Here is a 57,379-nt window from a genome sequence, read left to right as displayed (position 1 = left end):
AGGACACTAACAATGGCTGCAACCCTTGAACTCAGTCAAGAAAATGTCGAAAAAGTCCTTGATGAGCTCCGTCCCTACCTGATGGCCGATGGCGGTAATGTGGAATTGGTGGAAATCGAAGGGCCGGTGGTACGGCTGCGCTTACAGGGTGCCTGTGGTGCTTGTCCTAGTTCGACGATGACGCTACGCATGGGGATTGAGCGCAAGTTGAAGGAAGCCATTCCAGAGATTGCTGAAGTCCAGCAGGTTCCCTAGGTTGCTGGCTGCTAGGGAGAGATAGAGCGTGGCGATCGCGATCCAGTTAACGCCAGATCAAATTGATCGTCTTGATGTATCTCCCCTGCAACAAGTCCTTGCTCCCCTGATTGCAGAGCAGCGACTTTTGGATCATCACCAAGCACTGCGTTTTGTCATTGACTACCCGCGGCCAGCTGATGAGCCTGATCTAGAGCTTTCGGAATTGCCAGCTGTGCGCCTTTGGTTCATTCGTGCTGATGTCTGCTACCCATGGTTGCCCTATTTACTGGATTGGTCAGCGGGTGAACTGGTGCGGTATGGGGCAATGCTGGTGCCCCACGAATTTCATCCGCAGCAGGGTATTATCTTCAACCCCCAAGCCCTTGATATTTTTGTGATGGCCAAGGTCTTTACCCTTTGGCAATGGCTTCAGGGACAGGGCTATCCTGCTGCTGAAAAAATTAAAGGCATGGCAGCGATGTTTGGCTATGAGCTAGATACGGCTCTTTTTGACCTCCTTGAGTTTTGAAGGCTCCCTAGCGCTATGGCGGTCATCGCACTGGGGATTGATTTTGGTACCTCGGGGGCGCGGGCGATCGCCATCGATCCTGAAGGCAAGATTCTCGCCACTGCCCGTCGTCCGTTGCACCAGCCCGATCGCCCCCAAGAATGGGCGGCAACCCTGCGGGCGTTGATTTTAGATATTCCAAGCGCTATCCGTCAGCAAATTCAGCGGATTGCCATTGATGCCACCTCTAGCACCGTTTTCCTCTGTGATGCTCAGGGGCAGCCCTGCTCACCCGTTCTCCTCTACAACGACGATCGCGCCCAGAATCACGTTCAAACCCTGCGGCAGATTTTAACCACGGATCACCTTGTCCTGAGTGCCACCAGTAGTCTCGTTAAGCTGTTGTGGCTCCAGACCCACTACCCCACGGTCAACGCTGTTTTGGTACACCAAGCGGATTGGCTGGCCTTTTTGCTCCATGGTCAACTGGGCATTTCCGACTGGCACAATGCCCTGAAGTTGGGCTATGACCCGGCACAGGAAGCTTACCCCGACTGGTTCAGCCACCCCACGCTTGCGTCCTTGCAGCCCCTGCTCCCTAAGGTCATTCCCCCCGGTACAGTTCTGGGAAAGGTCACAGCCACCGATTTAGGCTTGTCTCCAAAGTGTGAGGTGTGTGCCGGTACCACCGATAGCATTGCCGCCTTCTTGGCTAGTGGTGCCTCGGAGGTGGGTGAAGCGGTAACATCCTTGGGGTCAACTCTTGTACTGAAGCTTTTGAGTACCTCTAGGGTAGAGGATGTGACAGCAGGCATCTATAGTCATCGCTTGGGCGATCGCAGCTCGCGCGCCGTAGGCGATCGCTGGCTGGTGGGGGGTGCCTCCAACTGTGGCGCCGCAATTTTAGCCCAGTTTTTTACCCCAGAGGAACTAGAGCGCCTCAGCGCCCAAATCGATGTCAATCAACCCACGGGGTTGGACTACTATCCTCTGCTCAAGCGGGGTGAGCGCTTTCCCATCAACGATCCGCATCTTGAACCGCGCCTAGAACCCCGACCCGACGACCCTCGCCTCTTTTTGCAGGGACTTCTCGAAAGTCTCAGCCGCATTGAAGCCCAAGGCTATCAACAATTACAACGTCTGGGTGCCTCGCCCTTGAAACGGGTCTGGACGGCGGGGGGCGGTGCCCGTAATCCCGCATGGTTAGCCCTCCGCCAGCAATACCTAGGGGTTCCCGTGACCGTTTCACCTCAAACAGAGGCCGCCTATGGCGCCGCCCGTCTGGCTCAAGCAGGCCTGAATTTTAACTAGGGTAGAGTTGGGCTTGAATTTCTGACTTCAGCCGATTGAGAATATGGCGCTGATCCAGTTGACTGAGGATTTGTTGCACTACGGTTTTCGGCCCAGCAGTTCCCCAGCCTGCGCCGTTGGCAAAGTAGGTTTTGGCTACTTGTCCCATCGTATAGGAGGCAAAGCCAGCAATCCCCGCTTGGGTCATGGCGACTGAGAGGTAAGGGCCAAGGGCAATGCCGCCACTCATGGGCGTAGCTAATCCCAACAGTCCCTTGAGGGAACTGAGTCCCAAATTGACGGCAAATTCCCCTAAGCTAATGCTGCCCATGGCAAGGGCAATGGTTTGCAGCAGTTCCTTGGCGCCTGCTTCTGTGAGTTCAATGCTGTAGAGGCGCGAGAGCAGTTGAATTGTGGTCAAGTCAATGACGGCACTGCTGACCATATCGAGCACGGTGACGGGGTTGAGGGCGATCGCCAGCGCCTTGGCGACAGCTCCTTTCCAAATCAGTTGGTTGGCCTCCTGATCCCGCAGTTCCAGCTTATAGCGGGCTAATTCTTCACTGACTTTATTGGCAAAAAGCATTGAGTTCAGGGCAATCAGGGCCTTCCCTTCGCGATTGAGCACCTCCAAGATCTTTTGCTTCAGGGGTTCCACTTGGGGGGCACCGACGGTCATTTTCACCTGTACTCGGCCTTGGCGATCGCGATTCACTTGGGGGACAAGGGGCGCTGCTGCTACCATGACAATCTCTTCGGGGGAGAGGAGTTCTTTGACGCGCTCATCGCGGATTTTGTTATAGATGGCCTCGCGATCCGCCTCTGGATACTGATCCACTTTGTTAAAGACCAGAATCATTGGCTTGCCCGCCTGCCGCAACTCACTGAGGACTTGGTATTCCAGACGGGTCAAGTCGCCAGCAATGACAAAGAGAATCAAATCCGCTTGAGCCGCTACCTCTCGTGCTAGTTGCTCCCGTGCGGCGCCATTGACTTCGTCTAACCCCGGTGTATCAATGAGGCGGATGGGATTACCCCGCTGGGCTTCCGAAATTTGCCACAGGGCACTGGCTTCTTCTTGAGTGACGCCATGAATCGGCCCAGTCGCAAAGTAGGGTTCCCCTAGCAGCGCATTTAGTAGAGAGGACTTTCCCCGCCCCACCATACCAAAGACGGCAATTTGCACGACACCATAGTGGAGCTTGTCGAGCATTGCTTCGAGGTCAGCGATCGCGCGGGCGAGGGAGGCTTTTTCGCTGCCAGTGGCTTTGCACTCGAACAGTAATTTTTCAAGGGCACTCTTGGCCGCTTCGTAGCTACGGGCGCTTTGGTAGTCCTCAAGGTCATCAATCGTGCCTTGAAGTTCCTTTAGGAGGGAATTCGCTGGCGATCGCTCTATCACAGATGCAACACTGACGTTACAAAGATTTGCTTTTTATTCTAAGGGCAAGAACGGGACTGGTGCGATTTGAACGCACGGCCTAGCGCTTAGGAGGCGCTCGCTCTATCCGACTGAGCTACAGCCCCAAAGAGATACCTTCTATCCTAGCGAGTTTTGATCGCCCCTAAGCTGCTGTTGCCACTGTTGCCCTCAGGGCGTCAATTTCCTGAAACAAGCGCTCTAGGGGAGCATTGGGTTCTAAAAACGAGAAGAGATGCTTGTAGCGCAGCTTGCCTTCCTGATCAATGAGAAACTGCGCCGGTAGCGGTGCCCCCAAGGCTTGACCCGTGCGGTATTTGCGAAAGACTTGGCAACTGGGGTCATAGAGCAGGGGCATCTTTAGAGCCATATCCGCCTTGACCTTTTCACTTTGCTGGGCATCGGTACTAGTGACCACAAGAACGGCCACTCCCTTGCCTTGAAATGCTTCATAGTTTGCATTCAAGGCCTTGAGATAGGGGTAGCACAGCGGACAGTACTGATGCTCCGTAAAGATACGGGTAAACACCAGTAGGAGCGGCTGCTCTTGCCACACCGTTGAAAGGCGTACGGGCGTATTCAACCCTACGCCGGGTAGCTCCCCATCAGGCACTAGTGCACCCCGCTGTAGTTGATTTTGGGGTGGCAGTGGCCACGCATTCTGCCAAAACCGCTCATTAAAGAGGCCACTGAAGTTGGTGGAGGTAAAAAACGGTAATTGAACAGCCATGGCTCCCTCGCTGGTGGCTCAACACTTTCCTAGCGATCGACGGACCCCATAATCACATCGATACTGCCAAGGATAGCAACAATATCCGCCACTTTCATCCCCTTCAGCAACTGGGGCAGCACTTGCAGATTATTGAAATCCGGTGGCCGAATCTTCCAGCGCCAAGGGAAGACATTATCATCCCCAATCAGGTAAATCCCTAGCTCCCCTTTCCCCGATTCAACCCGCACATAGTGTTCGCCTTTGGGAATTTTGAAGGTGGGAGCCAGCTTCTTGCCAATGTACTGATAGTCAAAGCCATTCCATTCCGACTTGGCACCCTCCAACATCCGCTTGGCTTCGAGGTTTTCATAAGGACCACCGGGCAAACCATCCAAGGCTTGGCGAATGATCTTCACCGACTCGCGCATTTCTTGAATACGGACAATGTAGCGGGCAAGGCAATCACCTTCGGTGGCCACGGGTACATCCCAGTCAAAGTCGTCATAGCACTCGTAGTGATCCACCTTGCGCAGATCCCACTTCACCCCAGAGGCACGGAGCATCGGCCCCGATAGCCCCCAGTTGATGGCATCCTCACGGCTAATTTTGCCCACCCCCTGTAAGCGGCGCACAAAGATGGGGTTGTTGGTGATCAGGCGCTCGTACTCATCCACTTTGGGCAGGAAGTAATCGCAAAAGTCGCGGCACTTGGTTACCCAGCCATAGGTGAGGTCGGCGGCCACTCCCCCCATGCGGAAGTAGTTGTTGTTGATGAAGCGCATGCCTGTGGCGGCTTCAAAGAGATCGTAGATGTATTCCCGCTCACGGAAGATGTAGAAAAAGGGCGTCTGGGCACCGACATCCGCCAAGAAGGGGCCTAACCACAGCAGGTGATTGGCAATGCGGTTCAACTCCAACATGATCACGCGGATATAGCTGGCGCGTTTGGGCACAGGAATACCAGCCAACTTTTCGGGAGCGTTGACGGTGACCGCTTCGTTAAACATCCCGGCGGCGTAGTCCCAACGACTCACGTAGGGGATGAACATAATGTTGGTGCGGTTTTCAGCAATTTTCTCCATGCCGCGATGGAGGTAGCCAATCACCGGCTCGCAGTCAATGACATCTTCGCCATCAAGGGTCACCATTAACCGCAAAACCCCGTGCATTGAGGGATGGTGCGGCCCCATGTTGATGACCATGGGTTCTGTGCGAGTCTCTATCGTGGGCATAGATGGCAGTTCCGCTAGAGGGTTGGACGCTTACTGTTGATATGCTACACAGGTTTTCCGCGCTTGCCAATTCAAATTTGCTTATGGCTTAGATAACCATACCATCGGGAATCGCGGCATTTTTGATAATCACCACCACCCCGCTGCGGATATAAAATCCTTGATCCTCACGGTTGGATTCTTCAACATGGTCTTTGTTGATGATTTTGACATCGCGGCCAATGCAGGCATTTTTATCGACAATTGCCCCGCGAATGACACTGTTGGCACCAATGCCGATGGGAATTTTATGTTGCAACAGGAGCTGGCTGCGCTGCGCCGAGTCTTGGTAGTAGTCGGCGCCCATCAGCAGGGAATGATCAATGACACAACCGGATTCTACGCGCGATCGCACCCCCAAGACGGAATGGTGGACTTGACATTCCTTGAGGATACAGCCCTCACTAATAATGGACTCGGTGATGGTGCAACTGAGAATCTTGCTGGGGGGCAAGTAGCGGGGACGGGTGTAGATAGGGGCGTTTTCGTCGTAGAAGCTAAAGGGCGGTTGGGGTTGTTGGGTAAGCGCAAGGTTGGCTTCGTAGAAGGAGCCGATTGTGCCAATATCTTCCCAGTAGCCATTAAAGACGTAGGTTTGGACAAGATGAGAACGGGCCGCGGCGGGAATGATTTCCTTGCCAAAGTCCGTGGCATCGGCCATCTGTTGCAGCAGATCAATCAGCACTTGCCGCTTAAAGACATAAATCCCCATTGAGGCAATGTAGGGTTTGCGATGGGCTTCCTCGGCACTAAGGCCATAGCGGGTTGTGTCCACGCGCATATCCCGTAGGGCATCACCGCTGGGTTTTTCGCGGAATTCAATGACTCGCCCTGTGCCATCTACCTTAATCAAGCCAAAGCCAGAGGCGGCTTTTTCATCGACGGGCAAGACGGAGAGGGTAATATCGGCGCCCGTTTCGCGATGGCGCTGCACAAACAGGCGATAGTCCATGCGGTAGAGGTGATCTCCTGAAAGAATCAGGTATTCATCCACGTCCCAATCGGCCAACAGCCACAGGTATTGACGCACCGCATCAGCAGTGCCTTGAAACCAGTTGGGATTTTCTGGGGTTTGTTGGGCTGCTAGGACTTCGACAAAGCCGCCCGTCAAGCCGGGGAAGGTATAGGTACGAGCAATATGACGGTTGAGGGAGGCCGAGTTGAATTGGGTAAGGACGTAAATGTTATTAATTTCGGAGTTGATGCAATTGCTCACAGGAATATCAATGAGGCGATATTTTCCAGCAAGGGGAACCGCAGGCTTGGCTCGACGCTTGGTCAAGGGATAGAGACGTGTGCCGGCACCGCCCCCAAGGATAATCGCCAAGACTCGTTTCATTGCAAACTCCATCTGAACGGCCACATCAACAGTGTACGCTGTGGCGGCACTTCTCTTTGCGAAGGGGACGCTTTTTGGTAAAGAAGCCGCACAATGGCATGATAATGATACTTGGTCGTTGATCCCAAGCGGAGAGTAGCAGCATGGGATTTGTGGATATGGCGATCGCTGATTTGGCAGCGGACTACGGCGTCTCGGTCGAAACCGTCTGTGGGTTGTGCGATCGCTTGGGTATTCGCTATACCAGTCCGCAAACGCGCCTGCCCCTTGAAGATGCCAAAGCAATCATTTTGGCTTTGACGGACTCTGCTACACCGACCGATCAACGGGACACGTCACCGCACTCGTAAGACCTGCTTATTGGGAGAACTATGTTAAAAAAATGCATTTGGCTTGCGGTCGCCCTTTGCCTCTGCCTCTGGCAACTGACCCTAGGTACAGCACTGGCCGCTGAACTGACCCCTGACGTCCTGACCGTTCCCCTCAACAGTGAAGGAAAAACCATTACCCTGACGGAAAAGCAATACTTTGAGGGTAAGCGTCTCTTCCAGTATGCTTGCGCCTCCTGCCATGTGGGGGGGATCACCAAAACCAACCCCAATTTGGATTTGCGCACTGAAACCCTGGCTTTGGCCACACCGCCACGGGATAACATCGAAGGCTTGGTGGACTATATGAAAAACCCCACCACCTACGATGGCGAGCAGGAAATTGCTGAGGTGCACCCCAGTTTGCGCAGTGCCGACATTTTCCCGAAAATGCGCAATCTGACGGAGAAAGATTTGGTGGCGATTGCCGGTCACATCCTCGTCGAACCCAAGATTCTTGGGGATAAATGGGGAGGCGGTAAAATTTACTACTAGTCACAACTCAAGAAGGATCTTCCCAACTCATGCACCAACCTCACTCTCGGCTTCGGCCTGTTGTCTGGCTCTGCAGTGGCCTACTGTTCTTGCTGCTGGGCTGGGCGATCGCCCCGGCAACGGCGCTGGCGGCCTCTGGGGTCGATAACTATGTGATCCAATACCTGAAGGTCACAGATACGGTGGAACTGCCCCTCAATGACCGCGGTGAGACCAAAACCTTCACAGCAGCGGATCTGACCCGTGGCAAGCGGCTCTTTGAGGAAAACTGCAAAAACTGTCATGTCGGTGGCAGCACGTTACCCAATCCTTTGGTGTCCCTCTCTCTGAAGGATCTCAAGGGGGCAACGCCGCCACGGGATACGATCGCCAGCCTCGTTGCTTTCCAGCGATCGCCGATGTCCTACGATGGCAGCGAAGAGAGTTATTCCTGCCGCCGCGTGAGTGAGGACTGGTTGACCACAGAACAGCTGGAGACCTTAGCTGCCTTTATTTTGCGAGCGGCAGCCGTGGCCCCCGGTTGGGGCGTAGAAAGCTTTCCGGACAGTGCCCCCTAGGTTGGGAACTTTGCTACACTGACCTTTGGTGAATCTTGCACCCCTTGATTTTTGGGGCTTTATCCATACCCTGACGCATTCCATGAAAGGAGAACTCCGTTGAAAAAGCTATTCATTTGTGTTTGCGCGATCGCGATCGCGCTGTTTGTCAACCTCACCCCTGCGGCCTTTGCGGCAGATTTAGCCAATGGTGCCAAAGTCTTTAGCGGCAACTGTGCAGCCTGTCACATGGGGGGTGGCAATGTGGTGATGGCCAACAAAACCCTGAAAAAAGAAGCCCTTGAGCAATTTGGTATGTACTCCGAGGATGCCATTATCTACCAAGTGCAGCACGGCAAAAATGCCATGCCCGCTTTTGCTGGTCGTCTCACCGATGAACAAATTCAGGATGTAGCCGCCTACGTGCTCGATCAAGCTGCCAAGGGTTGGGCAGGCTAAAATTGCCACCGTCTGAAAATAAGGATTGATGAAGGGTGTAGGCGTAGGTGCTACATCCTTTTTTTATTCTGTGACTGCCCTCCAAGTCCTGCAAAGATAGATGTTGTGTTCTGCATCCCCTAGGGAATCCTCTCTAGAACCAGTGCAATTCATATAATGATGAAAGACTTGCTCCTACAAAAAGGCGGTACACTTGGGCTATGCCTGCTGCCCCATTGCCAGCAAATGAACCGGAACGGCAACGTGCCCTTGAGCAGTATCGAGTCTTAGATACGCCTCCGGAACCGATCTTTGATGAAATTACCCACTTAGCGGCGGCAATTTGCGAAGCGCCCATTGCCCTCATTAGTCTTGTTGATCGTCAACGGCAGTGGTTTAAAGCCAAAGTAGGCATTGATGCCTGTGAAACCCCTAGGGATGTTGCCTTTTGTGCTCACGTTATCCTGCAACCAGAACTCGTCATTGTACCGGATGCTCGGCTGGATCCCCGCTTTGCCGATAATCCCGTTGTTACAGGGCCGCCCTATATCCGCTTCTATGCGGGGATGCCCTTGATGACGCCCGATGGCTATGGCATTGGTACCCTCTGTGTGGTGGACTATAAGCCGCGTGAGCTAAACCCCGTTCAACAGCAAACCCTGCGCACCCTTGCTCGCCAAGTCATTAGTGAACTGGAAATCCGCCATCACTTAGAGGTCACCCAGCAACAACTGGCCTACATTCAGCAGATGAGCAGCCTCCAAGAGGCGGTCTTCAATAGTAGTAATCACGCCATCATTGCCACCCGTACCGATGGCATTATCACGCTGCTGAATCGAGCCGCTGAGGAATGGCTAGGATATCCTGCCTCAGAACTGGTGGGTAAAGCGACTCCAGAACGTTTCCTTGATCCTCAAGAGGTGGAGCGCTATGCCCAGATCCTCAGTGCACAATTGGGAGAACCCATTCCTGCGGGGTTTGAGACTCTCGTGGCTCGGGCGCGGCGGGGCTTGGCCGATGAGCAGGAGTGGACATTTGTACGGCGGGATGGCTCTCGCTTTCCTGTGTCCCTGTCAGTCACCCCGATTCATGATAGCCAAGAGCAACTGATTGGCTTTTTGGAGTTAGCCATTGATATTACCGACAAGAAAAAAATTGAGGCGGAGCTGCGACTGCGGGAGCGAGCCATTATTGCTAGCACCAATGGCATTGTGATTACCGACTACCGCCAACCCGATAATCCAATTATCTATGTGAACCCCGCCTTTGAGCGGATGACAGGATACCGAGCAACGGAGGTGATTGGCAAAAATTGCCGCTTTTTGCAGGGGCGCGATCGCCATCAACCGGGGGCTGAAGCCATTCGTAATGCAATTAAAAAAGGCCAATCCTGCCGGGTGGTGCTGCGCAACTACCGCAAAAACGGCCAACCCTTCTGGAATGAACTTGCCATCTCCCCGATTTATAACGAATTTGGTGAAATTACCCACTACATTGGCATTCAAAGTGATGTCACCGAACGGCAGCGGGCACAACTGTTTTTACAGCAGCAGGTGAAGCGCACGCTCCTGCTCAATCGCATTACCGAGGAAATTCGCCAGCAAATTGAACGGGAGCACATTTGTCGCACGGCAGTGCAGCAGGTGGGGACAACCCTCAATGTCAGTCGTTGTCTCTTGTTTGTCTATCAAGAGCATGCGCCGATGGCACTGGTGGCTGAGTACTGTGCACCGGGGGTGTCTTCCGTCAAGGAATGCCCTCTCGATTTGAGCCAGATGCGGGGAGCGTTTTTGGAATCGGTTTTTGCCTCCGATGAGGTGTTTAGCTGCGACGATGTGGCAACAGACAGTCGTCTAACCTCACTTCATGAGTACTGCGAAGTCCTGAATGTGAAATCTGCGGTGATTGTGCGCACGGCCTATCGCAATCAAGCGAATGGTTTGCTCATTTTGCACCAGTGCGATCGCCAGCGGCGGTGGACGGAGGCGATTAAAAGTTTACTCAAGAGTGTGGCGGCGCAAGTGGGAATTGGCCTTGCCCAAGTGCAACTTTTGGAACAGGAAACCCGCCAACGTCAGCAACTGCAACAGCAAATGCAGCGGGCGTTGCTTCTGAATCAAATTACCGAACAGATTCGCCAGAGCCTCGATACGGAAACGGTGTTTGAAACAACCGTCACCCAAATTGGTCAGGCCTTTGGGGTCAGTCGCTGTTTAATTCATCGCTACGAGCCGGGGCCACCGCCGCGTATTCCCGATGTGGCTGAATACCTGCAACCGGGCTACCCCTCAATGCGGGGGGTCAGTGTGCCCGTGGAAAACAACCCCCACGCCTTGGAGGTGCTCAGGAGTGATGCCGCCGTTGTTTCCCACGATGTGACTCAAGAGCCCCTACTTGGCAGTGCCATTGAGCTGTGTCATCAATTTCAAATCCAGTCAATGCTGGCTATTCGCACCTCCTATAAAGGCGTACCCAATGGCATTATTGGCCTGCATCAGTGCGATCGCCAGCGGCAGTGGACTCCCGATGAGATTGAACTTCTGGAAGCAGTGGCCGCTCAAGTGGGGATTGCGATCGCCCAAGCAGAACTGCTGCGCCATGAACAGCAGCAGCGACAGCTGTTAGCTCAGCAAAACCACGAACTGGAACAGGCGCGGCTGCAAGCGGAACTGGCCAACCGGGCCAAGAGTGAGTTTTTGGCCACCATGAGCCATGAGATCCGCACCCCGATGAATGCGGTTTTGGGCTTTACCAATTTGCTGTTGGATACGCCCCTCAATGAGCAGCAGCGGGACTTTTTGCAAACTCTGCACCAGGCCGGCGAGGCACTCCTGACAATTATTAACGATATTCTTGACTTCTCGAAAATTGAATCGGGCAAACTGGTGCTAGAGCAGCAGTTCTTTGATGTGCGCGAGTGTGTGGAGGATGTCCTAAGCCTATTGGCCAGCAAAGCCGAGGAGAAGGAGTTAGAGTTACTTTACACCTGTACCCCCAAAACCCCTGCCCAAGTTAAAGGGGACGTGACCCGGCTACGGCAGATCCTCGTTAACCTAGTGGGCAATGGCATTAAGTTTACCCACGAAGGCCAAGTCGTCGTCCATGTGAGCGCGGTCAAGCACGAGGGCAAGGATTTTCTCCAATTTCAAGTTCAGGATACGGGCATTGGCATTCCCAGCGATCGCTTGGATCGACTCTTCAAGCCCTTCAGTCAAGTGGATGCCTCCACGACGCGCGAGTATGGCGGCACAGGCCTAGGGCTAGTCATTAGCAAACGCCTCTGTGAGCTAATGGGCGGCGATATGTCCGTTGAGAGTACTGAAGGTCAAGGTACAACCTTTACCTTTACGATCCTCGCTGAGGGGCAAAAACCCTATGTACCGCCAACGCTTCATCCGGCTTTGGAGGGCAAGCGTGTCCTCGTTGTTGATGACAATGCCGCTAGCCGTGAGAATCTCTGCACATTACTGCAAAACTGGGGGATGGTGCCTATCGGGTATGGCAATCCCCAACTGGTGCTAGAGGCCGCTCCCCAGTGGGATTTGGCAGTAATTGATTTGAATATGCCCGAGATGACTGGGCTTCAGTTAGCAGAGCGGTTGCAATCAGAGCCCCACTTCAATCAACAGCCGATTATTCTGCTCACACCCCTGAGTTGGCTGGAAACCGCTAGTCGCAAGGAGTTGATCACAGCCCACGTCCCCAAACCCATTCGCCCTCTCACCCTACGGCAAACCCTAATTAAGACCCTTAGCAGTGAATCTACAACTCAGCCTGCCCTGACAAAAACAGGCATTGATCCCAACTTGGGCAGTCGCTTTCCGCTGCGTATCCTCCTTGCTGAGGATAATGCTGTTAATCAGAAGGTGGCACTGCATATTCTCAAGCGGATGGGCTACCGTGCCGATGTGGCGGCCAATGGCCTCGAGGTGCTTGAAGCACTGCAACAGCGCCCCTACGATGTGGTGCTGATGGATGTGCAAATGCCAAAGATGGATGGCCTCGAGACCACCGAACGCATCTGTGCCCAATGGCCCCCCAGCCAGCGTCCTTGGATTATTGCCATGACGGCAAATGCCCTAGCTGGCGATCGCGAACGCTGCTTTGCGGCGGGGATGGATGACTACATCAGTAAACCGATTAAAATTGAAGCCCTTGCCGCCGCCCTCAACCGCTGTCGCTGCCTCAGTCCCAAGACGACCTATCCGCAACTGTGTGAGCAGATCAGTTTTGAGGGTGATCAGAATACAGCAGAGTCTATGACCTAGAGATACTTAGCCAAGAGCAGATGCAGTTTCTCCTTGGTGGCTGCGGGTACCTTGTCAAGGGGAGTGAGAATGGCATTCTTTAAGGCACGGTGGGCTTTAGAGGCTGGTGGATTGGCATGGAGGCGTTTGACGGTTTCACAGATAATCGCTTGGGCATTTTTGACATTGCGCTGCAAGTTGCCAATAATCATCTCCACTGTGACTGAGTCATGCTCGGGGTGCCAGCAGTCGTAATCGGTAACGAGCGCCAGCGTTGCATAGGCAATCTCCGCTTCACGAGCCAGTTTGGCCTCCGGTAGATTCGTCATGCCAATTACGGTGCCGCCCCACGAGCGGTACAGGTTGGACTCTGCCAGCGTTGAGAAAGCAGGGCCTTCCATACACACATAGGTACCTTGGCGGTGGAGGGTGACATCGGGCAGGTTGAGATCAGCGATCGCATCCGCGAGAACACCAGCAAGAGCAGGACACACCGGATCGGCAAAGCCAATGTGCGCCACAATGCCATCCCCAAAGAATGTGGAAATGCGGTTGCGGGTACGGTCAATAAACTGATCGGGCACCACCATATCAAGGGGTTTCACCTGTTCCTGTAGGGAACCCACCGCAGACGCGGAAAGCAGGTACTCGACCCCAAGGGATTTGAAGCCATAGATGTTGGCACGAAAGGGAATCTCCGTCGGCAGTAGATGGTGATCGCGGCCATGGCGTGCCAAAAAGACGACTGGAACCCCAGCAATCTTGCCGCAAATAAAGGCATCGGAAGGATCACCAAAGGGCGTAGTCAGACGTACCTCTTCGACATCGGTGAGAGCCTCCATCTTGTAGAGACCACTACCGCCAATAATGCCAATTTTTGCAGTCATGGAGATTCCTAAAACACCAATCGGCAATAGCTTAGCATTAGTTGACCGGCTTTAGATGCTACCGAGGGGGTTGAACTGGTAGTTGGAGCCTTTAGGGCCATTGGGTCCCGGTGCTGCTTGCACCAGAGGAACTCGATCAAAGGTACCACTGGCGGTTTGCCCCTGAATTTGTACCCCTTGGCGGAGCAGTTGTTGGGTGCTGGCGCGATCGCCCCCTTTGGCCATGGCTTGAGCCAGCGCCTGCGTAGCATCGTAGGCGGTTGTGGTGCGCCAACTAATTTGCCCCCGCCACGCTTGGGCTGCCTGCTGCGCAAAGGGATCACTGGGGTTAGTACTCCAAGGCACTGCTAGAATCATGCCATTGATGGCGCTATCCCCCTTGATCAGTAAATCAGGGCTGTAGAGTTGATCACTACCAAACAACTGCACGGGGATAGTTTGGGTTTGATTGGCAATAGCAAGGGCAACGGCATCATTCACCCGGGCGCGACTCATGGCCAAAATGACCACATTGGCTCCCGCTTGCTGTGCTGTGGTCATTGCTGTATTGGCATTAAAGCCGGAGGCGGCCACATCCATCTGTTGCACCACTTGAGCACCAAACCGAGGCAGAGCAGCGACTAACTTAGTTTTCAGTTCATCACTGTAGGGACTATCGCTGTTGTAGAGAACAGCCACTTTGGCATTAGGGACTTTTTTCGCAGCGGCTTGGGCGAGGGTATTGGCGGCATTGTCAAGGTAGGTATTGAGAAGTTGTTGCCCCTTTTCATTCAGAGATAGCGTCTGTACCTGTACTGTGCCGTTGCCTTGGGGGGTGACATTCGTGGTCAGGGGAGAAAGGGCAGCAATCCCTGCTTGCTCATAAACCTGTAGAGCGGCACGACTATTGGCGTCGGTGCCATGACCCAGTACCCCTTGGATTGAACTGTTGATCAAATCTTCGGCCAAACTGGTCACACCATTGGGGCTGTTTTCATTGACAATGGCGACTTCAAGGGCACGACTGGGGCCACTGGCATTAAAGCGCTCTTGGTACTGAGCGACCCCCCGCAGAATTTCCTTGGCAGTATCGGGGCTAGTACCAATGGGAACAACGGTGGCCATCGTCATCGGGTTGCCGGCTTGGCGAGCACGGGCATTGTTAAGATAAATGCGCGCCTCTGGATCATTGGGATCGAGGGTGACGAGTTCTTGATACTTGGCGATCGCCTGTGCCCAATCTCCCTGATCAAAGGCAAGGGCGGCTTCTTGCTTCAGGGCTGCTCGCTGCGGATTGGGTTCACTGATCAGGATGCGCTCCCCTTGGCTAATATAGGCTGTGTTGCGGGCAGTGGTTTTGCTCACCAAGTGGTTGCCGCTGGTTGTCCCTCCTATCGGCAGTGGCGTAGTGCCGTTGCGGTTAGCAATAAAGATTCGATAGCCAAGGAAACCAATACCACCCGCGAGTAATAGAACCACCCCAAGGGCAGCAGCAACTAGCGGTAGTTTCGATTTTCCCGCCCCGGCACCGCCATTACCACTGGCAGGATTCATGGCCTCACGGGGTAGTCCACAGATGTTACAGTCGGGGCCAAAGTTTTCATAGGGGGGGTGGGGACCACTGGCATTGGGGTAGGATTTACCGTTTTTAGGTACGCCATCGCACTTCCAAGAACCGGGAGATGGTGCCATGATGCCCCCCTTTCAAGTGAATTTGGATCAGTGTACTGTCCTAAGCACGGGCAAGAACAGGATTTTCGTCTTCGGCGTCTTCGGTGTCGGCCTCTTCTTCAAGGACAATCGTCATGAAGCGGAGGATGTTTTCATTGAGGCGCATGGCGCGTTCTAGGGGGGCGATCGCCGTCCCAGCAGCGGTATAGGTCATCAGAATGTAGTAGCCCTCCCGCAGTTTCTTGATCGGGTAGGCAAACCGACGCTTACCGCGATTTTGCACCTTAAGCTTTGTCGCACCCTGTTCTTCTAAAAAAGTGCGAAATTGGCTAATGGTTTGTTCCAGTTGTTCTTCGCCCACATCGGGACGAATAATATAGAGCGTTTCGTAGTTCCGTGTAATCATTGAGGTCAACTCCCTTTGGACAAATGGCCTTTTGACGGATGCAAAAAGCAAGGCTTTATAATTCTAGCACTGCAGTTTGCCATTCTTGGCAAGGAAAAGAGGGGACTAATTCACTATGGTGGAACGGTTTGTGCGGGTACAGACCACGGGGGGACAGATTCATTACGGCACACTGCAACTCAACCGCGAAGTGATGATTTGGGATGCGGCACCGTGGCTCCATGGCCAACCCACGAACCAAGTCCTCAGTCCCGATAGCTATCAACTGCTGGCTCCCTGCTCCCCCTCAAAAATTGTTGCTGTCGGACGCAACTATGTGAAGCACGCTGCCGAAATGGGCGATAGTGTGCCCCCTGAGCCATTGATTTTTCTAAAGCCGCCGACAACGGTTCAAGCCCCCGGCTGTCCCATTTGGTATCCGCCCCAAGTAAAGCGGGTGGACTATGAGGGGGAATTGGCGGTGGTCATTGGTCGTCGTACCCGTGCCTGCCCTGAAAATGAAGCTCTTGAGCATATTTGGGGTTACACGATCGCCAACGATGTCACGGCTCGGGATCTGCAGCAGCGGGAGCAACAATGGACACGGGCTAAGGGGTTTGACACCTTTTGCCCCCTAGGGCCTTGGATTGTGCGAGAGGTTCCTAGCGATGCGCGGTTGCAAACCTTTATTAATGAGGCCGCGCAACCCGTCCAATCAGCAACGATTGATCAAATGGTTTTCTCACCCGCCAAGTTGGTGAGTTTCATTAGCTATGTGATGACACTGCTGCCGGGGGATGTGGTATTGACGGGGACACCCGCAGGAATTGGTGCATTACAGGTGGGCGATCGCGTGCGCGTCGAAATTGAAGGCATTGGCAGCCTCCTGTCGGTAGTCACAACACCGGAGACCCCTTGGACACCCCCCTTAGGTCGCGTCTATTAGGAATATCCCTCTTTAATGACTTTAGGCGGATGAAAAGACACATTGTCGGCTCCATTGATGCACCAGTGGACAGATAAAGGCATTCATCTGACGGCTGAGTTGGGCAAAGCCAAACTGTAACGATGGAACGGGAAAAACCTCTAATCAGGGGAAGGATATTAAGTTTTTCAATGCCTTATTCTTGGTAAATTTGACACAATGCTAGCATTGTAGTAGCGATTTAGAAACCTTTTCAAAGAGATAGAAACTAATTATCAGTAACCAACATTTTAGAAAAGGACTTTAGAAGCAATTATTTTTTGATTTTTTGTAGTTAATTATTATTTCAATTTCAGTCACTTTGGGGCTGTTTTCAATTAGCTATTCACTATTGAGGAATTATTTAGGGAGGCAGGGCAATGTTAAATATCCACTTTAAGTCAGCGCTGACGCTGTTGCTAGGCATGGGTCTTGTTGTTGTTCCCCAAGGACTCGCCAACCCCGTCAATTTTCGCTTAGAGGTTAACTGGCCAGCGATCGCTGGCTGGCAAAACTGTAGTCAGCCCAAGGAAGGATGGTTCAAAGTTCAAGGCCCCGCCTACCTGAAGCAGGTCACCGATAAAACGCCTTACCTTGCCCTCAACTATGTAGTTCGTCACCCAGTGCGCATGGCACGCTATACCGCTACTGGTTAATTGCTGAACCACAGCCCAGATATTAAAACGATCTCTAGTACCGTGTACCAAGGGGGACGAGAAGTGAGGAACTATCAAGAGGGTGTACCAATGCATCGTGTCAATATCTGGCACTTAACCTCAAGGGAAATGTACTATTTCCAAGTTTTGATTGATTCTCCTTGCGTGCGCCAAGCAGGCGGTGGGCAAGCAGCCCAACGGGTCGTTACCTCCTTTACAGTGGAACCTGATTCTACGGTGACTCGGCCACCGGCACCAACCCCCACCTATAGTCACCCACCCCAAATGACACCAAGAATTGTCTTCTCCAACAACAATCCCCATGCCGTTGCCAGCCGTCCTCCTGAAGCACGGATTCTAGTACTCGATCGCCCCTATCACTTTAGTAAAATTACTACCTATCACTGGAACGGTGGTCGGGGTGCCCCTGCTGGACAAGTGATGCTCTGAAATGTGGAAACGCGGCAAGTGGTGGGCACATGGCCTGCACGGCTGGAAGATCGCTACTATTGGGTCGTGCAACCCGAAATTGTGGTAGCGCCGGGGCGGTATGCAGTGTTGACCTCCAGCCCGCAAACGTGGTCTTATAATGCGACTTCCAAAAATGCTGGCATGACTTGGATTGAAGGGTACCCAATGCCTCGCTAGTGTCAAAGTTGGAGAAATTGTTGGCAGGGGGGCGATCGCGAGTCGCAGGGCGGGGCTTTAGACCCAATTCTTTGGTAAGCTAAAGAATGCTTTCTAAAACCGTGCTAACACCTCCTATGTCTGCATCCGTATCCTTTGACCTCGACGCCCTCAACCAACGCTTTGAGGGAGCACATCCCCGCGAAATTCTAGCGTGGGCAGTGGCTGAAATTCCCCAAGGGCTGGTGCAGACCAGTGCCTTTAATGTCGATGACATGATGATTACGGATTTGCTCTACCGTGATCTACGCCCCAATCCGCCGGTGCCTGTTCTCTTTTTGGATACGCTGCATCACTTTCCAGAAACCCTTGAATTTGTGCAGCAGGCCAAGGAAAAATATGGTCTGGATTTGCGCACCTATAAAACCCCCGATGTGGACAGTCGTGAGGCCTTTGCTGCTCGCTATGGCGACAAGCTTTGGGAAACCAATGTTGAGCAGTTTCACCATCTTACTAAAATTGAACCACTGCAACGGGGCTTAGCAGAACTGAATACGGTGGCTTGGATTACGGGACGGCGTCGCGATCAAGCGGTCACCCGTGCCAATATGCCCTACGTGGAACTGGACAAGCAGGGTCGTCTGAAAATTAATCCCCTCGCTGCTTGGACACGCAAACAAACATGGACCTACGTGATGGAGCACGGAGTAATTTACAATCCCCTCCACGATCGCGGCTATGCCAGCATTGGCGATGAACCCCTCACTACCCCTGTAGCTGAAGGGGAAGACGAACGGGCGGGTCGCTGGCGTGGCATGGGCAAAACCGAGTGCGGCATCCACATCTAAGCCCATGTACTTTCAGGACGTTATTGCCACACTGCACCAATTTTGGGCGGCTCAGGGATGCCTGATTGCCCAGCCCTACGATGTGGAAAAGGGCGCCGGTACCAAAAGCCCCCATACCTTTTTGCGTGCCCTCGGCCCTGAGCCTTGGGCAGTGGCCTATGTCGAACCCTGTCGCCGACCGGGGGATGGCCGCTATGGCGAGAATCCTAACCGCTATCAGTACTACTACCAGTACCAAGTGCTGATTAAGCCCTCTCCTGACAATATCCAAGAAATCTATTTGGAGTCGCTGCGTGCCCTTGGCATTCGCCCCCAGGAGCATGACATTCGCTTTGTTGAAGACAACTGGGAGGATGCGGCCGTTGGCGCATGGGGGGTGGGCTGGGAGGTCTGGCTCGATGGCATGGAGGTAACGCAGTTTACCTATTTCCAGCAGTGTGGTGGCTTAGATTGTCGGCCGGTCTCCATTGAAATTACCTATGGTTTGGAACGGTTGACCATGTACCTCCAAGAGGTGGATGCGATCGCCAGCATTCGTTGGAACCCCACGCTCACCTATGGCGATGTCCATCTCCAAGGGGAAATCGAGCAATCCACGTACAACTTTGAAGCCTCTGACCCGGAACGATTGTTCACCCTTTTTAGTCTCTACCAGCAGGAGGCGGAGCAGCTTCTGGAAAAGCAGTTGGTACTACCCAGCTTGGATTATGTGCTCAAGTGTTCCCACACCTTTAACCTGCTGGATGCCCGTGGTGTGATTTCGGTGGCAGAGCGCACGCGCTACATTGGTCGCATTCGGGGACTGGCACGGCGCGTCGCCCAAGCCTATGTCCAACAACGGGAAGCCCTAGGATTTCCACTGCTGAAGGAGCCAACGCCGATCGCCCCCTAAGTCACCATCGCTCAAGGAGTATCCATGGGACGGCAGTGGCACCTGTCGGTGGTCTTGGCCTTGTTTGCAGCATCGGCAACGCTAGCAGCGGATGTGCCACGCTTTCTCAGTCCTAGCAAATTTTGGGGGCAGTTGGTCTATCAAGTCAAACCCTTGAAGCCCGAAAAAGTGGTGGCGCTGACCTTTGATGATGGCCCTTGGGGAACCTCAACCCGCCAAGTGCTGCAAATTCTCAAGGAGGAGGAGGTCAAGGCCACATTTTTTGTTCTTGGCAAGCACGCCCTCATGTACCCCAATATCATTGCTGACATTGTCAAAGCCGGTCATGCCGTTGGCAACCATAGTTGGAGTCATCCCTATCAGCCCGTTGATCCTGAAGTCGCCAAGCAAGAAATTGAAAACACCTCTGCGCTCATTGCCAAGCAAAGCCAAGCGCAAACGCGCCTGTTTCGGCCACCGGGGGGCAATCTGACCACGGGGCTAGTGGATTATGCCAAGTCGAAAAACTACGCCATCATCCTGTGGTCGGTGGATACCCACGACACCCGCCCCAACACCACAGCAGCGGACATTGTTGAGCGCACCCTTAAGGAAGTGAAGCCGGGTAGTATTATTTTGCTCCACGATGGCGGCGGCGATCGCGCCACTACCCGCAAAGCTCTCCCCACGCTGATTCGTCGCCTACGGCAAAAAGGTTATCGCTTTGTCACTGTGCCGGAACTGCTGCAACTGGCAGTTAAAGCCTCCACGCCGAAGCCTCAACCTACAATCACTCCGACACCCACACCAACACCCACCGCGGAACCCAGTCCAACCCCAGTTCCCACTCCAGAAAGCCTGCCCAGTCCTGAGCCGCTACCGATACCCCCCAGTAGCATCCCCGGTGGACCGCAATTGGAGCCACCCCGCATGCCCCCTAACTAAGGCTCTAGGGGAAATTCGCTAATCTGTGGCGTCGAGGTACCATTGAGGGTTTCCCCCAGTTGATGGAGGGGTTCATAGACCGGTTCTAAACTGGCTTGGGTGTGGGCGATCGCCCGCAGGAGTTCAGCCGTGAGATATTCCAAGGGATGGGGAGGGGGCGGTTGGCGGCGCCGATACTTGGGGGTGGGCACAAACTCACTGGCCACGGCCTGAAGCTGGTAGGCCAATGCTTTCACCTTGGCAAGATAGGTCAGGGTTTCCTCAAGGTGCTGGGTAATTTGCTGGTGTTGGGCTTGCAGTTGTTGCCACTGTTCGGGGGCGATCGCACCCGCTGCTGGTTTGAGATCGAGGGGAGTCAAATCTTGAAACAGTGCTTCTAAGTCTGGGGTTTCACTACTCACGAGTCCCTCCAACAAGGCCGCATCAAATAACTCCCCGAGCACTTCGGGAGAGACGGCTGCCCACTCACTGGGGGAAGAAAATGCAGGGTCAGGCGCTGTCATGGGCATTTACCAAGTCGCGTTGGGCGGGATTGCAGTGCATCAAAAGGGGGTGGTTGCCCTAACTTTGTTAACCTTATAACGGTTTTGTTTGGTGATCGCGGTTGTGACCTCCTCTTCTTTGCCAATTGTTTTGGGTGTAACGGGTGCGTCTGGTCTGATTTACGCAGTGCGTGCCATTAAATTTCTATTACGAGCGGACTATCCTATTCAATTAGTGGCATCAAAGGCCGTGCATCAGGTGTGGCAAGCAGAATATGGCCTCACCCTGCCGATTCAGCCCGATAAGCAGGAACTGTTTTGGCGCGAACAGGCGCAAGTCTGGGAAGGTTCCCTCACCTGTCATCGGCCAACGGATGTGGCAGCAGCGATCGCCAGCGGTTCCTTTCGCACCTTGGGCATGGTGATTCTCCCCTGTAGTATGAGTACGGTCGCTAAGTTGGCGGCAGGCCTGAGTTCAGATCTCCTAGAGCGGGTGGCGGATGTCCACCTCAAGGAACACCGTCCATTAGTGCTGGTGCCCCGCGAAACGCCTTTTAGTCTGATTCACCTGCAAAACCTCACCCAATTGGCAATGGCCGGGGCGCGAATTGTACCCGCCATCCCTGCGTGGTATCACCGGCCGCAGACCATTGAGGATCTGGTGGATTTTGTCATCGCCCGTGCCCTTGATCAGTTAGGGTTAGATTGTGTGCCGCTGCAACGTTGGCAAGGACCCCTTTCCTAATGCGCGCTTGGATTTATCTGGGGGCGATCGCCCTGCTCAGTACACTGGTCGTCCAAAATTGGCAACCGCTGGTCTCCCTGCGCTTTTTGGGACAGCAAACTCCGGCGCTCCCCCTTGCTGCTTGGCTTGTGGTGGCAGCCCTCTCAGGAATCGTGGCGGGGCAGTGTTTACTCTGGCTAACCGCAGAAGCGCCAGCGCCAGTAGCACGGCCAACCCCGCGATCGCAACCCCCTGAACCAGAACTGGATGCCTCGATGCGTCCGCCGGAGGATGAACCAGAGATCGATACCAGCGATGTGGAGGATTGGTTTAGCGAGCCTGAGCCAGCACCCCGCGAACCAGAGATTCAAGATCGCCCCCGCACGACCTACTCGTACCAATATCGCCCTTCCCGCAAAGCCACCGCCAAAGCCCCACCGCCCCCCGATCAGGTGGTGGATGCCGAATACCGCATTCTGACGCCGCCACCCCCCAAGGACGCTCCCCCAGAGGATGAAGAAGACTGGGATATTCCCCTATGATCAAAGGCGTTGCCATCGGAGGGACGTGCTGTGAAGGTTGCAGTGGTTGGTGCCACAGGTCGCACAGGTCATCGCATTGTGAATGCCCTACAAGCGTCTGAGCATCAGGCGATCGCGGTTGTGCGCAATCCCGCCAAAGCCCAAGGGCGCTGGCCAACGGTAGAGATTCGCACCGCTGATGTGACCCAACCGCAGACGCTGCCCTCGGCGCTGCAAGAGTGTGATGCGGTGATTTGTGCCACAGGAGCCAGCCCCAGCCTCAACCCCTTGGAACCCCTAAGTGTGGACTATCTTGGCACCAAGAATCTGGTGGATGCCGCCAAAGCTGCCCATGTGCAGCAGTTTATTCTCGTCTCGTCGCTGTGTGTCTCGCAATTTTTCCATCCTCTGAATCTTTTTTGGCTGATTTTGTATTGGAAGCAGCAGGCAGAACGTTATCTCCAAGAAAGCGGTCTAACTTACACGATTGTGCGGCCGGGGGGGCTAAAGGAAACCGATGACGGTGGCTTTCCGACCATTGCCCCAGCAGATACCCTCTTTGAGGGGAGTATCGCGCGATCGCAGGTGGCGGAGATCTGTGTCGCCGCCTTGGGCGAGCCGAGTGCCTACAACAAAATTTTTGAGGTGGTCAGCCGTCCTGATCAAACCCCAGCCGCCTATCCAGAGTTATTCCGCTCAATTGCGGCAGTGTGAGGATCAGTTGGTGCGGTTTTCCCGTTGGTTGCTGGCGATCGCTCTTCTAGTGGGCATGGGCTATTTCTTTTTTGGGTCGCGTTCAAGTGCCCTCTGGTGGTACTGGTACCGCTGGCAGCCGGGTCAAATTGCCCCCTTAGTCATGCAGGGGGGTGATCCCTATGTACGGGCACTGATGCGCACCATTTCTGCCAGTGAGGCCAACGACGCCAATCCCTACACCCTGCTCTATGGTGGCGAGCACATCCAAGACCTCAGCCAGCATCCCGATCGCTGTATTCCCATTCGCCGCGGTCCCAATCAGCACCTATGTACCACCGCCGCAGGCCGCTATCAATTTCTCACCACCACTTGGGCAGAAAAAGCCGCCCGCTATCATCCCCAACCGCCGAGCTGGTTTTGGCAGGGCTATAGCTTTGCCCCAGAGTATCAAGATCAGGTGGTCTATCGCTGGCTGACAGATCCGGCTGCTTGGAATGCCGATATTCCCCAACTGTTGCGGGAGGGGCGTGTACAGGAAGTTTTTGCCCTACTGTCGGATACGTGGACTAGTCTGGGCTACGGCCTTGAAAGCAACCTGATCACACCCCACCTCGAAGAGATTTACCAGCAACTGTTGGCTCAAGAATTAGCCGCCTCCCAGACTGCACACTCTCCGGGGAGGGATGCGTTACGCTAGTCAATTTTCTCTGCCGACGGATCTATTCAAGTGCCCCAATTTCTGATTCTTGCGTAGAATCCCTCGGAGTCGCTCTAGAAGAGGGTTTGAGTATTTTCAGTGGCTTCGTAGAAAATGATTTGACACCCCTCGCAGGGGATCCCTCGGAACAGGGGGTTGCAATCCGCTCAGGGAGAGGCTATATTGAAGATGCTCTTGCTTCCCTTCGGGGAAGTAGATTAAGTGGAAACAACAAGCAATGCGTATTCACGAACATCGCTCAAATAACTTGCTTCCCTTCGGGGAAGTAGATTAAGTGGAAACAGATCATCGGCAGAACCAAGAGAGAAGACGAAAAAACTCATGGCTTGCTTCCCTTCGGGGAAGTAGATTAAGTGGAAACAAGAATTGGGCGGATTAATGCTAGAAGACAATTGTCTTGCTTCCCTTCGGGGAAGTAGATTAAGTGGAAACATGGAAACATGGAAACATGGAACATGAAGAACGGAGAAATACCAATTTCTGTGAGGGGGTGTTTTCTGCATCCCTAATTTTTTTGTCGCAAGAAGTGTCAAGGCCGAGCTGTCAGTTTCATCCGTGAGCAAAGGGCTGTACCGCTCCCGGAGAGATTAAAATCAGAAAAACCCTCTGGTGCAAATCGGCTGGCCTTGGTGGATGTCTATGTCGTTTCTTGAGTATCTCCATGCAGAACCGCGGCGCGTCATTGTCTTTGATGGCGCAATGGGCACGAATCTTCAGGCGCAAAACCTGACGGCAGAGGACTTTGGGGGCAAGGCGTACGAAGGCTGCAATGAATACTTGGTCATCAGCAAGCCAGAGGCGGTGGCCAAGGTGCATCGGGACTTTTTGGCAGCAGGCGCCGATGTCATTGAAACCAATACCTTTGGAGCCTCCTCCGTTGTTCTCAGTGAATACAATTTGGGCGATCGCGCCTACGAAATTAGCAAGAAAGCCGCCGAACTGGCCAAGTCCGTGGCCGCTGAATTTAGCACCCCCGAAAAACCCCGCTTTGTCGCTGGCTCAATGGGGCCTGGTACCAAACTCCCCACCCTTGGCCACATCGACTACGACACCCTCTACACAGCTTTTCGCGAACAAGCGGCGGGCCTCTTTGATGGCGGGGTTGACCTATTTATTATTGAAACCTGCCAAGACGTGCTGCAAATCAAAGCGGCACTCAATGGGGTGATAGCCGTCTTTCGGGAGCGGGGAGAACGCCGACCGCTGATGGTCTCCGTGACGATGGAGCAGCAGGGCACGATGCTGGTTGGCTCGGAAATTGGTGCTGCCCTGACGATTCTGGAACCCTATCCCATTGATATTTTGGGACTCAACTGCGCCACAGGGCCTGACCTGATGACGGAGCATATCCGCTACCTCTCGCAGCACTCCCCCTTTGTGATTTCCTGCATTCCCAACGCCGGCTTGCCTGAGAACATTGGTGGTTGTGCCTACTACAAATTAACGCCGATGGAATTGCGGCTGGCTCTGACCCGCTTTGTCGAGGACTTTGGGGTGCAAGTGATTGGCGGCTGTTGTGGCACGCGACCGGATCACATTGCTGCTCTGGCGGAGATTGCAGCGACCTTGACCCCCAAGGCGCGATCGCCCCAACGGATTCCCGCGGCTGCTTCGATTTACAGCCCGCAGCCCTACGATCAAGAGAATTCCTTCCTGATTATTGGTGAGCGGCTCAATGCCAGTGGCTCGAAAAAATGCCGCGATCTCCTCAATGCCGAAGATTGGAATGGCCTCGTTGCCCTTGCCCGTGCCCAAGTGCGTGAAGGTGCCCACATCCTTGATGTCAACGTGGACTATGTGGGGCGCGATGGCGTGCGGGATATGCACGAGTTGGTGTCGCGGTTGGTTACCAATGTCACCCTGCCCCTGATGCTTGACTCTACGGAGTGGCAAAAGATGGAAGCGGGACTCAAAGTGGCGGGGGGCAAATGCCTGCTCAACTCCACCAACTTCGAGGATGGTGAACCCCGCTTTTACAAAGTTTTGGAACTGGCAAAAACCTACGGCGCTGGCGTTGTGGTCGGCACGATTGATGAAGAGGGGATGGCACGAACGGCTGAGAAAAAGTTTGCCATTGCTGAACGGGCTTATAAAGCCGCCCTTGACTACGGCATTCCCCCCTACGAGATTTTCTTTGACCCTTTGGCACTGCCGATTTCCACAGGGATTGAGGAGGATCGGGTCAACGGTCGGGAAACCATTGCCGCCATTCGCCGTATCCGCGCTGAACTCCCCGGCTGTCATATTTTGCTGGGGGTCTCGAATATCTCCTTTGGGTTAAATCCAGCGGCGCGGCAAGTCCTGAACTCGATGTTTCTCCATGAGGCGATGCAGGCGGGCATGGATGCTGCCATTGTCAGTGCTGCCAAGATTCTGCCCTTGGCCAAAATTGAGCCAGAGCACCAAGAAGTGTGCCGTGATCTGATCTATGATCGGCGGCGCTTTGAGGGGGACGTGTGTGTCTACGACCCCCTTGCGGAGCTGACCCGCCTCTTTGAGGGCAAAACCACCCAACCGGATCGCTCGCAGGTGGAGAACCTGCCCATTGAGGAGCGGCTAAAGCGCCACATTATTGATGGCGATCGCTTGGGGCTGGAGGACACCCTCGCCAAAGCCCTTGAAACCTATACTCCCCTTGAAATTATCAATACCTTCTTGCTCGATGGCATGAAGGTGGTGGGCGAACGCTTTGGCGCTGGGCAGATGCAACTGCCCTTTGTCTTGCAGTCCGCAGAAACGATGAAGGCCGCCGTTGCCTACCTCGAACCCTTTATGGAGAAATCTGCCACGGGGGACACCGCCAAGGGCACGGTTGTGATTGCCACGGTGAAGGGGGATGTCCATGATATTGGCAAAAACTTGGTGGATATTATCCTCACCAACAATGGCTATCGGGTGATTAACTTGGGGATTAAGCAACCCGTTGAAAATATCATCCAAGCCTACAAAGAACATCAGGCAGACTGCATTGCCATGAGCGGCCTTTTAGTGAAATCCACCGCCTTTATGAAGGAGAATCTGGAGGTCTTTAATGAGCGAGGCATTACCGTTCCCGTGATTCTGGGGGGGGCGGCCCTCACACCCAAGTTTGTCTACGAGGATTGCCGCGCCACCTACCACGGTCAAGTGATCTACGGCAAGGATGCCTTTGCCGATTTGCACTTTATGGATCGGCTGATGAGTGCCAAGGCCGCAGGGCAGTGGGACGATCGCCAAGGATTTTTGGATGGCACAACGGTCTCTCCCCCAGAGGCAGAGGCCACACCGGCCCCCCCCTCGGTGACTGAACCCGAAACGCCAGAAGTAGTAGATACACGCCGTTCTGACGCTGTTGCGCTGGAGATTCCCCGCCCCACACCCCCCTTCTGGGGCATTCGTCACCTCAAGGCGGATCAGATTCCCCTTTCTGAGGTCTTTGCCTATCTGGATCTCCAAGCCCTGATTGCGGGTCAGTGGCAGTTTCGCAAACCCAAGGATCAAGACCGTGCCACCTATGATGCCTTCCTTGCCGAGAAGGTCTATCCCATCCTTGAGGAGTGGAAACAGCGCATCCTTGCGGAAAACCTACTCCATCCTGAACTGATTTATGGCTACTTCCCCTGCCAAAGTGAGGGTAACACGGTCTATATCTACGATCTGCAGCGGGTTGGTGACAAAAGTGCCTGCGTCCCTGAGCGGGCGATCGCCCAGTTTACCTTCCCTCGCCAAAAGAGGGGGCGTCGCCTCTGTATTGCCGACTTTTTTGCCCCTGTGGCATCGGGCATCATTGATGTCTTTCCCATGCAGGCGGTAACCGTTGGTGAAATTGCTACCCAAGTGGCGCAGGAGCTATTTGCGGCCAATCAATACAGTGACTACCTCTACTTCCACGGCATGGCGGTGCAAACGGCGGAAGCCCTCGCAGAGTGGTGTCATGCCCGCATTCGCCGTGAATTGGGCTGCACTCCCGATCCAGAGTCGATTCGCGATATTCTTGCCCAGCGCTACCAAGGCTCCCGCTATAGCTTTGGCTATCCTGCCTGCCCGAATATGCAGGATCAATATACGCTGCTGCGACTCCTCCAGAGTGATCGCATGGGGATGTACATGGACGAGAGTGAACAACTCTACCCTGAGCAATCCACCACGGCGATCATCTGCTACCATCCCACCGCCAAGTATTTCAGCGTCTAAGTCTGCGCCCTTTGTACCCAAAACCCGGCTTACTCAGGAGGGCTTTGGCAAGCCAATAGGAGACTGCAATGGTTCTTCCTTCAGGAGAGCGATCGCCCCAATGATAAACTGCAAACGAAAGAGTGTCGGAGATGCCCGCGGTGACGCGCCCAAAAATTATTGTCCTAGATGATGACCCCACCGGTTCGCAAACGGTGCACAGTTGCCTGCTGTTGACCCGCTGGGATGTGGATACCCTCTGTCGTGGCCTCACCGATCCTGTGCCCATTTTCTTTATCCTCACCAATACCCGTGCTTTGCCTCCAGAAATCGCAGCGGAGGTCACGCGCACCGTCTGCTGTCATTTGAAGGCGGCGATCGCCCAAACCGGCACCACCGATTACATGGTTGTCAGCCGTTCCGACTCCACCCTCCGCGGCCACTACCCCCTTGAAACCGACGTGATTGCCGCTGAACTGGGACCCTTTGATGCCCACTTTCTGGTGCCTGCCTTTCTAGAGGGAGGGCGCATTACCCGTGATAGCCAGCACTATCTGCTGGTTGCAGGTCAGCCGGTGCCCGTCCATGAAACGGAGTTTGCCCGCGATTCCGTCTTTGGCTATCACCACAGCTACTTACCCGACTATGTGGCCGAAAAGACCCAAGGGCGCATCCCCGCCGCAGCCGTAGAGCGTTTTGTCCTTGCCGATGTGCGCAATCCAGAGACCCTGCGCAGCCGCTTGACCCAGTTACAAGGCAATGTCTGTGGCGTAGTGGATGCCGAGAGCCAAGAGGATTTAGACCAGTTTGCAGCAGCAGTGCTTGAGCTTGCCAGTCAAGGAAAACGCTTTTTGTTCCGCAGTGCTGCCAGTTTGCTCACGGCCTTAGCGCAGCTGCCGCCCCAGCCCACCCCCCCAGAGGCAATGGCCACCTATTGCCGCCCTGGCCGCTATGGTGCGATTTTGGTGGGTTCCCACGTGCGCAAAACCACTGAACAACTGACCGCTTTGCTGGAGGAACCCGATGTGTTTCCCATTGAAGTGCCTGTGGCTCGATTGCGCGACAGTGGGGCGGCTGAACCTGACATCATCAACGAAGTCTTGGCGGCAGTGGATCAGGCGATCGCCAGTGAGAAAACCCCCGTCATCTTTACCAGTCGTGAGGAACTCACCTTCGCGGATGCAGCGACACGGTTAGCCTTTGGGCAGCGAGTCTCGGAAGTGCTGATGGCAATTGTTCAACAGTTACCCGCCGATTTGCGCTATCTGATCAGCAAGGGGGGCATCACCTCCAACGATGTCCTCAGTAAAGGGTTAAACCTAGCCACAGTTCGCCTCTTGGGGCAAGTGATTCCCGGCTGCTCCGTGGTGCGCACGGGTGCTGATCATCCCCGTTTTCCCGAATTACCAGTGGTGCTGTTCCCCGGCAATGTCGGCGATCGCGCAGCCCTGTGCACGGTCTATCATCGCTTTCAGGGCAATGGCACCGCAGTCTAGGAATTATTACTTAGTGGCTTGAATCTGGCTGAGTGCAGGGTTTAGAATGCAGTTGCAACAATAATAAACAATTTTTAATCTTTCCCGATAAGTGAATGAGTTTAGTCAACACGGTTGGGGTTCGATCAACGGTATGGCGCTGGCTGCTGCCTGTCTTGGTAGTGCTGGTGATGGGCGGCGGTTGGGGGGTTTCTCTGCTGTTGCCCCTGCGGGATCCCTATATTCAATCCGTACGGGCGGCGGTAGGCGATCCCAATCGCGGCGAGCAAATTTTTATTCTCAATTGTGCGGGTTGTCATGGCATTGATGGCAAGGGCGGAGTGGGCCCTAGCCTCGTGCAGATTAGCCACCGCCGATCGCAAACAAAACTCATCCAGCAAATTATCAGTGGCAATACCCCTCCCATGCCCAAGTTTCAAGCCCAACCCCAAGACATGGCCGACCTATTAAGCTACTTGAAGACACTCTAAAACTTTTGACAAAAGCGCTACAGGTCGAGGCGGTATATTAGATTGTGTTATCAGTATTACCAATTTCAAGCATCCTTTGGTGGGAATGGAAGAAGCCTTTGCGGTGGGCGATCGCGTTCGCCTTGTGGAACTGCCCCCCTATGTGAAAACAGCGGAGCCAATGCCAATGTTGCGTCCCGCCAGTATCCTCACCCTCGGTGAAGAAGGGGTGATCCTCGGCCAGCAACCGGGGAACTATTGGGTCGTGCGCCTAGAGCGGGGTGCCTTTTTGCTGGAAGCCAAGTATCTCAAACGGCTGTAGTGCCTTCGCTGCTATGGCTCCCCTGCTGTCTCTGTGCATGATTGTCAAAAACGAAGCCCATCAATTACGGCGCTGCTTGCAGTCGGTGCAGCCTTGGGTGGATGAAATCATTGTTGTGGACACAGGTTCCACCGATGAGACGATCGCCATTGCCCGCGAATTTACTCCCCATGTCCATGCCATTGTCTGGCAAGCGGATTTTGCTGCCGCCCGCAATGTCTCCCTAGCCTATGCCACGGGGGAGTGGGTCTTTTACATTGATGCCGATGAAGAATTGGTGGTTACGGATCCCCAATGGCGAGACCAATTGACCGCTGCAAGTGCACATATTATCAATCAGTGGAGTCTGCTGCGTCGTGAACAGGCGAGGGAGCTCAACTGGAGCGAGTTTTGGAATGTCCGCTTTGGCCGTCGCTTTCCTGATCTTCACTTTGCCGGGGCACTCCATGAGCAACTGTACTATCGGGAGCGGCAGGCAGTGGTGGGTCAGTTGCAGGGGGTCTATCTCATTCACCACAACCAACAAAGCCAAGACCAGTTCCTCGCAAAAATTCGCGATCGCAATATCCCCATCCTCGAAAAAATGGTGCAGCAGGGCGATCGCCGCCTGCAAAACTTGGTGTGTCTTGGGGATCACTATGCCGCCTGTGGCGATGGCGATCGCGCCCAAACATGGTATGAACAAGCCCTTGAGCAAATTGCCCCTGCCGTCGAACAGGGAGTTTTGCCGAAGGACACCACATGGCTGCGTCATCTCCTTTTTTGGGTGAGCTACCGCGCCTTTGAGGCCAAGGACTACGAAACGGCTCAGTATTACCTCAGCTATGGCCTACGCTTCTTTGATCGCTATCCGCCCCTGCTCTATGTGGCGGGGTTACTCATCTTTGAATTGGGTCTACATCGCGGAGCACTGCCCTACTTTCACCGCTGTTTAGATCTCTTTGAGCAGGGAACCTACGATCGCGCTGAACCCTTCGATCGCCAGTGGATGACCACCCAACCTGCCTATAGTCTAGGTTTTACCTACATGACCCTTCAGGAGCGCGATCGCGCCATCGCCTATTTTCAAAAGACCCTTGAATTTAACCCTGACTATTCCCCTGCACAGATGTACCTGCAACAACTGTTGACGGCATCGGCAAATCAAGGGTGATGCGAGTTCCCGCCCCTGCTGCCGAGCGAATCCAGTGCTCAACGCCAGAGGTAGAGGCACAGGTTATTGGGGTGGATAATCGCTTGGTGGACGTGCTCAACGCCTTACGGCATCAAAGGTAGAGGCACTGACAGCTGGCAAATAGACAAGGCTGCCGGTCTGTGCTCAACGCCTTACGGCATCAAAGGTAGAGGCACCTTAATTTTTCCGTCTCTACTGGTTTTTTCCACGCCAGGTGCTCAACGCCTTACGGCATCAAAGGTAGAGGCACTTTATCTTCGCCATTTCTCAACTTTGGCGATCAATGTGCTCAACGCCTTACGGCATCAAAGGTAGAGGCACAACTCCCTTATATTCAAACGTTAGTTTTAGGGAATGTGCTCAACGCCTTACGGCATCAAAGGTAGAGGCACAAGCTAGTTTTGGAACCAAATTGTGTGGTTCCAAAGTGCTCAACGCCTTACGGCATCAAAGGTAGAGGCACTAGGCTTTACCATACTATACAAAATGCTTTATAGTGCTCAACGCCTTACGGCATCAAAGGTAGAGGCACTCGGGCAGGTAATAGAGATCCTGCCACTGCAAGTCGTGCTCAACGCCTTACGGCATCAAAGGTAGAGGCACCTCGTTCGCAAATAGCAGGAGCAAACCCTCCTGGTGCTCAACGCCTTACGGCATCAAAGGTAGAGGCACTGTCGCCGCCCATTGAAAAATCAAAAGAAAGAACAGTGCTCAACGCCTTACGGCATCAAAGGTAGAGGCACACAGATCGCATAGATTTACGAAAAACTTCTCAGAATGTGCTCAACGCCTTACGGCATCAAAGGTAGAGGCACGGTCAGATAGGTTTGAAGAAAACTGTGTAGAAGAGTGCTCAACGCCTTACGGCATCAAAGGTAGAGGCACCACTAGAACTGATCTAACTATTCCAGAATTAAAAGTGCTCAACGCCTTACGGCATCAAAGGTAGAGGCACTTTCAATTGTTCAAAAGGAGGATGGCCATCCAGATTGTGCTCAACGCCTTACGGCATCAAAGGTAGAGGCACCTTAACTATCCTCCGCTGCTAAATCCAGTACTGTGTGCTCAACGCCTTACGGCATCAAAGGTAGAGGCACATTGAATGTATGTACTTGAATTTTTCTGGATCAAACAGTGCTCAACGCCTTACGGCATCAAAGGTAGAGGCACTGCAGCTACCCACGCTGTTTTGGTACGTGTGTACAAAGTGCTCAACGCCTTACGGCATCAAAGGTAGAGGCACAGTTCACGCTCTTTAGGAGTAGGTTGGGCATTAAGTGCTCAACGCCTTACGGCATCAAAGGTAGAGGCACGTGTAAAGATACCTGAAAGACATTTCACCCGCCTTGTGCTCAACGCCTTACGGCATCAAAGGTAGAGGCACGTAAAATCGTATTCAGGTAAAATATCCCTTTGGTGCTCAACGCCTTACGGCATCAAAGGTAGAGGCACCGCTCTTGTTGGGCTGCCTTCAGCTTCACGATAAGTGCTCAACGCCTTACGGCATCAAAGGTAGAGGCACGTTGAACGTTTGTTGACCTCTTCTGGTCTGTATCGTGCTCAACGCCTTACGGCATCAAAGGTAGAGGCACAATTTTTAAGTTCTAACCTTTAAGTTCTAACCTAGGGTGCTCAACGCCTTACGGCATCAAAGGTAGAGGCACTGTTGAAATCTTTTTCAATTGATACCCCCGTGTTGTGCTCAACGCCTTACGGCATCAAAGGTAGAGGCACAGCTAATCAGTCTGGAAGTAGACTTGCAGTGGACTGTGCTCAACGCCTTACGGCATCAAAGGTAGAGGCACACAATGCACCAGGGCGTTGTACTTCTTGGAATATTGTGCTCAACGCCTTACGGCATCAAAGGTAGAGGCACCATATTGGGAGTGTAATATTGATCCAACTGAATGCGTGCTCAACGCCTTACGGCATCAAAGGTAGAGGCACTTGGCCCTAAACCGAAAGATGATCTTCCCCTTCTTGTGCTCAACGCCTTACGGCATCAAAGGTAGAGGCACAAACCACTAACTAATTAGTTTTCTAATAACCTAGGGTGCTCAACGCCTTACGGCATCAAAGGTAGAGGCACAGCGGCGCCCTAGAAATGCCTCTAGGACTAGCTTAGCACAGTCACTTTTCAAGCACCTCTGGCACTTGGTTTTTTTGTGACTGTAAAATTTTTAGCCTCGGCCAGTATTCAGTTGTCAATCCCGCTCTGGGGAATAGGTTCAGAGATTTTCAAGCACCTCTAAATCTAACAAAAACTCTCAAACCTAGTCAAGGGGCTGTATTTGAATATCGGTGCGTTCGGAGAATATTTGAGTCCAGAGGTGCTTGCATGCGCCACAATCTTGGACAAAACTCAGCTGGCATTCTCTGGGGTCTCGCAAATTTTAGTGCTGCTGACCCGTCAGCAAGAGAAAGATTAACTGCTCTTAGCAAAACTGCAAAGCAATTGTCCCAGCGCCTCAGCGTTCTTTCTTGTGCCCCTATTCCAGAAAAGAGCAGGTTGGCAGTTTGTTAGGATCAAGGGGAAGTGAAGCGGTTGAACACTATGGCGCTGCTGGGACAGTCCGCAGTAGAGTTGAAAGCATGGGTCGAAGCCCAAGGGCAGCCCGGCTATCGGGCGCAACAACTCCATCAGTGGCTCTATCAAAAGGGGGCGCGATCGCTCCAAGAGATTACGGTTTTTCCCAAGCAGTGGCGTGACGCTCTCGCTGAGGTAGAAATTGGCCGCTCTCAAGTTCGCTATCGCCATGATGCCCAAGATGGCACTGTCAAGCTTCTGTTGACCTTAGCCGATGGCGAAACCATTGAAACGGTGGGCATTCCCAGTGGCGATCGCCTGACGGTGTGTGTATCTTCCCAAGTGGGTTGTCCAATGGCCTGTGATTTTTGTGCCACGGGCAAAGGGGGCTATCGCCGCAATCTGGCGAGCCATGAAATCATCGATCAGGTACTCACCATCCAAAGTGAAATGGAGCGCCGCGTCAGCCATGTGGTGTTTATGGGTATGGGAGAGCCACTCTTAAACTTAGCGGCTGTTATCCCAGCGGTCACCTGCTTGAATCGCGATATTGGCATTGGTCAGCGGCACATTACCCTCTCAACGGTTGGTATTCCCCAACAAATTCAGCGACTGGCACAATATCAATTGCAAATCACCCTTGCCGTCAGCCTCCATGCCCCCAACCAAGGCCTACGGGAGCAGCTCATTCCCAGCGCCAAGCACTATCCCCTCAGCCAACTGATTGCCGATTGTCGTGCCTATGTGCAGCAAACGGGGCGCCGCATCACCTTTGAATATACGGTTCTGGCGGGAGTCAACGATCGCCCCCAGCACGCCGAGGAGCTAGCGCAGCTATTGCGGGGCTTTCAGAGCCATGTCAATCTGATTCCCTACAATCCCATTACTGAGGCAGCCTATCAACGTCCCACCGAGCAGCGTTTGCGGCAATTTCTCAGCCAACTGCAAGCCCTAGGGGTTACTGCCAGTATTCGGCGATCGCGGGGCTTGGATCGGCAAGCCGCCTGTGGTCAACTGCGCCAAGCCCAACTCAGTGCCTAAACATTTTTTGCTATCATGATTTTCTAATTCGTGTAATTCCTATCACATTTTGAATGAAGCCAGAGCTTTGGTTCATTGCTCCTGTTAGCGCGATCGCCCTCGGTGGTATTGCCACACTGATTCAACCCCAACAACCCTTAGCAACCCTTTTAGGGAGTGGCATCGGTGCCCTTGCGGGTGCGCCCCTTATTGAAAAGAACCAACGCCGTAGCGATCGCCTGCTTCGAGACATTCACACCTTCCTCTGCTCCTCCCCAGAGACCACCGCACTCAAAGCACTTCTGCTGCGAGAACTCGAACAACAACGCCGACAACTCACTGACCTTGAACAGCAACTGCACAAAGCGCTTCCTGAAGCTCTGCGCCCCATTCTCCACGAGATCGCCCAGACAGGGCAAACCCTCAAGGACAATCTGAGGGACGCCTCCCCACTAGCTGCCCAGCAACTTGAACCGCTCATTGAAGCCATTCATGCCCAGAGTGCGGCTCTGCAAACCATTCAAACCCTTCTGCAAAGACCCCAACCCCCAGCAACTGCCCTAAAAACCGCTGTCCTCTACGACATTGAGAACTTAGTCTTTAACCAAGGGCAGCGACTAGACCCCGCCAAAGTGAATGAGCTTGTTTCCCTAGACAACGTTCTGGAGGCAATTAAAAGCACTATTGATCTGGGGGAAATTGCCATCCAGCGTGCCTATGGAAACTGGCAAAATCAAATTCTCCAAGCCCTCAATGCTCAACTGGAGCGATCGCAAATCGAGCGGGTTGGCGTCTATGGTCGCAATCACAATCAGCGGAATGCAGCGGACATTCAACTTGCCCTTGATGCCATTGATCTAGCCTACCAACATCCCGACATCAATACTTTTGTACTCATCTCCGGGGATGGTGGCTTTGGCTCCATTGCCCTGCGCCTGCGGGATTACGGTAAAACCGTGATTGGCTGTGCCTACCGTAACGCCGCCAGTGATAGCTTTCAGCGGGTGTGCCACCAATTTATTTTCCTTGAGAATCCCTTCATTCATTCTGCTCCCGCCACCAATGGCAGAAACGGCACGCCTCCCCCGCGTCAACCCAATCCAGAAAATCGCACCGCGCCATCCTCACCTCGGCGTCTTCCCATTGAGCCGTTGAACTATGAACAAATTCCGCCATTGGCGATTCAACAACGGGAAACTGAAAAACTTTTGGAGCTATTCTCCTACTACACCACTGATGCAACAAGACGGCGAGAATTGGCTAGGGGTATGGTCTTTAATACCGTATTTTTAGAAATGAGATCCGTTGCCCCCCAATTGGATCCGCTGCGATTTGGCTTTTGCAAGCCCTCTGAATTAGTGGCCTACTTAACCACACACCATCAGTTACAAATTGGCGTTGCGGTGAATGGTCAATTGGGTAGAACGATTCTCTGCTGGCGCAATAACCTACCTGAGCGCTACACCCTGCGCACCTCCAGTCCCCAAACCATTCACACCGTCTCGATCTATCGTGGTATCTTTGCCGATGAAGTGGCGGCAGATTTTTTACTGACTCAGGTGGGACAGTGGTTAATTGCCTATCGTCCCCGCAATGCCCCTTTTGAGAGAATGATAAATATTATTCTTGAGCAAGCTCGTCGGCGGCAGCAGCGCATTGGTCAGCAGGGGATTAAGCGGGCGATCGCCAACTATGTCAAAGCGGGTATTCTAACACGAACAGGGAACACCCTCACCCTCAACCCTGCCATCACGGACTTTTCTAGTTTGGCGATCGAGCTACAAACTCGCTTTCGCCAAGCCGTGGCAGAACGCCTCAGCAAGATTGGTGAAACCATCAATGAGCAGGTCTTTGCCCAAGCGGTTCCCCTCAAGCCTCTACAACTACCGACTGCGAACAACCCAACCTAGGATGCAGATGGTGGCTCAATCTGACTGGGCAGTTCTAGACAGTAGCCAGCCCCATAGACGGTTTTGATATAGCGCGGATTCCGCGGATCCGGTTCTAGTTTTGTCCGCAGGTGGCGGATATGGACACGGATGGTTTCAATGTCATCGTCGGGATCGTAGCCCCAGACTTCCTTGAGAATTTCACTGGGGGAAACGGTTTGGCCGTGGCGTTGCAGCAGGCAGTGCAGCAGTTCAAATTCAAGGCGCGTCAGCTTAATAATTTTGCCAAACCAAGAGACCTCAAACCGTTCAGGCACTAGTGTCAATGGCCCATAGCTGAGGATTTCACGATGGCCTGCGGTTGCCGGAATGCGATCGGCTCGTCGCAAAAGAGCACGTACCCGGGCCAGCATTTCCTCCAATTCAAAGGGCTTGGTGAGGTAGTCATCGGCACCCGCGTTAAGCCCCTCCACTTTGTTATGGGTTTGGCTCAGAGCCGTCAGCATCAAAATCGGAACATCTTGGGTACGCGGATCACGCCGCAGGCGTTGGCAAATGGTGAAGCCATCCACTTGGGGCAACATCAGGTCAAGGAGAATTAGATCGGGCGAAAGTTGCACGGCGAGGGCTTGCCCTTGCATCCCATCTAAGGATTTAGTGACCTCGTAGCCCGCCATTTGCAGGTTTATTGCCAAGACGTCGGCGATCGCAGGATCATCATCAATGATTAAGATGCGGGGCTTCATAAAATGAACAGCACTCAATCCTCACAGGCGGCCAGCTACCGCTTCTGAGAGAATTATAAACATCGCTGCAAAAACCTTAAGAGTTTGTTGAGTTTCTTTAGATTTTCTCAATATTTGACGCCAATCTAGGGATACAGAGCTTACTCTAAAATAAGGAATACCACCAGCAGATCAGAGGCTATCCTGCATCAACTTGTACAGTGTTGAGCGTGTTCAATCTATAGGACACTGAACGATCGAGAATTGGCCTAGACCACTTTCTAATCAGCACTTGGCGCAGTCTGAAACCCAGTTCTAGGCTGGTATTACGCGCAGCAAGCTAAACCAGAATTACGTTCATGCCGCGAGCTTTATGCGGTCTTCAGCGGATTTTCTACAAACCTAGGCTATACTTTGGGAATGCAACTTTTGGGCAGAAACGATGATCCTGTCCTCACTTTTGCGAACTGCTCACTCATGTAATGCTGTGGTTTGGATCGAATATGCTTGCTCCCATTCTTGTGGCACAAGCCGCTCTAGCAACTCCACCCCAACATTCATCCACCGTTGTACAGGAATATTCGCCTCGCTCGAATGTTGTTGTTCAGGCCAATGCGGTACCCGTCAACGTTCCACCCCCTGAAGTCCCTTCCCCACCCGCTGCAACGGCCTACGTCACACCCACCAATTTTGCCTATTTTCCCCAAGACATTCGTCCACTTCCCGGCCAATTAGACGATGTGCCCGTCTTTAACAGCAACAGTCCAGAGATGGTGCGCTCTGAGGGAATTCTCCTCTCCACCTTTCCACCCCACGGGAAATGGCAACCGGCGGCTCACCTCAACTATCCCTTAGAGGGGCGCTTTGATGTCTTTGCCCACCACATTACCCAATCCAATCGGGCGGTGAGTACGCCAACCCTCTATTTGGGGCTGTTGGCCTATAACCCAACGGATCGCTATGTCACGGTGAGATTTCATCAAGCCGCTAGTTTTTTAAGTACGCCAGATGCTCCCTTCCGCAATTTGCCCGCCATGCTCGATAACCCCACGGGCTTTGTTTTTTCAGGGCCTGGGAGTCGAGTCACCAACCAAGTGCTGCGGGGGGTACGGCAGACGTTCTTTCCCTCACAGATAACCATTCCCCCTCGCGAAGCGCGGATGTTGGCGAATTTGCCGCTGCCGTTGCCCACTCAATTTCCCAATGCGGTACTCAATCGGGTTCGGGCAGAGTTTATGCTCAATGCCGATGGCAGCGTCGGCCCCAAGTTACCCCTAATCCCGGATACAAATCCCTTTGGTGAAGTCTCCTCCTCCAATGGCCGCTCCACCCTGATGTATTTAGAAAGTAGTGGCCCGATTTACTTAGCGCAAATGTCAATGTTTGCCCGCATGAACGAGCAGGGCACCGAACGGGCACCCACCCTAGAGGAATGGTGGGCAATGCTCCATCGCGGTCAACTGGTTACCCCCCGCGACATTCCACCCACGCCCCCCAATAGTAGTCAGTTTGGTCGCTTCTTCTATGGCCGTGTGGCCGGTGTCAGTCAGGGCTCTCGCTGGCAAGCTACCCTCACCGATGGCCAAACCCATGGACAGGCTTTAACGATTCCGGCACCGGGGCGAGCCATCTCCTATGGCATTAGTACGCTCCACCGAGGTACCCTTGGCACGGGTCAAATTCAAAGTGCCCCCATGTTAGTACGCTATCCAGACACCGCCTACTACGCCCATGGCAATTATGGTGTTCACTATAGTTTGACCTTGCCCTTGGTCAACAATACCCGTCAGTTCCAGTCGGTGGTGCTAACGCTGCAAACCCCTCTCAAACAAGATCACCGCAGTGTCGTCCTCCAATTTTTGGAACCCCCGGCTCCCCAAGTGTTTTTCCGGGGAACGGTGCGTGTTCGCTTTACAGATGATTTAGGACAGGCTCAAGAGCGCTATGTCCATTTGGTACAGCGGCGGGGTCAGCGGGGAGAACCATTAGTGACATTAAATATGCGTCCAGGTGAAAAACGGGATGTTATTGTGGATCTAGTCTACCCACCCGATGCCACCCCACCCCAAGTGCTGACAGTGGCAACATTACTTGGCCCTAGCTATGAGAACACCACTCAAGCGCCAGCGGCTGCCAATTCTCTGTCCCTTACACCAGTGACAGTGCCATAGGAGTGACCACAGTGGGCGATCGCGCAGCGTGTCGAAAGGACAATCGCCTTGTTCTGATTGGGGATGTCCACGGTCACTATGAAGGCCTGTGCCGTTTACTAGATCTCGTTTCACCTCGCGTGGGCGATCGCCTGCACTTCCTGGGTGACCTCGTAGATCGAGGGCCGAGTAGTGCCGCTGTCGTGGAATTCGTGCGCCAGTGTGGCTATAGTGTTGTGCGGGGCAACCACGAAGACATGATGCTCCTCACCTTCGAGGGCAAACAAATCAATGCCGCGCAGCTCTTTGTCTGGTCGAATAGTGGTGGGGATGAGACCCTTGCCAGCTACACCTCCACAGAGTTGCTTTGGCAGCACCTCGACTGGCTGCACACAGTTCCCTTCTATGAAGATTTAGGGGATGTGTTTGTTGTCCATGCAGGTCTTGATCCCTATCTTTCCCTAGAACAGCAAGGCAGCCAACAATGCTGCTGGATCCGCGAACAGTTTTTAGGCCACCCCAAGCCCTACTTTGCGGATAAAACAATTGTGGTGGGTCACACGATTACCTTTACGTTTCCCAATGTCGAAGCAGGACAAATCGTGCGGGGTGCTGGCTGGATAGACATTGAAACCGGTGCCTACCATCGCCGCAGTGGTTGGTTAACAGCCCTCGACTGGACGAATCAATGGGTCTATCAAGTGAATGTGCTCTACGGTGGTACCCGCCAAGGAGAATTGGCTCAATTTTTAACTGATTTAAGAGATGTCTCCTACAGTATCAGCTAGCGCTGGCGCCACGCCGACCACAAAAGACAGGCAATGCCGATATTGATGGCAATGTCCGCCACATTAAAGACGGGAAATTGAATCAAGCGAAAATCCAAGAAGTCAACCACCTCGCCCGTGAGAAAGCGATCAATGCCATTGCCTAAGGCGCCACCCAGTAAACAGCCATAGCCCACTTGCTGCCAGCGATCTAATCTCGGACCGAGCACCGCCCAAGTGATCAGACCCAAGCTCACGATGAGAGACAGCCAGCGCAACCAGACACTGCCATTGGCAAAGAGGCTAAAGGCCGCCCCAGTATTTGTAACGTAGGTAATGTGAAAGACACCGGGGATAATGGGCGTTGTTTGCGGCGGCACTGTTAGGGCATAGGTGGCCACAATCCATGCTTTCGTCAGGCGATCGCTAATTAAGGCGAGGCCAGCCGCCCACCAAAAAAGGGGATTCTTGATCTTGAGCCGCTGACTGCTCATCCCACAGGACTAAGGGCAGCCACTGAGACCCGTGCCGCCACCTGTTGGGCGATCGCCCGTAGGGCTTGAGCCGAAGCAGACTGCGGATCCGCAATGAGAATCGGTTGACCCAAATCTCCCCCTTCCCGCACGGGCAATTCCAAAGGCACCTGTCCTAAAAGGGGTACACCCATTTCCGCCGCCAAGGCTTCACCGCCCCCACTGCCAAAAATGTCATAGCGACGATTGGGCAAATCAGGGGGAATAAAGTAGCTCATATTTTCCACCAGCCCAAGGACCGTGACTCCCAACTGCTGAAACATCCGCAATCCCCGCCGCGCATCCCCAAGGGCAACAGGTTGGGGCGTTGTTACAATCACTACACCTGCCATTGGTACCGCTTGCGCCAGTGTGAGTTGGGCATCCCCAGTGCCGGGGGGCAAATCCACAATCAGATAGTCCAATACGCCCCAATCACTTTGGTAGAGAAATTGGCGAATAATGCCATTGAGCATGGGACCGCGCCAAATGACCGGCTGATCACGATCAATCAGGAAGGCCATCGACACCACTTTCAAACCATGAGCTACCGGAGGTAACAGGACATCGCCTCTGGCTTCCTTGCGCACTTCGACAATGGCATCCTCTAGCCCCAGCATCGTGGGAACATTCGGCCCATAGATATCCGCATCAATAATGCCAACGGCAGCCCCCGCTTGGGCAAGGGCAAGGGCTAAATTCACCGCAACGGTACTTTTGCCGACCCCCCCTTTACCACTGGAGACGGCAATAATGTTCTTGACTCCTGCTACATCGGTGCGATCGGGCAGGCTCTTTTGCTGCGGCGTTTCAGCGGTAACCGCCACTTGCACATCCATCACCCCCGGCAGAGTAAAGACGGCCTTCTTGCAATCCTCGACAATAAATTCCCGTAGGGGGCAAGCCGGGGTTGTCAGCACCAGTGTAAAGCGAACCGTGCCATCCTCAATGGCAACATCGCGGATCATGTTGAGTTCCACTAGCGATCGCCGTAACTCGGGATCTTCCACAGGACGCAGAACGGCCAACACAGACTCAACAGTAAGGGGGGCACTCATGCAGGTGATTCGTTACATTCGCTACTTAGATAGCGATCGTACCACTGTTAGGCAGATTCCCCCGCCAGCCACAGCAGCGATACAGCAAAGGATGCAAGCCAAGACCGCTCTCAGACGGGATTACACCCCCATTTGCCTACACCATATTTCAGAAAAGGGCGGTATTCTGGAAAGTATTAGCCATTTGGGATCAGAAGGATTGCAACGTTGACTCACTCCACCCTCCACCAACCCGCCACAGCCGCCGGTCAAGGCCTGCAACGCCAACTTATTGTCATTCTTGATTTCGGGTCGCAATACTCCGAACTCATTGCCCGCCGCATTCGTGAGACCCAAGTCTATTCCGAGGTCATTTCCTACCGCACCACTGCTGAGCAACTTGCCCAATTAGCCCCCAAGGGCATCATTCTCTCCGGTGGCCCCAACTCCGTCTATGACGAGAATGCTCCCCAATGTGATCCAGAAATTTGGAACCTCGGCATTCCCATCCTTGGCGTGTGCTATGGCATGCAACTGATGGTGCAACAGTTGGGGGGAACTGTGGAGCGAGCCACCGCTGGCGAGTATGGCAAGGCAGCGCTCTTTATTGACGACCCCACGGATCTGCTCACGAATGTTGAGCAAGAAACAATTATGTGGATGAGTCATGGTGATAGCGTCACCGAGTTGCCCTCCGGTTTTCGCGTCTTGGCGCATACCCACAATACGCCAATGGCAGCGATCGCCCATCCAGAGCGGAAACTCTATGGCGTTCAGTTCCACCCAGAGGTGGTGCACTCCGTGGGCGGTATTGCCCTGATCCGCAACTTTGTCTATCACATTTGCGATTGTGAACCCACTTGGACAACGGCTGCCTTTGTCGAAGAAGCGATCCGGGAAGTGCGCGCCAAAGTGGGGGACAAACGGGTACTCCTTGCCCTATCGGGGGGGGTGGATTCCTCGACCCTGGCCTTTTTGCTCCACCGCGCCATTGGCGATCAACTCACCTGTATGTTCATTGACCAAGGGTTCATGCGCAAAGGCGAACCGGAGCGACTCCTCAAGCTCTTTCAAGAGCAGTTTCACATCAAGGTGGAGTACGTCAATGCCCGCGATCGCTTCCTTGCCCAACTGGTGGGCGTCACAGACCCCGAAGAAAAGCGCAAACGCATTGGCCATGAATTTATCCGCGTTTTTGAGGAAGAGTCGCAGCGGCTAGGGCCTTTTGACTACCTTGCTCAGGGCACGCTGTATCCCGATGTCATTGAATCGGCGAATACCAACATTGACCCGCAAACTGGCGAGCGCGTAGCGGTGAAAATCAAGAGCCACCACAATGTGGGCGGTCTGCCGGAGAACCTGCGCTTTAAGCTGGTGGAACCCCTGCGCAAGCTCTTTAAGGATGAAGTGCGCCAAGTGGGGCGATCGCTGGGTCTGCCCGAAGAAATTGTGCGGCGGCATCCTTTTCCCGGTCCCGGTTTAGCGATTCGGATTCTGGGGGAAGTGACCCCGGAACGCCTAGAGATTCTGCGGGATGCGGATCTGATTGTGCGGCAGGAAATTAACCGCGCCGAGATGTACCACGACTTTTGGCAAGCCTTTGCGGTGCTGCTGCCGATTCGCACTGTGGGGGTAATGGGCGATCAGCGAACCTATGCCTATCCAGTGGTGCTGCGGTTTGTCACCAGTGAAGATGGAATGACCGCTGATTGGGCACGGGTGCCCTACGATCTCCTCGAGCGCATTTCCAACCGCATTGTCAACGAGGTGCCGGGGGTGAATCGGGTGGTCTATGACATTACCTCCAAGCCACCGGGAACCATTGAGTGGGAATAAATTTGCCAGAAAGGGGAGCGATCGGTTTAACTGGGAGAGATGGTGGTGTGAGTGATGTGGCATGAACAGCAAATGGACGCTGGCCCTTGGCTTCAGTGCAGGTGTATGGCTGCCCCTAGCAGCAACGGCGCAATCTAGCCCGCCCCAATGGCAAATTGAGGCTCGGCCAATAACTCACCCAACCTTTGAAGTGGCACCAACGGCGGAAGCACTGCCCCAATGGCAAGCCGTTCCCGAACCTAGGGGCGATCGCCTGTGGCAACCAGCGACGCCAGAAGAACTGGCGCAACCCATTTTGCCCCCTGTAGCTGAGCAGGCACCGACACCCGTCATTGCCGAGGAACCCCAGTATCGCATTCCTCCCTTAATGCGTCCGCCCACCCGTCTCTTTAACTTGGAGACTGCCAATATCCTGCCGGAGCAAACCCTTGAACTACGGGGGGGAATTCGCAACTATGATCCCCAAGTGGCTGGGGGCGGCGGCGGTCTGCAAATTTTCTATGGCTCCATTGACTATGCGATCAATCATCGCTTGCAAGTGAGCTTTAGTGGCAATTACTACGACGATCCCTTGGGACGCTTGGTGAAGGGGCTACAGCCCGACCTGCAGTTTGGGGCGATCGCTGCTGGTCTCAAATATCAAGTGCATCGCGGCGAGAATCTATCGGTGGCTGTGGCGGGCTCCCTAGAGGCAGTACGGGTGCGATCGGACAATTTCCTCTTTGTGCCGGGTGCCGCACGAGCCGGAACGTGGACGGTTGCCGCCTCATTGCAAGCGCCAATGACCTATTCCTTTAATCCCCAGTTGCAGTGGCACTTTACGCCCAACCTCACCTATTTTCCCGACACAGTGAACAAGGGAGGGGAATTTTACGGCACGAACTTCAACTTTGGCACAGGCATCAGTTGGCAGCCCCATCCTCGCTTTAATCTTTTTGCCGATGTCAATATGCCCGTCGGTCCGGGGGGCAATGCCGTGCGCAGTAGCGATGGCGCGATCGTCAACCTGCCCGTGTGGAGTGCCGGTGTGCGCTTTCTAGTGAACCCTGCAGTGAGTATTGATTTGGCAGCCACCAACGCCTTTGGCATTACACCTGCAAGTCGTACCTTGGCTTTTTTGCCCGGTGCGGATCAAGTGGGTGTCATGGCGGGATTAAGCTATACCCCCAATATGGGGCCTGATTTTGCGCCACCCTTTTTGCCCAGTTTTCGCAGTGGGCCTCGGCAACCCCTCACGGATCGCGATCGCCAGCTTTTACTCAATGGCCTCACCCTTACCTCCCCCAGCACCCTTGATCTGGGGATGCTGCACCTGCGGGGCAATAGCGGCACCACAGGAACCGGTTTTCAGGTGGGCTTTGGTCTTGCCTACGATGCCCAATTTGCCATTGCCATTGAACAGTGGGAGCGCGGCGAAACCCTCATCGAAAACCTCAACTACAGTGGTAACTTGCAGTTGGGGCTAGCAGCGAAGTTGCGCTTTCTGGATCAAACGCAAGGGGATCCCTTTTCTTTGGCCTTTCAAGGCTCATTTAATCGTGGCATTAAGCAGGGGGGAGGGGGTAGCCGTTCCCTAGGCGGCTTGGAACTGGCCTTTATGTATGAGCCAACCAAGAATGTGGCACTCCTGTTGAATCCCAAGTTAGGGATTTTTACTCCTAATCAAAAAGTAGTGGGTGGTATCGGGGTCGGCCTCAATGTTGAGGTAGTCCGCAACCTCCAATTTATTGCGGAAGCCACTCCGGTCTTTGGTCAAACGGGGGTCTATAGTGCCGGCTTGCGTTACGTCGTGCCCCAGTGGGGACTAGGCATTGATCTCTATGGATCAACGGCAGTCGGCAGCAGTATTCCCAATGCAGGTCTTGTCGGTCAGGGGTCGCCGGGGGTGGGGGTCAACCTCCATTGGCTATTTGGCGGATCGCGGCCACAGGAGAATTAAAGTCATGCAAACTCAATAGTTGTTAGTCCCCCCTCAAGCGCAATGAAGGGGGAGAAGGGGCTAACGCCTAACTGCCGTAGATGCCTTTATCATCCCGTTGGAAGAGGCGCTTGATGTGCTCCCACGCCTTAATGAGGGCATTTTTTTCATCGTTGGACTCCTTCAGCGCCTCATTGTAGGCTTCGACAAATTTAGACTGAGCGGCCTCCGAGAGATCTGCGCGTACCTCTGGGGAAATATCCTCTGGCCCAGACAACTGCCCCTCAGGCTGACGCGGAATTTGCATCTCCGTAATGGCTGCCTCTTGACCGCCAGCGGATTGCAATAGGAGAAAAATCTCGCCGGCTTTGTCCTCAGGGACTTCAACGACCAGCAAAAATTCACCTGCCTGTACCCGCGTTTGATAAATGGCAGCTTTGTCCTGCGGCATCCCCAAGGAAATCAGTGCGGATCCTAGGCCGGCGCCCAAAGCACCATAGAGGGCACCACTGGTCGCCCCCAAAAGGGCAGCCGCCAGAGGGCCAGCAGCAGCCACCACGCCAATAAAAGGAATAAACAGAACGCCGACTCCGGTCAGCAAACTCAGCAGTGAACCAAACACCGAGCCATAGAGTGCCCCCGTGGTGACGCCATCCAAAATAATATCTTTCTTGGTAATAAATCCACTAATGCGGGCTTCAGACTGAAAATTGCGGCCAATGATTGAGATATTTTCCTTGGGCACACCGCGATTCAAGAGTCGTTCGATCGCCTCTTTGACTTTGGCCTCTTCCTTGAAGGTGGCCGAGACACATTTTGTTGCTGGTTGAGCAAAAGTCGTACTCATTGATGGGTTTCCTCATCAGGACATGACCCCAGTATAGATAGGAGCAATTATCGTTGACACCGAACCTCCAAGGTGAGGAAACAGAATGCTCTCCCCACTCGACTAATCGCGGGCAAGGTTTTCAAAGCGAGTGTATTGGGGGTCAAAGAGGAGCTTGACGGTGCCCACTGGGCCATTGCGGTGCTTGGCAATCAGGAGTTCACAAATGCCGCGATCGGGGGTATCAGGGTTGTAATATTCATCGCGGTACAGCAGAATCACCAAGTCGGCATCCTGTTCAATGGAGCCGGATTCGCGCAAATCAGACATCAGGGGGCGTTTATTTTGCCGCGATTCGACACTGCGGCTGAGTTGGGAGAGGGCAATGACAGGGACATTGAGTTCCCGCGCCAGTCCCTTGAGGGAGCGGGTAATTTTGGAGAGTTCCTGCACCCGACCTTCTGTGGTTTCTTCGCCACCCATCAGTTGCAGATAGTCAATCAAAATGAGGCCGAGACCGTTGGGATGCTCGGCATGGAGGCGACGGGCAGTGGAGCGAATCTCCCCAAGGGTGGGATTGGGAGTGTCGTCAATGTAGATAGGCAGTTGCGAGAGAATCCCGATCGCCCGACTTAGGGGTTCCCACTGGTGTTGGCTAATGCGCCCCGCCCGTAAATAGTTGCTGTCAATGCGGGCTTCGCTGGCAAGGAGACGTTGCACCAGTTGCTCCTTGGACATCTCAAGGCTGTAGATCGCCACCCCCAGATTGTGAATTTCGGCAATGCGACGAGCAATTTGCAGGGCGATCGCCGTCTTGCCCATTGAAGGACGACCGGCAATGATAATCAAGTCCGATCGCTGGAAGCCTTGGGTCATGTTGTCCAGATCATAGAAATTGCAGGATAGACCCGGCTGAATATTACCGATCGCCCGCTGCTCCAATTCCGTAAACGTGCGGGTAAGAATTTCATCGGTGCGGGTCAATCCCTGCTGAATCCGATCCTGCGTCACACTAAAGATCTGCTGCTCGGCCTGATCCAAGATCACATTCAATGAGAGGCTGCTATCGTAACCCAGCTTCACCACATGGGTACCGGCTTCAATAAGCTTACGGCGCAGGTATTTTTCCTTGACCAAGAGGGCGTAGCGATCGATATTGATCGCGCTCACTGTGCGCTCCACCAGTTCCGCCAGCTTGGTGTGCCCCCCAACTCGCTCCAATAGCCCCTGATCCTGTAGCCAAGCGGTAACGCACAGCAGATCCGTGGGGCTGCCGCGACTGTGGAGAGAAACTGCTGCCCGATAGATCTCGCGGTGGGCACTGAGGTAAAAGGCCTCAACCGGCAAAATATCCACCACCCGGTTGATGGCTTCCGGGTCTAAGAGAATACCCCCCAAGATCCACTCTTCCGCTTCGAGGTTCTGGGGGGGAATCAGTTGGCTATCGGGCTGAAAACTTGGCTCCTGAACCATCAAGGAGGCTAGCCCTAATCGGCAACGACTTGGATATTGAGTTTGACACTCACTTCGGGGTGGAGCTTGATTTCAGCCGTGTAGGTGCCCAATTTGCGAATCTCAGGCAGAATCATTTCACGGCGATCAATGGTTTCGCCGGTAATGGCTTGGATGGCATCGGCCACATCTTGCGGTGTAACGCTGCCAAAGAGCATATCTTTTTCGCCCACGGGCATTGAGATAGTAATGGTGGCCAGTTTTTCGAGGGTGGCTTTTTGTTTTTCAGCAACGCCTTTGAGTTCGGCAAGCCGCTGCCGTTCTTTTTCTTGGAGTCGCTCTACGCGCCGCAGGGCACTGGGGGTTGCTGGCTCGGCAATCCCTCTTGGAAATAGGTAATTACGGGCATAGCCGGGGGCGACTTCGACGACTTGACCCATTCGCCCGAGTTTATTGACGGTTTCATTCAAGACAACTTGCACCCGCTTTGCCATGGGGATCCTCTTTCATTAACTGGATGGGTTAACAGCAAGCGTCAGCGCTGGTGGCTACGGCTGCTATTTTAGGACAAATAACTATTCTATAGCCTCTCGGCAGCAATTGCGACAAAAAAAGGGCAGAACGCTGTTCCACCCTTGTACCGAGTTTGTTCCAAAGTTAAGGGTTCACTTAAAGGGGATGGAAGAGCAAGTCGGGATAGAAACGATTAAACTCAATCAAAATCCCAGCGGTAATCGTCATCCAAATGGCGGCCAGCACGGGCGCGGTGGAAAGATAGGTCAAAAAGTGTTTCATGGTACGTCGTCCTTATGACAGTCAACAAACAGTGAAGCTAGCGAGGGGAAACGGTGATTTCGTTGTCTTTGGCGGTGAGTTCACCCGCTGCCAGCTCCTTGAGGGCAGCCAATGGCCAAGCAAACCCCGTGAGCATGCATTTGATGGCAAGGGGCACATCAATAATGATTTCTTTTTCATTGGCTTCACCGCTATCGCGCACGGCAATCAAGTAGGCGCGACCCACCCAGCCAATCCAGCCGGCAATGTACAGGAAGAGCACACTGGGAATGAGAAAATCACCGGCACGGCTGAGGCGACCATCCACAACGAGGTGGGGCAAACCATCTTGGCCGCACAGGGCTTGACTATAGCGCTCAAACCGTTTTTGACCGGAGGCGGGATCAGCGGTGGTATTCACAGCAGCGGCAGCGCGTTTTTGAAAGGCAGGAGAATCTTTGCAGGGGACGAGTCCTGCCACATCAGCGGCGGCTAGAGGGGTAAAACCTAGCCACAGGGTCAAGACAAGGAGTAGGGCTAACAATCGACGCATGGAGTGTTGTCCTCAAATGCAGACAGGTCAAAGTGCATTCACGGAGAGAGCAATCCCTCCCAAAGCTGCCATCATTTTAGCGGATGGGCTTCAACCCAACCCTAGGGGAAAGGTTAATAATTTTTACGAGGGCAAATGCTGACTAATGCTTCCTCTGGCGATCGCTCTATGGTTGATTGGTGCTACCGCACAGACTGCATCTATTGAGCCAGACAAAGCTCCTTTGCTAGACTGGATCTATTGCTGGATTTGACTTTGAAACATCTACACATCGGTGGCGCTGGGGGGAGAGCTGACCCACGGTGATTTCGCAACTATGAAAAGTGTTTCTCCTATTTTGCCCCCCATGGATGCTGACCTGACGTTTAACTTGCCCGACCAAAAGATCCTCGAGACCTTACCTGCCCAACAGTTAGTGGCGATTATTTTGCGCCAGCAGCAAATTATTAATCAACTCCGCCATACCCTCTCGCAGATTCCCGGCGCCCCTGAGGTCGTTCACCCTGAGACCCCACCCCCCTCAGAACCCCATCTGGCACTGGTGAGTGAGGACACGGTTTGTTATTTTCCCTTGACAGGGGGGAACTGCTGGACCATTGGCCGCAGTGAAGACAATTCCATTGTGCTCAGCGATCGCTGGATGTCACGGAACCATGCCATGATTCAGCGCATGGGACAGGGGGAGTTTTATCTCATTGATCTCGGCAGTCGCAATGGCACGTTCGTCAATGGTCGCCGCGTCAGTATTCCCGTTGCCCTGCACAATGGCGATCGCATTACCTTTGGCCAAACGGAACTGGACTTTTTTAACGAACCCTTTGCCCCCCTATTTGCCGAAAATGCCACTCTGTCTTTGCCTCAATCCGAAGGCTCCTCCACAGCACTGCTCCATGTCCGCCGCCTGTTGACGGTCTTGGTTGTGGATATTCGTGACTTTACCAAGCTGACGCGGCAACTCGAAGAGGAGCTACTGTCGGAGCTAATTGGCACGTGGTTTCATCGGGCGGGTGAGATTATTCGTCAATACGGCAGTTGGGTCGACAAGTACATTGGCGATGCGGTCATGGCGGTTTGGATCCACGAAAGCGAGGAGATTGGCTATCAAGAAATTTGCCACACCCTCTCTGCCTTAGAGGATTTACGGCTGATGACGGGAGAACTGCACCAGCACTATCCCTTGCCGTGGCCACTGCGCATTGGTTCTGGTTTGAATACAGGCTATGCAATGGTGGGGAATACGGGGAGTGGCGATCGCCCCGACTATACTGCTCTGGGAGATACCGTTAACGCTGCCTTTCGCCTTGAGAGTGCCACCAAAACCATTGCCGCTGATCTGGCTATGGGGGCAACCACCTACCACTACCTTGTACAGTCTTGTCCAACCGTTGTCCCCTTTCGACCCCAAGTGCTGAACCTCAAGGGCTATGATGCCCCTGTACCCGCCTACGTGGGCAGCTTTGATGACCTCCATCGGTTCCTTGCCCAAGCCATCAAAGGGAGGGACACCCTGCACTAAACACCTGAAAAAAGGGATTAAGGGACGGCCTCCCTCTGATATTATTGAATCACCTGTAGGGGGCAGTCTAGACATCAGTCTATTGTGGGCGTAATGCCTCAGTTTCCTCTGTCACCCTGCTGGCGATCGGCTACCGCCGCCTGCGCTCGCTGTGCGATGTGGTCAGTTCTTTGCTTTGACTCTTAATGAACCGCTGTTTTTTGTAATGATCTGTGAGATTTGGGAGGTAAAGGAATTATGCAACGTTTGGGCCGCTGGCTAGCACTGGCTTACTTCGTGGGCGTTAGCCTGTTGGGCTGGATCAACTGGAGTGCCCCAACCTTGGCGGCAACTGCATCCACCGAGGAAGAACTGGTCAATGTGGTAGATGAGAAACTCGGCACTGCCTATGGTGAAAAAATTGACCTCAACAATACCAACATTGCCGCCTTTATTCAATACCGCGGTCTGTACCCAACCCTAGCTAAATTAATCGTTAAAAATGCCCCCTACCAATCCGTTGAAGATGTCCTGAACATTCCCGGTTTGACGGAGCGGCAAAAGGAAATTCTGCGGGAAAACTTGGATCACTTTACGGTGACCGAGGTGGAAACGGCTCTCGTTGAGGGTGGCGATCGCTATAATAATGGGCTATACAAATAACTACCCTCATTAGATCAATTTTGGGTTAGCGTTGACTCCCGCAACTTCTGGATTTGATGTCTTAATCATTGGCAGTGGTGCTGCGGGTCTCAGTGCTGCCCTTGCCCTTCCCCCTAGCTATCGCATTGGCCTGATTACCAAAACTGACCTTCGACAATCTGCCAGTGGCTGGGCACAAGGCGGTATGGCTGCGGCCATTGACCCGACGGATTCTCCCCTACTCCATGCCCAAGATACCCTTGCTGCGGGGGCTGGCCTCTGTGATCCAGTGAGTGTCCAGTTTTTGGTTGAGCAGGCACCGGTACAGGTGGAGCGGCTCTTGGCGATGGGGGTAGCTTTTGATCGCGTGGGCGATCGCCCGGCTCTGACCCTCGAAGCGGCTCATTCTCGTCCTCGGGTACTTCATGCCGCTGACACCACAGGTCAAGCCCTGATTACAACACTGCTCGAACAGGTCACTGCTGCACCCCATATCACGCTTCTGCCCAATAGCTTTGTCTTTGATCTGTGGCTAGAGTCGGGGCGATGCTGTGGGGTGTGTCTGTTGTGTCAGGGACAACTTCAGTGGCTGCGCTCGGGTGCAGTTGTTCTCGCCACGGGGGGCGGCGGTCAAGTTTTTGCCCAAACCACGAATCCCCCCTTAAGCACTGGCGATGGTGTGGCAATGGCATGGCGGGCAGGAGCACACATTCGGGATGTCGAGTTTTTCCAATTTCATCCCACCGCTCTTGCCGTTGAGGGAGCACCGCGATTTCTGATCAGTGAAGCAGTGCGCGGTGAAGGGGCACATCTCATAGACCACACAGGGCATCGCTTTGTGGCGGACTACCATCCTGCTGGCGAGCTGGCACCACGAGACATTGTCAGTCGTGCCATTTACCGTCACCTTCAGCAGAGCCATGCCCCCCATGTCTGGCTGGACTTACGACCGATTCCCCGCGATCGCCTGCACTACCGTTTTCCGAAAATCATTGCTGTCTGTCGGCAGTGGGGCATTGACGTTGAACAGCAACCCATTCCCGTGTCCCCAGCAGCCCATTACTGGATGGGGGGAGTCGTCACCGATTTGCAGGCTAAGACCAGCCTTCCCGGCCTCTATGCCGTTGGTGAAGTTGCCAGTACTGGTGTCCACGGTGCCAATCGCCTTGCTAGTAACTCCCTTTTGGAATGCTTTGTCTTTTCAGCTCAACTGGCACATCTGCACCCTCAGCCCCTTCCCTTGGCGGTGTCCCCTGTTAGCCAGCAAGCCCTTGAAATTGAGCCAGTGAGTTTTCGGCAGTGGCGCCAAGATCTGCGGGAACTCCTGTGGCAAAGTGCTGGCATTTGTCGCGATGCTCCCACGCTGATGGCCGCTCTTTCCCAAGTGAAGGAATGGCGCCAAGAATTGCTGGCTCATCCGATTGCGATCGCCCTTCGTGAACTCAACCCCAATCACTGCTATACCCTCAGCAATACAGCCGCCCAGACAACTCTTTGGGAATGGGGCGAGCTACGCAATCTCTTGGACATTGCCTACTTAATTCTCAAAAGTGCCCTCTTTCGCGAGGAAAGCCGCGGCGGCCACTACCGTCAAGACTACCCCCAACCCGATCCCAATTGGCAAATGCACACCCTAATTTGGGGAGAGCACTGGCAAAAAGCGGCAATTCAAGGCGTCCAGAGTAAACTATAGTTGCTATAGATTCCAAAAATTTTTTGCGGTGATCTATCCCTATGATGCAGTCACGACGTGTGCAGGAAAGTTTGGTGGGTCTGGTGATCCTTGCGGGCTTAGCCACATTAGGGGTCGGCCTACTCTGGTTGCGGGGCAACCTTGCCGGTACCAATAGCTACACCCTTGAGGTGGAATTGGATACAGCACCCGGCTTAGCGGTGGGGACACAGGTGCGCTATCGCGGTGTCCAAGTGGGACGAGTCACGGCCATTGGGTTTGATGCCAATGGTGTCCAAGTGAGTGTGCGCGTCAACAATGTGTTAATTCCCCGTAGTGCTGTACCGGAGATTCGCCAGTCGGGTTTTATTGGTCAGGCCTTCTTGGACTTTACCCCCAAGGAGCGGGTACCGGAGATTCCCGAGGGCGTCACTGCCTTTGCCCCCAAGTGCCAACCAGACTTGATTTACTGCAACGGCGATCGCGTGACTGGGGTACGCACTGCCAGCTTAGAGGATTTGGTGCGAGCGGCCACTCGTTTTACCACTGCCCTTGAGGAATCGGGGATTATCAACAATGCCAATACCCTTATTTTGGGCGCAACCCGCACCGTCAACCGTGCCGATCAATCCCTGACGAGGGTGACCACTGCTCTCGATAGTTTCAACGCCCTCAGTAATGAAGCCCGTGCTGAACTACGGAATTTTGGCACCGCCTCGCAAGCAGTGACCCGTGCGGCCAACCAGATCAGCGAACTGGTTGAGGTCAACCGCAACACGATTAACTCCGCCTTGCGCAACATTGATGGTGCTGCCCGCGATCTGAGAACCACGCTCAAAGCACTGCGGCCCCTGACAAATCAACTGGAGCAGGGGGAATTGCTGGCCAATTTGGATGCTCTCATTAAAAATGGTGCCGAAGCAGCAGCCAATCTCAATAAAGTCTCTGGGACACTGAGCAGTCCCATCATTATGCTGTCGATCGCCCAAACCCTAGATGCGGCACGCGCAACATTTATCAATGCCCAAAAACTCACGAATGACTTGCTCAAACTCACGGGCGATGAATCCTTCCAGTCTGATTTGCGACGCCTTATTAAAATCCTCAGTCGCCTACTGGCTTCCAGTGAAGAGCTTGAGCAGCAATTCTTGGCACTCCATGCCACTTCCCTAGGAGAAACTCAGCCACCTGCCCCTAGCCCCGCCCCCAGTCCAAGTGGGGCGGCAGCGCCCCCCAAAGAGGAAGAAGCTGCCGTGACCAATGATCCTTAGGTTGGCAATTGGTTTAGCGGGCGGTTTCTGTTCTACCCGTACGGGTAAAGCGCACTTCGATACGACGCCGGGAAACATCTGGATTGCGGTTTGCTGGTGCGAGCTGACCATTGAGCAAGTAGAGCTACCCCGCAGAGTAAGCGCGAAATTTCAGGCCAGCCAGTTGGGGTTGTTTTGCTTGCACCTTGCGCAGTTCGTTGGCGATCGCCAGTGCCCGCATCAGGCCGAGATCAGCATTCGATCCGGGGGTCAAGCGGTTCAATGTATTGGTAGCTACCGCCTGCTCTAGCAAGGTATCGAGATTACTGACCCCGCCTTGATTGGGTTGGCCGTCGGTATGGCCAATGATTTCCACGGTGTCAATGCCATACTTTTTGCGGGTATCCATAACCATTGAGGCTAAATTGACCCAAATGTATTGGCGAAACGGTTCCGAGAGTTGCGCACTGCCCGCAGGGAAACGAAATTTTTCATTATCTGGAATAGAACGATTGCCGGGAACCACAGGTGGATTCATAGTCGGTGGCTTAAATTGCGAGATTTCTAGGGTTAAAGGGGTCGCCTCTGTTTATCATAGACCTAAGGAATAAATGCATAGCACCTAAGTTGCAAAGCGATCGGTTGTTACTGGGGATACGACTTACCATGGAGAATGCCTTACCTGCGGTTTATTTAAGTGTGTTGATTATTCTACTCGGCGTCTCAGCTTGGTTTGTGGTCAAACAAATCCTCAAAACCCGCCGCATTGAATCTACTTTGGCACGCCTCCAACGAAAACTCAAGCAGGAACCGGGCACGACTCAGGAATACTTTGAGCTAGGCAGCATCTACCTGACAAAGAAACTGGCCAGTCAAGCCATTCCCCTGTTTCAAAAGGCTCTGAAGGCGGCTGAAAACGAAGGCGAAACCTACCTTGCTCCCATCTACAATGCCCTTGGCTATGCCTACTTCATGCAGGAGCAGTATGACTTGGCCATTCGCCAGTACAAAGAGGCTCTAAAAAACCAGCCTGAGTACATCACGGCTGCCAACAACCTCGGTCACGCCTATGAGAAAAAGAACCTAGCCCAACCTGCCCTTGAAGCCTATCAACATACCTTGAAATACGACCCCAACAACGCGATCGCCCAACGGCGGGTGAATTCCCTGAAAAAACGGCTGAGTGGCGCGGCGGCTTGAGGATACCTCGTCAAGCAAAAACTAGTTAACAATAAAAAACTGGCTAGGACATTTCCCAACCAGTTCGCAATTCACTCTGTGTATTTAGCTGGATAAGCTACCCCTCGGTTTAGGCGTCTCCTTCGATATAGAGGAACAGCAACCCCATCACCACCGTGGGCATCAGCCAGCACACCACGGGAATAAAAATCCAAGGCAAAAAGGATGCAGCGTAAGATCCCATCATAATCAGCGGTTCTCCTTCTGGGTGATCAAAAGTAAAGTGTGAGCAAAGCCCTAGTTAAAGAGGCCGGTCATGATGCCATCCACAACAGCAAAGTTTTCGAGGAGGAAGAAGGCCACAAAGGCACCACCCATAGCCCCCACAAAGAAGCCAGCCGTAAACTGACTCCAACCCTCACCGGTTTTCAGGGGATCGCTGCTGCTGCCACCCTTTTGAAAACTGACTAGACCATAGGCCGCTAAGCAGGCCGTGGCAATCAAAATCAGGGCGATACCAGAAATCAAACCGCCCAAGTTGGCCACATCGGAGTCCCGCAGGGGACCGAGCTTGACCCAAGGACCAATGAGGAAGTAGCCATGGGCCATGCCAATTTCAAGACCCCGCAGAATGGGGGAGAGGCCTTGACGATAGGCGGGGAGGTTACCAATAAAAGTCTTCACTAGGCCAGAGTCAGAAATGGGCGTTGACAAGTGCCCCACAAAGGGATCGCCATTGTATGGCTTAACCAGTTCTTCTGCCATGATTTTTATTTCCCTAGCATTCCGTCATGTCCGCGCACAGGCACGAACCTAAGTGGTTATTCTAGGCAAGGGCGGGCGATCGCGCGAGAGAGGGCGTTCATCTCTTCAAGAAAGTTCATGTATCGCAACATCCCCTTACGCAGTCCCGCCCTCAAGTGCCGCCTAGTAGGTGGGCACGCTGGGATCCACTTCGCGACTCCAAGCGTCAATGCCCCCTTTGATATTGATTCCCTCAATGCCAGCCTGTTTCAGTATGCCCAAGGCTTTGGCAGAGCGCCCCCCCATCTTGCAGTGCACCAAGAGGCGATGGCTATTCACCAGATTGCGGATTTTCTCCACACCGGGGCCATTTTCAATTTCCGAGAGGGGAATGAGCACAGCGCTAGGAATCCGAGCAATTTCGTACTCGTTGGGGTTGCGCACATCCACAAGGACGTAATCTTGGGCACCGCTGTCCATGAGGGCTTTGAGTTCTTGGACGGTCATTTCGGGAATTTCTGCCATTTGGGCGGCCTCCTGTGCTTTCGCTTGGCGAATACCACAGAATTCTTCGTAGTCAATGAGCTTGTCAATGACTGGCCGTTCGGGGTTGGGGCGCAGCTTGAGTTCACGGAATTTCATGTCGAGGGCGTTGAAGAGCAAGAGGCGGCCACTCAGGGTTGTGCCTTTGCCAAGAATAATTTTAATCGTCTCCGTGGCTTGGATGACGCCAATCATACCCGGTAGAATCCCAAGAACGCCCCCTTCCGCACAGGAGGGCACTAGGCCCGGTGGCGGCGGTTCCGGATAGAGATCACGATAGTTAGGGCCGCCCTCATAGTTAAAGACCGTGGCTTGGCCCTCAAAGCGAAAGATCGAGCCGTAGACATTGGGCTTATTCAGGAGCACACAGGCATCGTTCACCAAGTAGCGGGTGGGGAAGTTATCGGTGCCATCCACCACAATGTCGTAGTCCGCCATAA

56 protein-coding genes, 1 tRNA gene and 2 CRISPR repeat arrays (1 of these 59 cut by a window edge) are annotated in these 57,379 nt (G+C 53.7%); of the genes, 36 read left to right on the top strand and 21 right to left on the bottom strand.

Annotated features, from left to right (window positions below; all coding sequences use genetic code 11):
* Window positions 1-12: 12 nt before the first annotated feature.
* The 3 genes from M0646_RS09750 to M0646_RS09740 are packed head-to-tail and all read left to right on the top strand — an operon-like array spanning window position 13 to window position 2,056.
* Window positions 13-255 carry a NifU family protein gene (locus tag M0646_RS09750; protein ID WP_286649592.1) on the top strand — a complete coding sequence of 81 codons (243 nt, stop codon included), beginning with the start codon at window positions 13-15 and terminating at the stop codon, window positions 253-255.
* Between the two features lie 28 nt (window positions 256-283).
* The gene (locus M0646_RS09745) at window positions 284-766 is read left to right on the top strand and encodes a CRR6 family NdhI maturation factor (RefSeq protein ID WP_286625530.1); all 483 of its coding nucleotides are present in this window, start codon (window positions 284-286) and stop codon (window positions 764-766) included.
* Between the two features lie 15 nt (window positions 767-781).
* Window positions 782-2,056, top strand: coding sequence for an FGGY-family carbohydrate kinase (locus M0646_RS09740; RefSeq protein ID WP_286625529.1), 1,275 nt, complete (start codon window positions 782-784; stop codon window positions 2,054-2,056).
* On the opposite strand, the gene M0646_RS09735 is transcribed toward M0646_RS09740, so the two are convergent.
* From M0646_RS09735 to M0646_RS09715, 5 genes are all read right to left on the bottom strand, one after another.
* Window positions 2,049-3,437, bottom strand: a complete 1,389-nt coding sequence (locus tag M0646_RS09735; RefSeq protein WP_286649591.1) for a GTP-binding protein — start codon at window positions 3,435-3,437, stop codon at window positions 2,049-2,051. The genes M0646_RS09740 and M0646_RS09735 overlap by 8 nt on opposite strands.
* 51 nt (window positions 3,438-3,488) lie before the next feature.
* A tRNA-Arg gene (locus tag M0646_RS09730) sits at window positions 3,489-3,562 on the bottom strand.
* Window positions 3,563-3,600: 38 nt separating this feature from the next.
* Complete coding sequence (locus M0646_RS09725; RefSeq protein ID WP_286649590.1) at window positions 3,601-4,185, bottom strand: peroxiredoxin family protein; 585 nt, start codon at window positions 4,183-4,185, stop codon at window positions 3,601-3,603.
* Between the two features lie 29 nt (window positions 4,186-4,214).
* Window positions 4,215-5,399 carry an NAD(P)H-quinone oxidoreductase subunit H gene (locus tag M0646_RS09720; protein ID WP_149820368.1) on the bottom strand — a complete coding sequence of 395 codons (1,185 nt, stop codon included), beginning with the start codon at window positions 5,397-5,399 and terminating at the stop codon, window positions 4,215-4,217.
* Between the two features lie 88 nt (window positions 5,400-5,487).
* A complete protein-coding gene (locus M0646_RS09715) occupies window positions 5,488-6,777 on the bottom strand; it encodes a glucose-1-phosphate adenylyltransferase (protein WP_190278059.1) in 1,290 nt (429 codons plus the stop codon).
* A gap of 143 nt (window positions 6,778-6,920) precedes the next feature.
* Here M0646_RS09715 and M0646_RS09710 point away from each other — a divergent pair, with 143 nt between their 5' ends.
* The 5 genes from M0646_RS09710 (at window position 6,921) to M0646_RS09690 (ending at window position 12,882) form a co-directional block, all read left to right on the top strand.
* Window positions 6,921-7,127: a translation initiation factor IF-2 gene (locus M0646_RS09710; RefSeq protein ID WP_149820366.1), complete on the top strand. Its 207-nt coding sequence runs from the start codon at window positions 6,921-6,923 to the stop codon at window positions 7,125-7,127.
* Between the two features lie 21 nt (window positions 7,128-7,148).
* Complete coding sequence (psbV, locus tag M0646_RS09705) at window positions 7,149-7,640, top strand: photosystem II cytochrome c-550 (protein ID WP_149820364.1); 492 nt, start codon at window positions 7,149-7,151, stop codon at window positions 7,638-7,640.
* Between the two features lie 29 nt (window positions 7,641-7,669).
* Window positions 7,670-8,197, top strand: coding sequence for a photosystem II cytochrome PsbV2 (gene psbV2 / locus M0646_RS09700; RefSeq protein WP_286625525.1), 528 nt, complete (start codon window positions 7,670-7,672; stop codon window positions 8,195-8,197).
* 99 nt (window positions 8,198-8,296) lie between these two features.
* A complete protein-coding gene (gene petJ, locus M0646_RS09695) occupies window positions 8,297-8,635 on the top strand; it encodes a cytochrome c6 PetJ (RefSeq protein ID WP_149820357.1) in 339 nt (112 codons plus the stop codon).
* 200 nt (window positions 8,636-8,835) lie between these two features.
* Window positions 8,836-12,882, top strand: coding sequence for a GAF domain-containing protein (locus tag M0646_RS09690; protein ID WP_286649589.1), 4,047 nt, complete (start codon window positions 8,836-8,838; stop codon window positions 12,880-12,882).
* On the opposite strand, the gene M0646_RS09685 is transcribed toward M0646_RS09690, so the two are convergent.
* Genes M0646_RS09685 through rpsF form a run of 3 tightly spaced genes read right to left on the bottom strand, consistent with a single transcriptional unit; the run spans window position 12,879 to window position 15,804 of the window.
* The gene (locus tag M0646_RS09685) at window positions 12,879-13,748 is read right to left on the bottom strand and encodes an S-methyl-5'-thioadenosine phosphorylase (RefSeq protein WP_149820352.1); all 870 of its coding nucleotides are present in this window, start codon (window positions 13,746-13,748) and stop codon (window positions 12,879-12,881) included. The two genes, M0646_RS09690 and M0646_RS09685, sit on opposite strands and share 4 nt — an antisense overlap.
* Window positions 13,749-13,799: 51 nt before the next feature.
* Complete coding sequence (locus tag M0646_RS09680; RefSeq protein ID WP_286625521.1) at window positions 13,800-15,419, bottom strand: ABC transporter substrate-binding protein; 1,620 nt, start codon at window positions 15,417-15,419, stop codon at window positions 13,800-13,802.
* A gap of 40 nt (window positions 15,420-15,459) precedes the next feature.
* Window positions 15,460-15,804 (bottom strand): 30S ribosomal protein S6, encoded by a 345-nt coding sequence (gene rpsF, locus M0646_RS09675; RefSeq protein ID WP_149820349.1) that lies wholly within the window; start codon window positions 15,802-15,804, stop codon window positions 15,460-15,462.
* Between the two features lie 115 nt (window positions 15,805-15,919).
* Between rpsF and M0646_RS09670 the strand changes: the two genes are divergently transcribed.
* From M0646_RS09670 to M0646_RS09640, 7 genes are all read left to right on the top strand, one after another.
* Window positions 15,920-16,729, top strand: a complete 810-nt coding sequence (locus tag M0646_RS09670; RefSeq protein WP_149820347.1) for a fumarylacetoacetate hydrolase family protein — start codon at window positions 15,920-15,922, stop codon at window positions 16,727-16,729.
* Window positions 16,730-17,127: 398 nt separating this feature from the next.
* Window positions 17,128-17,403 (top strand): hypothetical protein, encoded by a 276-nt coding sequence (locus tag M0646_RS09665; protein WP_286625519.1) that lies wholly within the window; start codon window positions 17,128-17,130, stop codon window positions 17,401-17,403.
* A 90-nt stretch (window positions 17,404-17,493) separates the two neighbouring features.
* The gene (locus tag M0646_RS09660; RefSeq protein ID WP_286625518.1) at window positions 17,494-17,853 is read left to right on the top strand and encodes a hypothetical protein; all 360 of its coding nucleotides are present in this window, start codon (window positions 17,494-17,496) and stop codon (window positions 17,851-17,853) included.
* 3 nt (window positions 17,854-17,856) lie between these two features.
* On the top strand, window positions 17,857-18,051 hold the full coding sequence (locus M0646_RS09655) for a hypothetical protein (protein ID WP_149820342.1): 195 nt from the start codon (window positions 17,857-17,859) through the stop codon (window positions 18,049-18,051).
* 116 nt (window positions 18,052-18,167) lie between these two features.
* Window positions 18,168-18,878: a phosphoadenosine phosphosulfate reductase gene (cysH, locus tag M0646_RS09650; RefSeq protein WP_286625517.1), complete on the top strand. Its 711-nt coding sequence runs from the start codon at window positions 18,168-18,170 to the stop codon at window positions 18,876-18,878.
* Window positions 18,879-18,882: 4 nt separating this feature from the next.
* Window positions 18,883-19,770, top strand: a complete 888-nt coding sequence (glyQ, locus tag M0646_RS09645) for a glycine--tRNA ligase subunit alpha (RefSeq protein ID WP_286627183.1) — start codon at window positions 18,883-18,885, stop codon at window positions 19,768-19,770.
* Window positions 19,771-19,794: 24 nt separating this feature from the next.
* Entirely contained in the window at window positions 19,795-20,694 is a 900-nt protein-coding gene (locus tag M0646_RS09640; protein WP_286625516.1) for a polysaccharide deacetylase family protein, read from the top strand.
* On the opposite strand, the gene M0646_RS09635 is transcribed toward M0646_RS09640, so the two are convergent.
* Entirely contained in the window at window positions 20,691-21,197 is a 507-nt protein-coding gene (locus M0646_RS09635) for a hypothetical protein (protein ID WP_190278058.1), read from the bottom strand. The two genes, M0646_RS09640 and M0646_RS09635, sit on opposite strands and share 4 nt — an antisense overlap.
* A 103-nt stretch (window positions 21,198-21,300) precedes the next feature.
* On the opposite strand from M0646_RS09635, the gene M0646_RS09630 reads away from it, so the two are divergent.
* From M0646_RS09630 to M0646_RS09580, 11 genes are all read left to right on the top strand, one after another.
* On the top strand, window positions 21,301-21,921 hold the full coding sequence (locus M0646_RS09630; protein WP_226971939.1) for a flavin prenyltransferase UbiX: 621 nt from the start codon (window positions 21,301-21,303) through the stop codon (window positions 21,919-21,921).
* Window positions 21,921-22,442: a hypothetical protein gene (locus M0646_RS09625; RefSeq protein WP_286625514.1), complete on the top strand. Its 522-nt coding sequence runs from the start codon at window positions 21,921-21,923 to the stop codon at window positions 22,440-22,442. The genes M0646_RS09630 and M0646_RS09625 overlap by 1 nt, the downstream gene beginning before the upstream one ends.
* A gap of 30 nt (window positions 22,443-22,472) precedes the next feature.
* Window positions 22,473-23,135, top strand: a complete 663-nt coding sequence (locus M0646_RS09620; protein ID WP_286649588.1) for an SDR family oxidoreductase — start codon at window positions 22,473-22,475, stop codon at window positions 23,133-23,135.
* A gap of 55 nt (window positions 23,136-23,190) precedes the next feature.
* Window positions 23,191-23,814, top strand: a complete 624-nt coding sequence (locus M0646_RS09615; protein WP_399363236.1) for a lysozyme — start codon at window positions 23,191-23,193, stop codon at window positions 23,812-23,814.
* Between the two features lie 194 nt (window positions 23,815-24,008).
* Window positions 24,009-24,268: direct repeats of the CRISPR family, unit length 37 nt; unit sequence CTTGCTTCCCTTCGGGGAAGTAGATTAAGTGGAAACA.
* 200 nt (window positions 24,269-24,468) lie between these two features.
* Entirely contained in the window at window positions 24,469-28,008 is a 3,540-nt protein-coding gene (metH, locus tag M0646_RS09610; RefSeq protein WP_286649587.1) for a methionine synthase, read from the top strand.
* A gap of 131 nt (window positions 28,009-28,139) precedes the next feature.
* A complete protein-coding gene (locus M0646_RS09605; RefSeq protein WP_286649586.1) occupies window positions 28,140-29,483 on the top strand; it encodes a four-carbon acid sugar kinase family protein in 1,344 nt (447 codons plus the stop codon).
* Window positions 29,484-29,578: 95 nt separating this feature from the next.
* A complete protein-coding gene (locus M0646_RS09600; RefSeq protein ID WP_286649585.1) occupies window positions 29,579-29,953 on the top strand; it encodes a cytochrome c in 375 nt (124 codons plus the stop codon).
* An 85-nt stretch (window positions 29,954-30,038) separates the two neighbouring features.
* Entirely contained in the window at window positions 30,039-30,254 is a 216-nt protein-coding gene (gene sipA, locus M0646_RS09595; protein ID WP_206200898.1) for a regulatory protein SipA, read from the top strand.
* Between the two features lie 13 nt (window positions 30,255-30,267).
* A complete protein-coding gene (locus M0646_RS09590) occupies window positions 30,268-31,407 on the top strand; it encodes a glycosyltransferase family 2 protein (RefSeq protein WP_286649584.1) in 1,140 nt (379 codons plus the stop codon).
* Between the two features lie 24 nt (window positions 31,408-31,431).
* Window positions 31,432-33,517: direct repeats of the CRISPR family, unit length 36 nt; unit sequence GTGCTCAACGCCTTACGGCATCAAAGGTAGAGGCAC.
* A gap of 465 nt (window positions 33,518-33,982) precedes the next feature.
* On the top strand, window positions 33,983-34,996 hold the full coding sequence (rlmN, locus tag M0646_RS09585) for a 23S rRNA (adenine(2503)-C(2))-methyltransferase RlmN (protein WP_286650000.1): 1,014 nt from the start codon (window positions 33,983-33,985) through the stop codon (window positions 34,994-34,996).
* A 53-nt stretch (window positions 34,997-35,049) separates the two neighbouring features.
* Window positions 35,050-36,885 (top strand): NYN domain-containing protein, encoded by a 1,836-nt coding sequence (locus tag M0646_RS09580; protein ID WP_286649583.1) that lies wholly within the window; start codon window positions 35,050-35,052, stop codon window positions 36,883-36,885.
* Here the strand turns inward: M0646_RS09580 and M0646_RS09575 are convergent.
* Entirely contained in the window at window positions 36,882-37,610 is a 729-nt protein-coding gene (locus M0646_RS09575; protein WP_286625503.1) for a response regulator transcription factor, read from the bottom strand. The two genes, M0646_RS09580 and M0646_RS09575, sit on opposite strands and share 4 nt — an antisense overlap.
* Window positions 37,611-38,092: 482 nt before the next feature.
* Here M0646_RS09575 and M0646_RS09570 point away from each other — a divergent pair, with 482 nt between their 5' ends.
* Window positions 38,093-39,760, top strand: a complete 1,668-nt coding sequence (locus tag M0646_RS09570) for a DUF3370 domain-containing protein (protein WP_190278053.1) — start codon at window positions 38,093-38,095, stop codon at window positions 39,758-39,760.
* An 11-nt stretch (window positions 39,761-39,771) separates the two neighbouring features.
* A complete protein-coding gene (locus tag M0646_RS09565; RefSeq protein WP_286649582.1) occupies window positions 39,772-40,527 on the top strand; it encodes a metallophosphoesterase in 756 nt (251 codons plus the stop codon).
* On the opposite strand, the gene lspA is transcribed toward M0646_RS09565, so the two are convergent.
* The gene (gene lspA, locus M0646_RS09560; RefSeq protein WP_286625498.1) at window positions 40,524-41,000 is read right to left on the bottom strand and encodes a signal peptidase II; all 477 of its coding nucleotides are present in this window, start codon (window positions 40,998-41,000) and stop codon (window positions 40,524-40,526) included. The two genes, M0646_RS09565 and lspA, sit on opposite strands and share 4 nt — an antisense overlap.
* Window positions 40,997-42,076 carry an Mrp/NBP35 family ATP-binding protein gene (locus M0646_RS09555; RefSeq protein ID WP_286625496.1) on the bottom strand — a complete coding sequence of 360 codons (1,080 nt, stop codon included), beginning with the start codon at window positions 42,074-42,076 and terminating at the stop codon, window positions 40,997-40,999. The genes lspA and M0646_RS09555 overlap by 4 nt, the downstream gene beginning before the upstream one ends.
* Here M0646_RS09555 and M0646_RS09550 point away from each other — a divergent pair.
* From M0646_RS09550 to M0646_RS09540, 3 genes are all read left to right on the top strand, one after another.
* A complete protein-coding gene (locus tag M0646_RS09550) occupies window positions 42,075-42,287 on the top strand; it encodes a hypothetical protein (RefSeq protein WP_149820304.1) in 213 nt (70 codons plus the stop codon). The two genes, M0646_RS09555 and M0646_RS09550, sit on opposite strands and share 2 nt — an antisense overlap.
* Window positions 42,284-43,891, top strand: a complete 1,608-nt coding sequence (guaA, locus tag M0646_RS09545; protein ID WP_149820302.1) for a glutamine-hydrolyzing GMP synthase — start codon at window positions 42,284-42,286, stop codon at window positions 43,889-43,891. The genes M0646_RS09550 and guaA overlap by 4 nt, the downstream gene beginning before the upstream one ends.
* 61 nt (window positions 43,892-43,952) lie before the next feature.
* Window positions 43,953-45,830 carry a hypothetical protein gene (locus M0646_RS09540; protein WP_286649581.1) on the top strand — a complete coding sequence of 626 codons (1,878 nt, stop codon included), beginning with the start codon at window positions 43,953-43,955 and terminating at the stop codon, window positions 45,828-45,830.
* 67 nt (window positions 45,831-45,897) lie between these two features.
* Here M0646_RS09540 and M0646_RS09535 read toward each other — a convergent pair whose 3' ends face one another.
* From M0646_RS09535 to M0646_RS09515, 5 genes are all read right to left on the bottom strand, one after another.
* Window positions 45,898-46,656 carry a ChaB family protein gene (locus M0646_RS09535; RefSeq protein WP_286649580.1) on the bottom strand — a complete coding sequence of 253 codons (759 nt, stop codon included), beginning with the start codon at window positions 46,654-46,656 and terminating at the stop codon, window positions 45,898-45,900.
* 102 nt (window positions 46,657-46,758) lie between these two features.
* The gene (gene dnaB, locus M0646_RS09530) at window positions 46,759-48,108 is read right to left on the bottom strand and encodes a replicative DNA helicase (RefSeq protein ID WP_149820297.1); all 1,350 of its coding nucleotides are present in this window, start codon (window positions 48,106-48,108) and stop codon (window positions 46,759-46,761) included.
* Between the two features lie 14 nt (window positions 48,109-48,122).
* Window positions 48,123-48,581, bottom strand: a complete 459-nt coding sequence (gene rplI, locus M0646_RS09525; RefSeq protein ID WP_149820295.1) for a 50S ribosomal protein L9 — start codon at window positions 48,579-48,581, stop codon at window positions 48,123-48,125.
* 175 nt (window positions 48,582-48,756) lie between these two features.
* Window positions 48,757-48,882 carry a photosystem I reaction center subunit IX gene (psaJ, locus tag M0646_RS09520; protein ID WP_011058244.1) on the bottom strand — a complete coding sequence of 42 codons (126 nt, stop codon included), beginning with the start codon at window positions 48,880-48,882 and terminating at the stop codon, window positions 48,757-48,759.
* A gap of 37 nt (window positions 48,883-48,919) precedes the next feature.
* On the bottom strand, window positions 48,920-49,414 hold the full coding sequence (locus M0646_RS09515) for a Photosystem I reaction center subunit III (protein ID WP_149820294.1): 495 nt from the start codon (window positions 49,412-49,414) through the stop codon (window positions 48,920-48,922).
* Window positions 49,415-49,730: 316 nt separating this feature from the next.
* Here M0646_RS09515 and M0646_RS09510 point away from each other — a divergent pair, with 316 nt between their 5' ends.
* The 4 genes from M0646_RS09510 (at window position 49,731) to M0646_RS09495 (ending at window position 54,494) form a co-directional block, all read left to right on the top strand.
* Window positions 49,731-50,930, top strand: a complete 1,200-nt coding sequence (locus tag M0646_RS09510; RefSeq protein WP_286625493.1) for an adenylate/guanylate cyclase domain-containing protein — start codon at window positions 49,731-49,733, stop codon at window positions 50,928-50,930.
* A gap of 237 nt (window positions 50,931-51,167) precedes the next feature.
* The gene (psbU, locus tag M0646_RS09505) at window positions 51,168-51,572 is read left to right on the top strand and encodes a photosystem II complex extrinsic protein PsbU (protein WP_206200911.1); all 405 of its coding nucleotides are present in this window, start codon (window positions 51,168-51,170) and stop codon (window positions 51,570-51,572) included.
* Between the two features lie 31 nt (window positions 51,573-51,603).
* The gene (gene nadB, locus M0646_RS09500; RefSeq protein WP_286625492.1) at window positions 51,604-53,244 is read left to right on the top strand and encodes an L-aspartate oxidase; all 1,641 of its coding nucleotides are present in this window, start codon (window positions 51,604-51,606) and stop codon (window positions 53,242-53,244) included.
* A gap of 41 nt (window positions 53,245-53,285) precedes the next feature.
* Window positions 53,286-54,494, top strand: a complete 1,209-nt coding sequence (locus M0646_RS09495; RefSeq protein WP_286625491.1) for an MlaD family protein — start codon at window positions 53,286-53,288, stop codon at window positions 54,492-54,494.
* A gap of 124 nt (window positions 54,495-54,618) precedes the next feature.
* On the opposite strand, the gene M0646_RS09490 is transcribed toward M0646_RS09495, so the two are convergent.
* A complete protein-coding gene (locus M0646_RS09490) occupies window positions 54,619-55,011 on the bottom strand; it encodes a hypothetical protein (RefSeq protein WP_286625489.1) in 393 nt (130 codons plus the stop codon).
* Between the two features lie 128 nt (window positions 55,012-55,139).
* Here M0646_RS09490 and M0646_RS09485 point away from each other — a divergent pair, with 128 nt between their 5' ends.
* Window positions 55,140-55,673 carry a tetratricopeptide repeat protein gene (locus M0646_RS09485; protein ID WP_149820285.1) on the top strand — a complete coding sequence of 178 codons (534 nt, stop codon included), beginning with the start codon at window positions 55,140-55,142 and terminating at the stop codon, window positions 55,671-55,673.
* Window positions 55,674-55,782: 109 nt separating this feature from the next.
* Here M0646_RS09485 and M0646_RS09480 read toward each other — a convergent pair whose 3' ends face one another.
* The 3 genes from M0646_RS09480 to moeB all read right to left on the bottom strand — a co-directional run.
* Complete coding sequence (locus M0646_RS09480) at window positions 55,783-55,899, bottom strand: photosystem I reaction center subunit VIII (RefSeq protein ID WP_149820283.1); 117 nt, start codon at window positions 55,897-55,899, stop codon at window positions 55,783-55,785.
* Between the two features lie 50 nt (window positions 55,900-55,949).
* A complete protein-coding gene (locus M0646_RS09475) occupies window positions 55,950-56,417 on the bottom strand; it encodes a photosystem I reaction center protein subunit XI (protein WP_149820281.1) in 468 nt (155 codons plus the stop codon).
* Window positions 56,418-56,579: 162 nt separating this feature from the next.
* Window positions 56,580-57,379: the 3' portion of a molybdopterin-synthase adenylyltransferase MoeB gene (moeB, locus tag M0646_RS09470; protein WP_286625487.1), read on the bottom strand. 373 nt of this gene lie beyond the right edge of the window; 800 of the gene's 1,173 nt are visible here — the last part of the coding sequence; its start codon lies beyond the right edge, outside the window — the gene reads right to left on this strand; its stop codon occupies window positions 56,580-56,582.

It is taken from the genome of Thermosynechococcus sp. B3, from assembly GCF_030323045.1.
In the GTDB taxonomy this organism is placed as follows: Bacteria; Cyanobacteriota; Cyanobacteriia; order Thermosynechococcales; family Thermosynechococcaceae; genus Thermosynechococcus.
The sequence above is the reverse complement of the archived record's forward strand: the minus strand, read 5'-3'. Positions and strand labels throughout refer to the sequence as shown.

Coding starts and splice junctions, on each gene's coding strand:
- M0646_RS09750 (WP_286649592.1), top strand. CDS start 13: ATGGCTGCAACCCTTGAACTCAGTCAAGAAAATGTCGAAAAAGTCCTT.
- M0646_RS09740 (WP_286625529.1), top strand. CDS start 782: ATGGCGGTCATCGCACTGGGGATTGATTTTGGTACCTCGGGGGCGCGG.
- M0646_RS09725 (WP_286649590.1), bottom strand. CDS start 4,185: ATGGCTGTTCAATTACCGTTTTTTACCTCCACCAACTTCAGTGGCCTC.
- M0646_RS09720 (WP_149820368.1), bottom strand. CDS start 5,399: ATGCCCACGATAGAGACTCGCACAGAACCCATGGTCATCAACATGGGG.
- M0646_RS09715 (WP_190278059.1), bottom strand. CDS start 6,777: ATGAAACGAGTCTTGGCGATTATCCTTGGGGGCGGTGCCGGCACACGT.
- M0646_RS09710 (WP_149820366.1), top strand. CDS start 6,921: ATGGGATTTGTGGATATGGCGATCGCTGATTTGGCAGCGGACTACGGC.
- psbV (WP_149820364.1), top strand. CDS start 7,149: ATGTTAAAAAAATGCATTTGGCTTGCGGTCGCCCTTTGCCTCTGCCTC.
- psbV2 (WP_286625525.1), top strand. CDS start 7,670: ATGCACCAACCTCACTCTCGGCTTCGGCCTGTTGTCTGGCTCTGCAGT.
- M0646_RS09690 (WP_286649589.1), top strand. CDS start 8,836: ATGCCTGCTGCCCCATTGCCAGCAAATGAACCGGAACGGCAACGTGCC.
- M0646_RS09685 (WP_149820352.1), bottom strand. CDS start 13,748: ATGACTGCAAAAATTGGCATTATTGGCGGTAGTGGTCTCTACAAGATG.
- M0646_RS09680 (WP_286625521.1), bottom strand. CDS start 15,419: ATGGCACCATCTCCCGGTTCTTGGAAGTGCGATGGCGTACCTAAAAAC.
- rpsF (WP_149820349.1), bottom strand. CDS start 15,804: ATGATTACACGGAACTACGAAACGCTCTATATTATTCGTCCCGATGTG.
- M0646_RS09670 (WP_149820347.1), top strand. CDS start 15,920: ATGGTGGAACGGTTTGTGCGGGTACAGACCACGGGGGGACAGATTCAT.
- M0646_RS09665 (WP_286625519.1), top strand. CDS start 17,128: ATGTTAAATATCCACTTTAAGTCAGCGCTGACGCTGTTGCTAGGCATG.
- M0646_RS09660 (WP_286625518.1), top strand. CDS start 17,494: ATGCATCGTGTCAATATCTGGCACTTAACCTCAAGGGAAATGTACTAT.
- cysH (WP_286625517.1), top strand. CDS start 18,168: ATGTCTGCATCCGTATCCTTTGACCTCGACGCCCTCAACCAACGCTTT.
- glyQ (WP_286627183.1), top strand. CDS start 18,883: ATGTACTTTCAGGACGTTATTGCCACACTGCACCAATTTTGGGCGGCT.
- M0646_RS09640 (WP_286625516.1), top strand. CDS start 19,795: ATGGGACGGCAGTGGCACCTGTCGGTGGTCTTGGCCTTGTTTGCAGCA.
- M0646_RS09635 (WP_190278058.1), bottom strand. CDS start 21,197: ATGACAGCGCCTGACCCTGCATTTTCTTCCCCCAGTGAGTGGGCAGCC.
- M0646_RS09625 (WP_286625514.1), top strand. CDS start 21,921: ATGCGCGCTTGGATTTATCTGGGGGCGATCGCCCTGCTCAGTACACTG.
- M0646_RS09615 (WP_399363236.1), top strand. CDS start 23,191: ATGGGCTATTTCTTTTTTGGGTCGCGTTCAAGTGCCCTCTGGTGGTAC.
- metH (WP_286649587.1), top strand. CDS start 24,469: ATGTCTATGTCGTTTCTTGAGTATCTCCATGCAGAACCGCGGCGCGTC.
- M0646_RS09605 (WP_286649586.1), top strand. CDS start 28,140: ATGCCCGCGGTGACGCGCCCAAAAATTATTGTCCTAGATGATGACCCC.
- M0646_RS09600 (WP_286649585.1), top strand. CDS start 29,579: ATGAGTTTAGTCAACACGGTTGGGGTTCGATCAACGGTATGGCGCTGG.
- sipA (WP_206200898.1), top strand. CDS start 30,039: ATGGAAGAAGCCTTTGCGGTGGGCGATCGCGTTCGCCTTGTGGAACTG.
- M0646_RS09590 (WP_286649584.1), top strand. CDS start 30,268: ATGGCTCCCCTGCTGTCTCTGTGCATGATTGTCAAAAACGAAGCCCAT.
- rlmN (WP_286650000.1), top strand. CDS start 33,983: ATGGCGCTGCTGGGACAGTCCGCAGTAGAGTTGAAAGCATGGGTCGAA.
- M0646_RS09580 (WP_286649583.1), top strand. CDS start 35,050: ATGAAGCCAGAGCTTTGGTTCATTGCTCCTGTTAGCGCGATCGCCCTC.
- M0646_RS09575 (WP_286625503.1), bottom strand. CDS start 37,610: ATGAAGCCCCGCATCTTAATCATTGATGATGATCCTGCGATCGCCGAC.
- M0646_RS09570 (WP_190278053.1), top strand. CDS start 38,093: ATGCTTGCTCCCATTCTTGTGGCACAAGCCGCTCTAGCAACTCCACCC.
- lspA (WP_286625498.1), bottom strand. CDS start 41,000: ATGAGCAGTCAGCGGCTCAAGATCAAGAATCCCCTTTTTTGGTGGGCG.
- M0646_RS09550 (WP_149820304.1), top strand. CDS start 42,075: ATGCAGGTGATTCGTTACATTCGCTACTTAGATAGCGATCGTACCACT.
- M0646_RS09555 (WP_286625496.1), bottom strand. CDS start 42,076: ATGAGTGCCCCCCTTACTGTTGAGTCTGTGTTGGCCGTTCTGCGTCCT.
- M0646_RS09540 (WP_286649581.1), top strand. CDS start 43,953: ATGAACAGCAAATGGACGCTGGCCCTTGGCTTCAGTGCAGGTGTATGG.
- M0646_RS09535 (WP_286649580.1), bottom strand. CDS start 46,656: ATGAGTACGACTTTTGCTCAACCAGCAACAAAATGTGTCTCGGCCACC.
- dnaB (WP_149820297.1), bottom strand. CDS start 48,108: ATGGTTCAGGAGCCAAGTTTTCAGCCCGATAGCCAACTGATTCCCCCC.
- rplI (WP_149820295.1), bottom strand. CDS start 48,581: ATGGCAAAGCGGGTGCAAGTTGTCTTGAATGAAACCGTCAATAAACTC.
- psaJ (WP_011058244.1), bottom strand. CDS start 48,882: ATGAAACACTTTTTGACCTATCTTTCCACCGCGCCCGTGCTGGCCGCC.
- M0646_RS09515 (WP_149820294.1), bottom strand. CDS start 49,414: ATGCGTCGATTGTTAGCCCTACTCCTTGTCTTGACCCTGTGGCTAGGT.
- M0646_RS09510 (WP_286625493.1), top strand. CDS start 49,731: ATGAAAAGTGTTTCTCCTATTTTGCCCCCCATGGATGCTGACCTGACG.
- psbU (WP_206200911.1), top strand. CDS start 51,168: ATGCAACGTTTGGGCCGCTGGCTAGCACTGGCTTACTTCGTGGGCGTT.
- M0646_RS09495 (WP_286625491.1), top strand. CDS start 53,286: ATGATGCAGTCACGACGTGTGCAGGAAAGTTTGGTGGGTCTGGTGATC.
- M0646_RS09490 (WP_286625489.1), bottom strand. CDS start 55,011: ATGAATCCACCTGTGGTTCCCGGCAATCGTTCTATTCCAGATAATGAA.
- M0646_RS09485 (WP_149820285.1), top strand. CDS start 55,140: ATGGAGAATGCCTTACCTGCGGTTTATTTAAGTGTGTTGATTATTCTA.
- M0646_RS09480 (WP_149820283.1), bottom strand. CDS start 55,899: ATGATGGGATCTTACGCTGCATCCTTTTTGCCTTGGATTTTTATTCCC.
- M0646_RS09475 (WP_149820281.1), bottom strand. CDS start 56,417: ATGGCAGAAGAACTGGTTAAGCCATACAATGGCGATCCCTTTGTGGGG.